Origin of the sequence: Vibrio sp. OPT20 (assembly GCF_963889365.1) — a bacterium.
GTDB lineage: Bacteria > Pseudomonadota > Gammaproteobacteria > Enterobacterales > Vibrionaceae > Vibrio > Vibrio splendidus.
On sequence record NZ_CAWPOA010000058.1, the window covers coordinates 424,322 to 481,992 of the forward strand.

The following is a 57,671-nucleotide window of genomic DNA, read 5'->3' on the forward strand; positions in this document are numbered from 1 at the left end:
TTGATGGGCAGCTTTCAATCTCAAACATTGTTGATGGTACGCGTGTAGGTAACATGCACTTATACAACACGAATAAGAAATTTGTAGAAATGCGTATTGCTGACCAAACCTATCGCGGACTCAAAGTCGGTCAATTCGCAGAGTTTTATGTGAATGCATACCCAGGTGAGATATTCCGTGGTCGTGTACATAGTTTAACCACTGGTACTGGTGAAGCTCGTGTTTCTGTCATGAATGGTTCTCAACATGTACGCCAACACGTTGGGAACAATATGAACAATCATGGCCGAACAATTGTGATTGAGTTTGACGAACCTGAGGGATACAACATTCCAATTGGGGCTACGGGTTCAGGATGGGTTTCTGCAACAAAACCTCATCCAATGCTTGGTTTCATGGATATTATAGGTGCAGCAACGGTTAGGCTTAAATCTTACAAAGCTTATTTATCAGCACTTTAACATTACAAATCGACTATAGATGCAGTAGATGAATGAGTTTAGCCAATCTGTTGTAGATTGGTTAAACTTAGCAGTTTGAATAGCCATGTAACATTCTCAGTTGACATTCTCTAGTCATCTTTCACGTTGTATTGGGTGCTTAACATACACCGTTAAACGTTTAGTGGATAAGAAAATTTGGCCACTAGATCAGAGGTCTTGCTATACTTTAAGTAATCCGTTAAACGCTAATTTAGCAACCCGTATAACTTAGTTTTGTCCAGCTATGAGTTAGCCTTCTTCGCTCTCGTTTCGCTCTCGTTTCGCTCTCGTTTCGCTCTCGTTTCAATCCTCGATTTCTGTAATCCAACTTTCTAAGCGAATCACTTTTCTTAAACACGACTGTCTTTATTCAAGGTGATTGGATATCCCGCCATTCCCATTACTTCTTAGCGCGGTCTTAATATTTCTATTATTAACCATGCCTTTAATTTATTGTTATGTTATAACATAACAATAAATGCTATTTTTGGATGTTCGGTGGGAAATTGAATAAACCTGTATTGTCTGTGCGCGGGCTCTGCGCTAATGGCTTGGCTAACTGGAGAGCCGTCTCCGATGTGACATTTGATGTGAACGACGGTGAATGCGTTGCCATCATTGGGCCTAATGGAAGTGGAAAGTCCAGTTTGCTGAAAGGCATTACAGGCGAATACAAAACCGTCGCGGGTGAGTTGATGTTGTCTGGTATTCCGCTTGGAAGCCTTGAGCGGCAGCAGATAGCCAAACAAGTCGCGGTGGTTACTCAACATGAGCATGTTGATCCTCGTTTGAGTGTTGCTGAATATGTTGGCTTAGGCCGAACTCCTCATACGTTTTGTTGTAGCGCCAAAGAGCACAAACGAGCGGTTCAGCAGGCGATGCAAGATGTTGGGCTGATTCACAAAAGCCAGCGGTGCTTTGGTGAGCTATCCGGTGGTGAGCAGCAACGTGCAAGTATTGCTCGCGCCTTTGCACAAGAGCCGAGGCTTTTACTCTTAGATGAACCCACAAACCACCTTGATCCTCTCGCTCGTCTTGAACTTCTGAGCCTAATTAAACAACGTGGCATTGCGTCTGTTGTGGTGTTGCACGATTTACCTTTGGTCGCGCCATTCGCCGATAAAGTCCTGTTGATGTCAGGCCAAAAGATGGTGGCGTTCTCAGCCCCAGAGGCGGTGATGCAAGACCGATACATGATCCCTGTTTTTGGATTGCGTGTTCTCACGTTCAAACATCCTAATCTATGCAGCACCATCCATCATTTTGAAGCTGCATCAACTCACTTAACTCACTCTAATCACTCTTTAATAGGAGCAGCCCAATGAAGTGGCCTGTAATTTCCAGTCTTTTGTTTCTTTTACCTTTCTCTTTTGCGCATGCGACAAGCACTCAATACCCAGTGACGGTTGATAACTGTGGGAGCCCACTGACCATTGAAAAGCGCCCCTCGCGTGCGGTTATACACGACATCAATATGACCGAGATGGCGTTTGCTCTTGGTCTTCAAAAGGAGATGGTGGGCGTTACGGGTATTACAGGGTGGTACAAGATGTCGAGTTCGTTTGAAGAACGTTTAGGTGATATTCCTGAGCTCGCACCTAAGTATCCTTCATTAGAAACATTGATTGCTGCTGATGCTGACTTCTTTTTCGCTGGCTGGAATTATGGAATGAAAGTGGGCGGTGAAGTGACGCCTCAAACACTGAAGCCATACGGGATTGATACCTTGGTACTTTCTGAAAGCTGTATTCATACCCAAAGTCAAAAGGAAGGCGCGACAATGGATCTGCTTTATGGCGACATGCAAAAGCTAGGCGTTATTTTCGACAAGCAAGCAGAAGCCGAGGCTTTGGTAAGCAGCTGGAAAGAGAGAGTTGAAAAAGTAGCAGAAAAGCAGAAAGCATCAGGTAAGCCGAGTCCAAAAGTGTTCTTGTTTGATTCGGGTGAAGACAAGCCTTTCACCGCGGGTAAGTACGGAATGCCAAACGCAATGATTGAAGCTGCTGGTGGCCAAAATATTACAGGCAACATGGAAGCAAGCTGGGCTCGAACCTCTTGGGAGAATGTCGCTCGTGAAAACCCAGATGTGATTATTCTTCTGGATTACCAATCGGCGAGTGGTGCCGATTCGTTGCAACGTTTCCTCGAAGCCCATCCGTTAATGAAATACACCAATGCAGTCACTTCTGGTCGCTATGTCAAACTGCGTTATGAGCAACTCACCCCTGGGCCTGCCAATATCGATGCTATTGAGAAACTTGCAGAGGCGTTCGTTTCTGAGTGATCGGGAAGGTTGTTATATGAAACCTTGTTATTGATAAGAGTAGTAGTCCGTTGATTTTATTTGATAAATATCGAGCAGCATGGCTAACAGGTATCACTGCCATGCTGCTCGCCTTCATGATGAGTTTACAATTTGGCTCGGTTCCTTTGTCTTTCAAAGAAGTGCTCATAGGGTTGAGTTCTTTCACTGATCCAACGCCGGATATGACCAGTCGAATACTGATCGATCTAAGGTTACCTAGAGCATTGTTAGCGGTTATCGCGGGTGCAGGGCTGGCGATGGTTGGGGCGTTGCTTCAAACCTCGACACGAAATGATCTGGCGGATCCGTTTCTGTTTGGCTTGTCATCTGGCGCGTCTGCTGGTGCTGTGTTGGTGATCACCAAAGTGGGAGACGCTCTGGGTGTTTGGTCACTGCCACTGGCTGCATTCTCGGGTGGTATTGTGTCGGCGACCGCCGTTCTGATTCTGTTTTCGATGCAGAAGAAAAAGGGCAATGACAACTTAATCTTGTGTGGTTTGGCGATCTCATTTCTATTCGGAGCCATCACGAGTTTTTTGATTTATTCAGGCGACCAGAGAGCAGCGAGTTCGATTTTGTTCTGGACGATGGGAGGCTTAGGGCTCGCACGTTGGGATAATTTGATTTTTGCCTTGGCGGGCGTGTTGTGTCTCATAGCATTAATTTTCAAACGTTATCGCGAGCTCGATACTTTGTTGGTGAGTGAACAGACGACAAGCTCATTGGGGATCAATGTGCACCGCCTACAAAGCGAGATTTTTCTTTGTTGTGCGTTTTGCACTGCGTCGATTGTATCGATGACCGGAGTGGTCGGTTTTATTGGCTTGATGGTACCCCACTTAGTTCGACCATTTTCAGGTGTCACTCACAAGCGAGCTCTGCCTTTGGTTGCCTTGTGGGGCGCGGTACTTTTACTGTTTGGGGATGTGATTAGCCGAACCATATTAGCGCCACAAGAACTGCCAGTAGGTATTGTGACAGCAGCTCTTGGCGGGTTATTCGTTTTGTATCTTGTTTGGCGTAAATAGTGCGGCTAAATTCCACCAAACTACACAGGCAGTAAGACGATCTTGCCCTCTAGGCGTGTGGTTTTCGATTCAATGAGATCAATCGCGATTTGCACTTCATCGAATGGTAGGTAGCGGTCAACGTCGAGCTGAATATCGTTTGTGATGAAGTGATCTAGCATGGTCGTGAATTTATCCCGGCGAACATCTTTACCTTCCGCTTCCTCCCAATAACGTAAGAAGAAGGTGCTGAAATCAATGTCTTGGCTTTTCGCGTACTCAAAGAAGCGTGGCTCGTAAAAATCCAACGACAGCGTCCCATAGTTGATAAAACGCCCTTTGTTGCCAAGGGTGTGAATAAGATCGGTTCCGGGTGAGCCGCCAATCGCATCAAAGGCAACGGTTGGCATTGGCAAGCCTAACGCCTTAATTTGAGAAGCTAAATCGTCGTTTGCATCTAACACCCAACTGGAAGTGATTGGGTATTGTGTCGGCTGTGATGTAACGACAATGATTTTGAAGCCGAGTGATGCTGATAACTGGGAGAAGATCTTACCGATGGCAGAGCTGCCTGCGTTGATGATCAACACATCTTCTTGGGTCAGCTTAGCCACTTCTGTCGTCAACACCCATGCAGTTAGCGCATTAATGTACAACTGACAGGCGTAGCCATTGTCTAAATGCTGAGGAATTTGGAACAGGTCATCAGGTGATACATCGACATAGGTCTGCCATGTTCCACTGGTTGCTACGAGCACTCGCTGATTTACCGCAAACTCAACATTGCTGGACTCTACAACCCTTCCTACCGCTTCAAATCCCGGTACTCTCGGCGGCTGGTGGCTATGTTTGTATTGGCCCACACCATAAATCGACAACAGATCACTAGGGTTGATGTTAGTCGCTTCAATTTGTACGCGAACTTTATCTTTGTCTAGTGCCCCTAAAGCGACATGTTCTAACTTGAGAGATTCTTTTGGCTGACCGAAACGGAACTGGCTAATTCGGGTATTTTGCTTAGTGTCAGTCATAGTTTGGGCACCTTTATGGATTATGAGTACTGCATTGATTTTAAGTGTAGCGTGTTCATAAACAATCTTGGGTCGCTAATATTGCTCAACATCGATGTTGTTGGCAATCGATTGTTCAAATTGAAATTAGTTAACCAAAAGTTGACCAACACCTATTTACAATGATTCCTAGTTTAATAACTGGGAGTTAAGAAAGATGAACGTGCCTGAAGTAATGTCTAAGTGGAAAACATTGCTGGCTCTGACCATGGCCTTGTTTGCTCTTAAGTTTCATCTACTTCTGATTTGGGGGCTATTTTGCTGGTTTTGGGGATGGGAAAATCTTCGCGCAAAAGAAGCCTTCTTTGTTGAACGTATTGAGCTAAAAGAACATCCAGTTTTGTTTACCTTAATCATCATCAGTTGGTTTGTGATGGGAGGGGTATATTTCTATATGGACAATAGAGTCTTTGAGTTTTTTAGCTCTTTGTAGCAAAGCAAAATTTAATAATTAGGATACGTTATGAAAATCTATTTAATTAAAGCGTCTGCTGGCAGCGATTACTCAAAATACAAAGCCTCTACGGGGGGACCTCCACAAAACATCTTTGCCGCCGCTGCTGCGACACCAAAGTGGTACAAGTTAGATATGGTTGATGAGACCATAGGTGCAAAAGCCGACCTTTATAATGATGCTGATTTGGTGGTGATATTTATGTCGACTCCAGATGCTTATCGGGCTTATGAGCTAGCTGCTAAATATAAGAAAAAAGGCAAAACAGTGATACTCGGGGGGTTACATACTCAGTTTAACCCTTCAGAAGCGGCAGTATATGCGGATTGTTTGGCGATGGGAGAAGTTGAGAACTACTGGGTTCAGTTACTCCGTGACGCAGAGTTTGGTTCGCTACAGCCTATTTATGAAAGCTCCGAGCCTGTCGATCTCAGTATGCTCAATCCATACCCAACAAATATCATCAATCCTGAAGCGTACAATTATACATGGTCAGTAGTTGTGACAAGAGGTTGCCCATTTAAATGTAACTTCTGTTTAGTGCCAAGGTTCTTTGATAAGTTCCAGAAAAGGCCAATCGAAAATATCGTCAGCGAGTTAGCGGATCTCAAGACATTAGGTATTGAGTGGGTTGAGTTACACTCCGACAATCTCACTCATGACCGTGAATATGCTTTGGCACTATTTAAAGCCATTGAGCCGCTTAACATGAGCTTCTATGGGGAAACGACAGTCTTGATTGCTCGTGACACCGAATTGCTTAGTGCTGCGGTGAAGTCAGGGTTCAAAGCTGTATTATTAGGCATAGAAACGCCATCTGAAGATGCTTTGAAGGCTCAGAAAAAAGGCTTTGTGAAACCATCTAAAATGAAAGAGTACATCGCTGAGATAAGATCTCATGGTATTGAAGTATGGGGAGATTTTTTGTTCGGTTTTGATGAACATGACACTTCTATCTTCAAACAAACGCAGAAGTTCGTCGAAGATATCAAGGTTGATAAGGTGATCCCGCACTACATGATTCCGTTTCCCGGTTCGGAGTCTTTTAATCAGCTAGAGCGAGAAGGGCGACTTCTTACTAAAGATTGGTCCAAGTACGATGGTAGCCATCCGGTTTATCAGCCAAGTCGTATGAGCGTTGAAGAGCTAGAGGAAGGCTTGTATTGGATTTGGAGAAAGAATGCGAGCTTGAAAGAACGAGTTGTTGCCTGGTTCAATTAAAATTTGTTCTGGATACATGGAATGAAAATCGCGAAGGCTCATAAATAAGTTTTACTATTCGGAATGCCTGACTGAGTCAGTACACTTTAAAGGCTCCATGTGGAGCCTTTGCATCAAGTCTTTGACGTAGCGGTGAAACCCCGCGATCAAAAGCCATAGCTTTGTTTGATTGGATCGCAGACTAGTTTATATTTAGCATCCGCAGCTTCTTTCCCAGCAAATTCTAACATCGCTTCTGAATAACCCATTGCAGTGCCGAACTCTTCCATTATATAAGGATCTTCTTTGACACTCACTGTGCGATCTTTCGATAGCTCGACAATAAACTTAGCGTAATCTTGGTCTTTATCTAAGCCTGCCGCCCAACCAAAGCAGTGCGCAGCATCTTGTTTAGGGAATTCGTTAAAATCTTCACCATTCACTTCGGCTAAAGCAGCACCCGAAACAAGTGCTGTAAGTAGTGACATGCTAGTAATTAATTTTTTCATATTGCTTATCTCGAATATTGAATATGAAGCTATCTTATTGCGAGCGCTATGAAATAAATGTGAACATATTTGTTATTATTTTCAAGTCATGTGACTTTTGATGTAACTGTTTTAATCTCTTACGAGCAAAGCATCGATTTTAAGTGTAGCGTGTTCATAAACAATCTTGGGTCGGTAATATTGCTCAACATAGTTGGTGTTGGTAAACAGTCATCATCAACGTAGTCGACATAGTCTGCCGCCGAATCAAAGATCAAAATATCCAAAGCCAAACGATCCAAGCCATATCGGCCTCGGTGGATCATATCCGCTGAAAAAACCAATAAGTCACCGGCGGCTAATGGTATCTGCTTACCGCCAGAGATGTCATCGCTGCTCACTTTGCCGTTTTCTTCTTGGCGAACATTGTACTCTTCTTCGTTGTCCCAGCGTTTGTGTGTGCCGGGGATAAGCTCCATACCTGGCTCATCAAAAAGGGGCACTCGCAGATGGAGTACTTGGGTTTCCATGATGACTTTCATCTGGTCATCAATGTCGTAGTCGTATTGACAGTCACGATGCCAGAAGTCTTTTTGTTGCGGATTTACCGGGTTGAAGAACAGCTGTGTATTCATGAATGCCGGTTTGTTCGGAATCACCGCATCAACCACGTCCATCACTTGCTTCGAGCTGATGAAGTCGAAAAGCACGCTTCTATCGTCGGCGAGCAAATATTCGCTTCCCGTAATTAAAGACGAGTTAAATGCTTCTTCTTTATAGAACTCTTCGTTGTCTGCTTTCCATGATTCATGGAATTTCAGCACGACTTTTCTAAGCGATGCAATTTGAGCTTCATCGAAATAATTTCTGATAACAAAGTAACCATGTTCGTCGTAACGGTCACTTAATTGTTGGCTGTTTTCTACCACTGACTACCTTCGTTCATTCTTTGCTGTGTAATAACTAGGGGCTGTTGACCTTTCCGTGGTTAAGTTTTGTTCGGATGGGGACGCCTAGTCAAAATCGTTTTAGGCGCGGCGAAGAGTATGTAGCCTAGTCATTCTAAGCAAATATTCTTCAACAAAGCATAAAACGATTTTAGCTGAACCCTTCGGGCAGCTCTTGTGGTTCATTTCTACTGCGTTATCGGCTTTTCATGTAGGCCAGCTACACGTCAAAGCCTCTTCCTTGTATAAATTTCCCACAAGATGCTGCAAAACCCAGCTCGAAAGGTCAACAGCCCCTAGAGATTTCTTGGGCGCATAATGCCAGACAGTCGCTATTCAACCAAGTAACGAGTGCAGAAGCCTGTAGATTCCGTGATGCTATGAAGCCATGTGTGGACGAGTGTTACATGCCTATCCAGATCATGTACTCATGCGACAAGAATCTCTGCATATGTGATCTACTCCTTATTTTATAAAATATATAGATTCATATAGTGAATGTTTCTTTGGCTTGTATGATTATTGACCATGTTGTGATTTGGTTGCGTATGGAAGATAGAAAATCATGGATGGTTTTTCGCTGGATATGAGAACACTTAATTTTATTATTATTTTGTTCTCTTTCATTTACTGTATTGGCTTGTTGTTATTTCAATTCACTCAACAGTCCATTAAAGGGCTTTCAATCTTTTCCATTTCAATATTTGTTATCGGAACTGGGCCGTTGATGTTGAGCCTAAGAGGGGAGTTCCCTGATTGGGTCACCGTTATTGGTGCCAATATGGTCATTGCGCTAGGTTTTCATCTCGCCTTGTATAGCTTATGTCTGTTTCGAGAATACTCTCTCAAATGCACCTACCTCAGTAGTCTAATGATGTTGGCTCTTTTGCCATGTTTTATTTACTTCACGTTCTATGAGCCTTCCATCAAGGCTCGAATTATCCTCATTAGTTTATATCTGGCTTTTGTGACTCTTTGCACTGCCTTTGCGGTATTAAAGGGCCAGCGTGATGACTTGACCCTAGGTATTCGGATGATGGCCTTGTCATTTACGATATATGGCGGGTTTATGGTTTTCCGAGTAATGGTGACGTTATTTTCAGCTGAGCTTCAGGATTTCATGGCGGCCGCGCTCATTCATCAACTTGCCTTTTTAGTGAGCATCGTTCTTATTGTGTCGATGAGCTTCACAATGCTTTGGCTGATTAATGCAAGGTTGCTTAGTTCTATTCACGAGCTGTCCTACAGCGATCCTCTAACGGTACTGGGAAACCGCAGAGCATTAGATGAGATGGTTCCAGTTATCATGAAGCAGGCGGAGACTGCGCCTGTCAGTGCCATTATGATGGATATTGATAATTTTAAGTCGATCAATGACCAACACGGACACATTGTAGGTGACCTCGTGATCAAGTCTTTTGCTGAAATGGTTCAAAGTGCGATAAAAACATCGCCCAAAGCCAGTGCGTTTCGTTTTGGCGGAGACGAGATAATGATTTTATTGCCTAATGTCGATTTTCAACAAGCTCAGGTTATTGCCTGCAAGTTACGATTGTCTATTTCAGAGGTATCAGCAGTACAAGAACATGAGATGTGTCTGACATCGAGTTTTGGTGTTGCTCAGCTTCACCCGCATGAGAGTTGGAATGGGTTTATTAGCCGAGCCGACAAAGCGTTATATCAAGCGAAAACAAACGGTCGCAATATGACTTCAATTTGTCCTAGTCATATTAACGAGCTCGTCACTGCCACATAACCAATACCGCTGCGATAGAAAGCAAGATGAGCGCAAGAATGTCTTTGCGCGCGATGCTTTGCCCTAACCAGAAATAGGATATCAACACCATGAAGATCACTTCGACTTGCCCGAGTGTCTTTACGTACGGCACGGCTTGAAGCGACATCGCACTAAACCAACCCAGAGAACCGATAACACTCGCTAAGCTTGTCATGATGACTAGTTTCGACTTCTTGAATATCTGGCGCAGCGTGTCGCGTTCTCTGAAAAAGAGATACGTACAGATAATCACTGTCTGAAGGGAAATGACGAGGAACAGCACCCATGCGGCGCTATGAGGGAAGGGCAACCCTATGCTCAAACTTGCTTCCCGTACCCAAAGAGACGTTAAAGCAAAAGCGGTACTACACGCCATACCTAACAAAAATACTTTCGGAGACAAGCTTCGCCAACCAGAAGAACTACTCATGATTAGTACGCCTAATGTGCCAATAAGCACGCCGACCCAACCTGTTAGTGTCAAAGCAGTACCAAAAAACAATACGGATAACACAGCAGATACGGGGGCTTCACACTTGGCTAAGCCTGCTCCTATCGCATAGTTTTCGAGCTTAAATAACATCACCATTAAACCCGTCGCGAGGATCTGCATAATGGCTGCTGCAATAATGTAGAAAACAAACTCACCCGAAAAATCAGGTGTGGATACTGGCTTCCATTGATAGAGGGCGCACAGATAAATTAAGGCGATTGGGCCTGCCCAGATAAAACGCGCCAGCGTCACACCAGCAACACTCATGGTGCCACTTAACTTGCTTTGAAAGGCATTGCGCCAAGATTGGCTGAAGGCTGCGAGAAGAGTAAAGGCTATCCAACTAAATGACATGACGCTTCCGTGTGTTATATAAAATTATGATTATATTAACAAATTTAACCAATAGAAGAAGCGGCTTGTTTGTTTATTGAGCGTCCATTTTCAGGCGATAGTCTATTTGGGTAAATCAGAACTTTGTGCGAGCTAACCTTTGAAGAGTTAGCTCGTTGAACTTCAACACAATATAGCTAGCCGCCTCAAAAAATTGGCTCTTTTCGGTTCTTGAAATAGAACAGTGCGCTGATCGTAATGAACAGTAAGGTGAAGTAATAGAAAAACGAAGACAGTGAGGCCAAGAAGGCAAGGTTCTGTTCTATCTCTTGTTCGGTGTAGCCCTGAGACACCAACTTATAGTAGTAAGCGTACAAGATACCGATCAGGCCGTATCCGAGGTTAAACATCAGCCCTTTAAAGCTGAGAACCGTGGCTCTGTTGTGTGATTCGGTTTTTTTATTCAGGTGGTAGCTGATGAAAATGTTCATCGTCATGATGATAAAGATTAATACCAGTGCCGGAATGACTCCGTAAATCGACCAACCTAAACTGATCCAGTAATAAGTCGCCATGCTTGCCAATCCCATAACTACAATGAAGGTTTTAGCCTCCATACTCTCTGCTAATCTTCGGCTTTGTCCTGCCAATATAATCTTAAGCAAGCTGATACCCGCACCAATAAAACCAAAGTAGATAATTGGAATATCAATGGCCAGATAGTATTGGCTGTTCATGGTTAGGAACATGCGTGAGGTGTGTTCGAATAGGCTGTAGTAGAGCAAGATGAACAGCACGTAAGGCGTAGCAAATACCCACTTACCCGCATCGATCGTCAATTTAAGACTTGAGATGGTGGTTGCCAATTTGGTTTGGTCGCTTGGCATCACCTTTTTCTCTTCGCGCATATTAATCGCGGCATAGATAGCGATCATCGCGACAAATAGGGTGGCGAACACAGGAATACGCATCAGATCTTTTGTGCTTTCTGGTTCGGCTAGTCCAAGGAAATGAAAGATGTTCGTCATAAAGTTCACATCGTACATCGCCGCCCCAATCAGCGTAACAAAGATACCGACCGTTGAGGCGACACGAAGCTGTATTTGCAGCACTCGAGGCCACAACTCTTCATTGCCTTGTTCTTTTAAGGTGTCGTAAGCCAATGCCTCGTCGGCGCCGCTGGCCAGTGCCATCGCTAAGCCACTGAGAATCCGGTTAATCAGAAAGACAATGAACACCAAGTCGGGGTTTCCGGTTGGTACTAGCGCGATCATTGCGATCTCAACAAACATCACGATCGAAGACAGCACCACTAGTTTCTTGCGGCCTAAGGTATCAGCGAACGCACCCGACGGCACCTCAGCAAGCACAATGGTAGCTGCCCAAACTACATTAAGCATCGCGAATTGAGAAAGAGTTAGCCCGTAATCTAAATAGAGTAGGGTGAATATAGGGTAGTAAAAACGCGCAAAGTAGCTGCTTCGAAACATTAAGAAGTAGCGGACATTGGGAATGTTAAGGATCTCTTTGAGCGTCATGATAATTTCAGTATTTTAGATAACACATCATTATGTATAACCCTTTTACTCTTTTAAATCATGGAATTGTTGCCAAATCCTTAAAATATCTGATTTACGTGATCTTCGAGTTCATGGTTCATAGTGGGTTATAGGTCTCTCTTCTTCAAATCACTTCCCCCATTCATTTAGTTTGTGGTGCTCGTTTCAACTTGCTTGACTGATTTTGGTGCAAGATCGAACTTCTACAACGTCGCTCTCGCATTTACATCTTATTGTATGATTTAATTATTGGTAGTAATGATACGCAATGAATCCAATGTAATTGAGGAAGCGAGCATGATCTTAGAGTCATTCAGTCTGGAAGGTAAAGTAGCGATAGTGACTGGCTGCAACACGGGGCTTGGGCAAGGTATTGCATTAGGCTTAGCGGAAGCTGGTTGTAAGGTTGTCGGTGTTAACCGAACAGAACCTGAAGAGACTATTGAGAAAATGAGTGCAGCAGGTCATTCGTTCCTAAACGTGAGTGCTGATCTTCTCGATCAAGCGTGCATTCCAGAGGTTATAGAGCGCACTTTGGCTGAGTTTGGCCAAGTCGACATTCTCGTGAACAATGCAGGAATTATTCGCCGCCAAGATGCTATTGAGTTCTCAGAGCAAGATTGGGATGACGTAATGAACGTGAACACTAAGACTGTGTTCTTTATGTCTCAGGCTGTTGCAAAGCAGTTTAAGGCTCAAGGCACTGGCGGAAAGATCATTAATATTGCATCGATGCTCTCATTCCAAGGTGGCATTCGAGTTCCTTCCTATACGGCTTCAAAAAGTGCTGTGATGGGAGTGACACGTGCGATGGCGAACGAATGGGCGCGCGACAATATCAATGTGAATGCGATAGCACCCGGTTATATGGAAACGAACAATACTCAAGCTCTGCGTGAAGATGCTGTGCGCAATCAAGCGATTCTTGAGCGTATTCCGGCTGAGCGTTGGGGTAAACCGCAAGATATCGCAGGTCCTTGTGTGTTCTTAGCCTCATCAGCATCGGATTACATTAACGGCTATACCATTGCTGTTGATGGTGGTTGGTTAGCTCGTTAACTGACCTTGTAACAAACACGGTTAAGAATTTTAAATTTGCAGCAATCTTGCAGGAGAACATAAATGAAAATCGCACTAATGATGGAAAACAGTCAGGCAGGTAAAAATGCCATGGTTGCCGCTGAGCTAGAGTCAGTGGCGGGTGGCATTGGTCATGATGTTTTTAATCTAGGTATGACCGACGAGAATGATCACCACTTAACGTATATCCACTTAGGTATCATGGCGAGTATTCTCATCAACTCAAAGGCTGTGGACTTTGTTGTGACGGGATGTGGAACAGGGCAAGGTGCTTTGATGTCACTGAACCTGCATCCGGGTGTGGTGTGTGGTTACTGCCTAGAGCCATCAGATGCTTTCTTGTTTAACCAAATCAATAACGGTAATGCTCTCGCTCTCGCTTTTGCTAAAGGCTTTGGCTGGGCAGGTGAACTCAACATTCGTTATATCTTTGAAAAAGCGTTCACAGGCGAGCGTGGTAATGGGTATCCACTAGAACGTGCAGAACCACAGCAACGTAACGCAGCAATTTTGAATGAAGTGAAAGCCGCAGTGGTCAAAGATAACTTTATTGATTCGCTAAGAGCAATCGACCAAGAGCTCGTGAAAACAGCGGTTGGCAGTGAACGTTTCCAACAATGCTTGTTTGATCATTGCCAAGACCCAGAAATTGCAGACTACGTTCGTTCACTTTTAGATTAAACCTATCAAGGTCTTACCCGGTTATTAGTGAAGATAGAAAAGAGAAAGAGGAGCCCTGAGGCTCCTCTTTTGTTTTGTTCTTTGAACCTGATAGTTATTTTTGGCGTGAACAAGTCATACGTGATTCGCTCTAGACGATCAGTCCACACGCTTAAAGTTAGGCAACAAGGTTTCAGGCTGCTGCTCTACAAATGCTTTACTTGGTGAGTATGCGCGGAAGTAAACAAACCAGTTTTCGTCTTCTCGGGTTTGCACCCAATTCGCTTCATTTACACCAGCAGGCTTAGTTGGCGAGAAGTGGAAGGTGTAATTGCCTTGCGCATCTTTAACTGTCTCTTCAATGTTAGAACCCACGTCGGCACGCTCAATATCGTTGTCGATGATGGCGCGGTTCTCTACGTTGTAGACAGTAATTGTCCAGAACAAATCGGCGAAATTTACATCTCCATCTAGCGTCAAAGTATAGTGGTTACTGCCATTTAGCCCTTTGCCATTGTCGTCACGGTAGTTGTCTAGGTAAATCTGACCCCAGCCGCCATTTTCAAAACCGTGCATTGCTACGTCGTTAGTTACAGCTTCATAGAACCAAGCTGCACGTCCATCGAGGTCCATACCATAGTGACGGTCTTGGTTTGGTGTTGAAGCCGTTGCGATTTCCCACGAATTCCCTTCTTTACCGTAAGCCGCGTGTGGTAGACGTTCGGTTTTGTTGAAATCGATGTTTTTGACCATAGCTTCACCCATGACTACAGCTTGTTCTAAGATGTCACGCTGCTGAGCTGATGGGGTAAATGCTTTGCCTTTTTCAATACCTAGTGGGCGTAACATGTCGTGCATCATACGGTCGCGCTCTGCTACAGGTTCGGCTTGGATCGCTTCATTCAACGTTTCCCAAAATGCCATACCACGTGGGTGCTTAGCATCGTCACCACGCTTAGGGAAGTTTACGCCTTTGCTACTGAGCGGCTTGCCGTTAAGGTCAGTAATTTTTAATGCTTCTAAGTCTTTCATACGTTGCTGATCTGACTTAGCCATTAAGCGAACACCCAAGAAAACATTATTGGTATCAGACTCAAATACTTTTGCGCCTTTTGGCAGGTTACTCGGCGTTTCAGACCCTTTGGCTTTTACCACGTAGACGCCCGGCTCAGTCATCTGAGAAATACCGATTTGCCACATGGTGTGTACCGCGCCACGCAGTTCATTTGTGGGAATTTCTATAACAACGGGCTCTTTCTCTACGTTAAACCAAGTAATCGCGTAAGGCGTAGAGGTGTTGTAAGTTAAGCCTCCTAGCTTAGATTCATGAGACTCAACATAAGTAATTTGACCATCCTCTGCACCCATGTCGGCATAGGCTTGTTTCCATGCGTAGTTTGACACCAAAGGCACGGACCAAATGTACGCTTGTGACGCGCGTTGATAGTCCATCAGTTCAAACAGTTTTGCTGAGCTTTCTTGTGTTGGAATGCCATGAAGAAAGTCGGTTTCGAAAGTAAAGTCACCTGCACGCGTTTGGATCGTTTCTGTCGCATCACCGTTGCCTGCTATCGCTGTGGCTGAAAACAAGGCTGTTACAGAAACTAGCATGGCAGCAGAGCGTAATGGGCAAGTGAAACTACCAACAAAGGCTTTAGATATCATATTCATAATGTGTCCTCAAAAAATCAAAATTATTCGTCAAAACGGGAATGGCTCGTCGAACCGAAATCATTGGTTCAAACTGAAAGAGCTCATCCAAGCAGAAAGTGACTGCTTAAAACTGATAGTTAAATTCGATGCGGTGATCACCGTCTTCGATGCTGGTGTTTTCTGTCCAATTTGCAAAATAACGAACGTTCGCCCTTGGGTTAATCTGGTAGCTCGCAGCAAACTCATGTGCGAGTACAGAATCACTGCCCTCGAATCCATAATCTTTGAACGTTGATGAACCAGACATCGTGCCTAAATACATAGGGTTATAGTTCAACCAAATCTTGTCGGTAAGTTGCATTTTTGCGTACATACCCGCCACGTAGAAAGTACCGTGCATGTTGTAGCGATCACGAAGTTGATCCGCGTCGAGGTTGCCTCCAGAGCCTTCAACCAACTCCTCACCTGCAGCAACACCAACACCCGCAAGCGGATAGAAGTTAAACATGCCCATTTGTGGAAGAGCCTGTATAAAGCTGTATGACGCACTACCTTGATTACTATCGAAATCCCAAGACATATCGACTTGTGTGCCTCGACCATTGGTTAAGTCTACGCCGAAGTTTCTGAAACGAATCGAATCGATACTGTCATCTGCGCCTCGGTTATTCCAACCAATGGCTTCACCAGCGATGCCTTTGACTTCGAAGACATTCATACCCATGGTCGTATCGCTACCAGTGTCATAGGTTTGCCCGATTTTCAGGTTTAAGCCTTTGTCTGTGTAACCGAAGCCACCTTGTGTATAGACGGCTAACGGGTCTGACATATCTTGAATTTCGGCTTCTTCCGCGAAAGCGACACTTGCCAGAAACAAAGGAGTTAGAGAAAGGATTGAACGTTGTAATAACATAGATGCCTCATAAATTTATCTCACTACATCCGTGTACTGCGTGAAGGTGAGGTAACTATACAAAGTGGACATCGTTAAGTTAATTCATATAAACTTAACCATTCGTTAAGTAGTGGTTTATGGTTTGGGTATGAAACTGAATAATGTCGATTTGAACTTATTGAAAGTGTTTGTGGTGGTGTATCAGGAAAAAAGCTTGCGCAAAGCAGCTGAAAAGCTGTTTGTCTCGACACCAGCGGTAAGCCAAAGCGTCAAAAAGCTTAAGGAATCGTTAGGTGAAGAGCTATTTGTTTTGTCCAATCAGCAGTTTCTCCCGACGCCTTATTCTGATGAACTGTATCGACGTGTTTTTCCACTATTGGACGGGTTGGTCACGGCGATAGAAGAGGGTAAACAGTTTACTCCTGCCGAACTAAGCGAAGATTTTAAGATAGAGGCGAACCCGCACCTTTTGCCTTGGTTAACACCCTCTCTGTTTCATCAACTCTCAGATGAAAGTCCACTTTCGAGGTTGATTAGTCATACTAGCTCCCAAGATTCACTGGAAAGACTTAAGAGTGACGAGATTGATTTTGTTATTCACTTTGAAGCTGAAAACCTGCCCGCCGAGATCATTGCTGTGCCTCTCGTAACCCTAAAATTTGTATTGGCAGTAAGAGTCGACCATCCTTTTAAAGAGGATGTAGCACAGATCGATGATTTGTTGTCCTTTCCATTTGCGCATGTAGACCTTGCTTACTTCGACCAAAACAAACACTCGCGATTGGAAGAAGAAGTTTTAAGCCAAGGTAAATCGATTAATATGGCGCTTCGAACGACGTCAGTTGTTGGGTTAATAGAAACGATTAAGCATTCCAATATGATCGCACCCTGCATGCCTCCGGTGATCGAACAGCACAAGGGAGTATTGCGCTCGATTGTGATTGAAGGATTAGAAGAAGATGCAGAAAAAATGGAGGTATTTGCCTATCTTCATAAGAAAAACCAACACTCTGCCAAATACAAATGGTTACTGGATTTGATCGAAACGGCGATGGTTGAAGCCAACCATCAGTAAGCTTTAACTGTGATTGTTTTTAATTGATTCAATGAGTTGACCAAAAAAATGCCCTCAAAACATCTCTTGAGGGCATTTTTTATTAACTATTTAACTATTTAACTATTTAACTATTTAACCATTGATTCGCTTAACCGTCCGTAGCCAGTTATTCACTTTCTGTTTCTTTAGAAGCGTTTGACGCCCAGCCTTTCTCTAGCCAGTTGTCCAGAACGTGTTGCAGTGCTTTCAAAGAGGTTGGTTTCTCTAGGCGACCATCCATCAGTTTGCTGATCATATCTAACTCGTGTTGTCCTGATTCGCCAGACAAAGCAATGATTGGCGTTTGAGGAGAGCGTGCCTTGATAATTTGGCTGGCGTCAAAACCATTCATTATCGGCATTTGTACGTCCATTAAGATCAAATCGACCTTGTGTGTTTTGAACAGCTCGACGGCATTCTCACCGTTTTTGGCTTGTAAGCTATTGACGCCAAGTCGACTCAGGTACATTTGAACAAGCGTGCGTTGTACTTCTTTATCATCGACGATCAGTACGGTTGGAGCCAAATGATTCCCTGGGGTTAGCGTGCTTGTTGGTTCTGAACTTTGCGTTTCTGGCGGGTTATTTGGCTTAGCTTCAGCATTGGTTTTGTTTTCAGTTGCAGTTTGATTACTTTTCCAATCATTGAAGTAAGGCGTACGAAGCGCGTCTGCTTTGGGTGCATTGGGCACAACAGGGAAGTACAGGTGGAACTCAGTAAACTCTCCAAGTTTGGAATGGCATTCAACTTTGCCACCAAATGAACGCATCACACGTTGGCAGTAGCCTAAACCTAAACCACTACCACCGCTTTTTTGGTAAGAGAAGAAGTCATCAAAGATCTTATGAACAATGGCTTCGTCAATGCCGGGGCCAGTATCACGGAATGTGAGGACGTTCTCGTAATCCCCAGTTTTGGTGCTGATCTCAATTTGGCTGTCTGGATAAGAGTCAAAGTAGTAGATCGCGTTACGTATCAGGTTGAAAATAACGAAGTTGAATAGGGTTTCATTCAGCTTTGCCACAAAATCAGCATGTTGTGGTAAACGAATTCGCTCAATGATCTTCTCGTTCTCAAAGCCATAATGGCTGACGGCTTGATCCACGGCCTTGTGGATAGAGGTCATGGTGATTGGTCCATGCTCGGGTGAGCTATCACTGACTTCTCGCAAGATGATATCAATCAGCTGTCGACCACGTTGAATCGCAGCTTGGCCGTTCTCAATATCAAGTAAGATCTGTTTCGCTGGAGCTTGATTATCAATGTGCTGTTTTAATAGTTCAAATTGCAATTGCACTTGAGCCAGTGGGTTACGCATTTCATGAGCGATTGAGTTAGCAAGGGCACGGCTTTGGCGGATGCGTCTATCGGCTTCGATAGTGCTTTGTACTCGAGTTAACAAGGTTTGCAGGGCAGAGATCTCTTCGTTAGAGAACATCTGATCGTTGCTCTTGTGTGACGATACTAACAAGTGCGTGACCGATTTCCCCTGACCAAACAGAGGCATCACCAAAGCGGTATCGTTGGAGCTCATCTTGTCATACAGGGCTTTGATTGAGCGCTTGGCTGGTGCGGTGTAATCAAGCTCCTGAGACAACTCATCGAACACTAAAACGGACTTGTTAGTAGACAGATAATCTTCGTAGAAGGTTTCGTTGTAGTTGCTGTTCACTAGACGTAGCTTATCTTCTGGAATTTGCAGTAGGCTACCCAAACGACGCATTGCATCATCAATTGATAGCTTGAAATCCTCTTCTAGCGCGAGGATCTGTTGTACTGGCGTTTTCTTGTTTCCGTAGATAAAGAAGGAGGCGTAGTCGCTCACACGTTTGTAGAGTAAATGCCAAGTGATGCCGATAACCGCGCAGATCGGGATAGCAATGAGCCATTGGTTATCGTCTGTCAGTGGGATAAATATTGCGCCAAAAGGTATCACCAAAATTGCACACACCAACAACGTATTTAAGCTCATGTACGCAAGGTATTTCACGCTATAGAAGCGAGAGGTCAGTAGAGCATAGCCAACGAACAACATCTCACTGATCGACAAGGCGGGTGGCAGCCAAGTGAGTGAGAAGTCGCGGATGAAATAGGCAATACCAATATGAACTGTTGCAGTAGATAGCATGAAAACCAAAATGCCTGTAATCATGTAGTTGGTTTTGGCTAATATTAACTTGCTACTGTTGGCGCGCATGGCCACGAGGTTGAGTAGCGTCAGGATAATTAAGCTTATTACTCCTGTAAAAAAGTACGGCGTGTACGGGCCAAACTCAATAACGAACTCGCTTGGGCCAGCAATCGTGACATGTTCAACGGTTAATCCCGGACTTAAATTGATAAAGAAGGAATAGACAGTCAGTGTGACAAAAATGGCTTGTTGCCACGGGTGAACCTTACTATTACGTTGTTCGGCTGCGAGTTTACACGAGAAGTAATAGGCAAAGGCAAACGCACAGAAAGAGGCTAGGTTGGCCAATTTTGCTGCGTATACGGCGGCTGAGGCCCCAAGTTCTGGTAATAAGTCGGTATGGAAGTAGGCGTTACTGCAGATCCACGCAACAATACAGATCGAATACGCGATGTAAGGGGCATGGTGTGTTCCAATAATAACTTTGTTCTTTTGTCTAAGGCGATAGCAGTAGTAGAGTAACCACATCACGACGATGGCTACAGTTGCAAGCAGTGTTATTGCTTTCGCATAGACTATTGCCTCTAGTCCGAAATCAAACATGTTCATTATTTTCTACCATGCTGTGTTTTTATTTTCACGAAGACAGCGTCTATAGTCATGAAAGTTGACGCGACCGAATGCTAAAAGCATCAGTTCAATATTCCATAGACCGCGGTAAGTTTGTAAGTTATTTCCGTTCAGGTCACAAGACCCTAGTTGTAAATATGCTTTTGGTCCGATTGCTTTGTAAAAATTGAGTATCAAAGGTTGGTCTATAATGGTGAAGCCCATTTTATAGCCTGTTTGATACAGTAAACTAAGCATCTTTTTTTGAGCAAGATAGAGGAAATAGAGCTTTTGTTGAGTCTTGCCACTGACTGTAAGACGCAGTACTTCACATAGGGCGTGTTTAGCCGACAATTGTAACTGGAATTGCTGGTCAAATTCTGGCAGAGAGTAACACTTTGACAGTGTAGGCGGTGTGAACAGTTGTAGCTTCGCCAGTTCGTCGTAACCGTGATTGGATAAACAGTAGTGCCATTGTTCATTGCTGAACGGGGGGGCGTAACTTAGCCAAGTACCATTCTTAGACCAGTCTTGAATCAGCGCAGAGGAAACCAGTGTCGGAAAGGCTTCATCAACTGGATGTTTTAGTAGAATAAAATGCTTACCTGCCTGAGAAAGGTGTAATAAAGGCAGCATCTCAAACCATTTCTCGCCCTTGATGAACACCTCAAGGTTGCTTAAAGCAATGGCATCGCTGATTGACATTCCTTGTGGGTGACAGGGCGTTTGCACTACAAGTTGAGCATCTTCGATGTGTTCAACGATTGCACCGTAGTAGGCACTATCTTTAATGGGCAGATCAACAGAAGAAGGGGACTTGGTGTTCAATGGTGATTTTGCTTTGATTGCGGCAATTTCACATTCACACCAAAAATCTAACCAATGCATGTAGCACTGGCCTACGGCCTGCTCTAGAAGATCAACCTCTGCAGATAGTGTGTTTGGATAGCGCAGAATCAGATCGCGGTAGTCTATCACCTCAAACAATACCGAATAGCTTTTGTTTTGATGCTCAGGGAAAAGCAATTCTAATTGGCTTCTACGATATTCTGTCACGCTTTGGAAAAGAGCAGTGCGCTCTTGTGGCTGATAGGTACTGATGACGAGCTCTATCAGAGCTCGCTGTTTTATTTCGATAGACAGACTGCTAGCCAACAGTGAGCCTAAAGACGACGTTATTTTCATTTGATTAACCGAACCTAGCCTAGGTCTATATAATTATTTTTATTCGATCTGCACTGTCTACAGGACACAAATTTTTTTAGTGTTTTTTTTGAGTCATGTTACTTGGAGCGAGTCTGCCGTAACTTTACTTGAGCCTATTACTTGAGGGATAAGTTGCATAATCGGGCGAGATTCTACTACTTGCACAGCCCCTTAACAATATAGGCTTGTCATATATTGACTAAATCATGTCAGAATAAAATACATTACTATCAACAGTTTGTGTTGGTGATTCCTGTATTTGATCCAAGTGTAGTTAAGTCGAGCATAAACTTTTGAATTTATAAAATAACGTGAAATATCTATTTTTTGAACCAATCTCATAAATCATATGCAAGTAAATTCACCTTGTTAGTTGTAAGGAATATAACGGCAACCCTAAATATACAATTAACTAATGAGTGCCGTATGTCTCATCCCCGTTTATTCCCACGTCATCGTTTGGCGCTTGCTTGCATGATCGCCAGTGTTTCTAGTTTTTCTTTTGCCGAAAATCAATGTGATGTTGCTGATCTTCAACAGGCATCTGATCTTGCTTCTTTAGTTTCAGCAGCAGACAACGCTTGTTATAGCGCTTGGTTCTCGGCAGATGAAAGTTCATTGAACAATATCTACAGCGAAGCGAGCTTAAGTCGCATTCAATTTACGCTGAACCTAGAAATTGCCCGTTATCGAGGCGAACCTGAACAAGCTCGTAGGTTAGAAAACCTTGGTGAGTTTGTTCGTGCGGCTTATTACGTTCGCTATAACGCGCAAGCACAAGACTTCAGTGAAGCGTTGAGCCAGCGGTTTGCTCAGTCAACCATTGCCTTCCTTACCAATCCTAATGCGCTAGACCAAGGTCGTGAACAAGTTGGAGCAATGAAAAGCCTGACGCTAATGGTTGATAACGTAAAGCAACTGCCACTCACAATGGATGCACAACTTGCGGCACTGAGTCACTTCAATAGAGAGACCGCGCAAGACTCACAATGGGTCGACGGGCTAAACAATCTGTTTCGAGCAATGGCTGGTCACGCGGCTAGAGATGATTTTTACGATTATATGGCGAGTCATACTCAGCATATCGATACACTTGCAGCGTTCGCTCGTGATAACTCATGGGCACTGGATACTGATGCCGGCTTTCTTGTTTATAACGCAGTCCGTGAAACAGGTCGCTTGCTTGCAAGCCCAAACAAAGAAACTAAAGACAAAGCGTTGCGAGTTATGCAGCAAGTGATGGCACAAAACCCGCTTGGCAGTGAGCACGACAAACTTTGGTTAGCAGCGGTTGAGATGATGGGGTATTACGCTCCTGAAGGCTTAAACGGATTGGATCTTGAGCAAGCAAAACGTGATTTAGCGATGCGCGTTCTACCTAATCGTCATGAATGCCAAGGGCCTGCCATTATCCGATCTCAAGACTTGAGTGCGTCACAAGCCATTGAAGCGTGTGATGTGTTGGCGGCCAAAGAAGCACAGTTTCATCAAGTGGCGAATACGGGCCAACAACCTGTCGCCGACGATAACAACAACCGCGTTGAAGTGGCGGTATTTGGCAGTAAAGGCAGCTACACCGATTACTCTGCATTCTTGTTTGGAAACACCACCGATAACGGCGGTCAGTATTTAGAAGGAAACCCTGCTGGAGTGGGTAACGTGGCACGTTTCGTGGCTTACCGTTACGCCAATGGCGATGACCTTTCTATTCTCAATTTAGAGCATGAATATACTCACTATCTCGATGCGCGCTTTAACCAGTATGGTTCCTTTAGTGACAATTTGGCTCATGGTTATGTGGTGTGGTGGCTAGAAGGTTTTGCCGAGTTCATGCATTACCAGCAAGGCTACGATGCCGCGATTAATTTGATTGCTAGTGGAAAAATGAGTCTGTCGGATGTGTTTGCGACCACTTACTCCCACGATTCTAATCGTATCTACCGATGGGGTTACTTAGCGGTGCGCTTTATGATGGAAGAACACCCGCAAGATGTTGAAAGCTTATTGGCATTGTCTCGTTCTGGTCAGTTTGCCGAATGGGCGCAGCAAGTGGAAGTGTTTGGGCAACAATACAATGGTGAGTTTGAACGTTGGTTAGAATCTGTCTCAACCGAGCCTGAAATACCAAACCCGGGCTCGAACCCAGGAGAGCCAGCTGATCCCACAGAGAAGTTCACTGTGCTTGTCGCGAACCAAAGCGTAGTGCTGAGCGGAGAGGCGTATAGCGAGCAGTTGTTTTATGTTGATGTGCCAGAAAACACCAAGCATTTCGAGGTTTCTATTGAAGGTAATGCTCTAGGACAAAGCCAAGGTGATGCTGACCTCTACGTGAGTTACAACAAACAGGCGCATTACTATGATTTTGAATTCAGCCAATATGGTAATGGCAGCAATGAGCATGTGACGTTTGAACCAGAGGCATCAGGTTATATCAAACCGGGACGCTACTACATGAGTATTGCGGGGCGTACCGATTTCAATGATGTGGCACTGTTGGCTTCGCTAGAAACAGAAACGCCAACACCACCAACACAAGAACAAGATGATTTAACGCCTGTAGTATTGGAATCCGGTCAGGCTCAAGTATTGACTGTGCACCAACGACGTTATGCAGCAGTCTATGTACCACAGGGCGTACAAGAGGTTCGAGTGTGGTTGAACGATAAGAATACTGAGCAACCAAATCGAGGCAACGTTGATCTGTTCGCCAGTCACTCATATTGGCCAACGGCAGGGCAACATGACTATGCGTCTGATTACCGTGGTAGCAATGAGTACCTACAAATCCCTGTAACAGAAGAAGGCTATGTGCACTTCTTACTTAGTGCTGAGCAACAAGGAGATGATGTCGAGATGTTGGTGTACTTTCATTAAGACACTAACCTCAATGGCTTTTTATCATCAATGATATTTAAGCCATTGAGATAAAAAGCTGAGCATGAGTGCTCGGCTTTGTTTTTCTGACAGTGTTCTGTGTTTAGGGGAGCGCTACAGCATAATTTCTGATGAAGTGATGACATTCGAGGTTTAAGCTTGTCTGCATATGAAACATCATTGCGGGTAACGCCTCGTGAATGACAGAGGTAAAGAGAATTTATGAAGAAAGTACGATTAACATCATTACTTGGAGTAGCAACCTTGTTTAGTGTCGCTGTGTTAGCAGGATGCAGTCAGAAATCTGAGGTTCCAGTTCAATCACAAGAGAATCCGAATCCGATTTGTAGCACTAAAAATCTGACGGGTGGTTGGTCGCAAAGTGATATCACACCACAAGCTAAGCAAGCGTTAGACGTCGTTCTTGGCCAAATGAACACCTCTGCTAAGCTCAAACAGATCTTGAGTGTTCGAACTCAGGTTGTCGCGGGTTTGAACTATGCTATCGAGTTTGAAATGGATAATGGTGAAGTGTGGAATACCGTTGTGTATCGCTCGCTACAAGGTGACATTGAAATGACGCAACCTGCACAGCAAGGTCGTCTGTGTCTATAGATTAACTGGTCCATAAATTAACTGGTCTATTGATTAACTAGCATGTAAATAACTTCGCACATAAAAAATGGCTCCTAATTTGGAGCCATTTTTATTCTGCTTAGAGGCGTTTTTAAACGTTACTAGTTTGCCAATGCGGGTTCCGATAACTCTTGAACACAAGCTCGGCTGATGTCTTCATCAATGTAGGCCATCCCAAGTTTATTCAGATAGTCCATACGATCGGCTGAGCGAAGCTCGATGTCGGGGCCTGCAATGTTGTTCTCTTGATAGATCTCGGTGAGGTGAGACATGAATTGCTCGCCAACACTCATCATCAATAAGCTCATTGCGCCAACGTCCGGTCTGACTTTTGCTTGTTGTTTGTCAGATAGATTGACGGCTAACACGATAGGTTGCTCTTCACCCTCAAAACGAGTGCTGCGCTCGCGAATGGTTTGCTGAGCCCAGTAATACGCCAGTTCTTTACTCTGAGTTAAGAAGACGGGTTCAACGGATTCTGTGTAGTTATTGCCAATCGTTGCCATGGTTTTTGAAGCGGCCTCGTTGAGCGCTTTGTCTCCAGAGCGCTTAAGCCCTTGACCTTGAATAGACGCGAGTAAAGCTGAAGATGTGCCGTGATACCAAGTATCACCCGTTGCGAAACCATTTTCTGATAACAGTGTTTTTGCATCTTGTAGGTGTGTCGGAATTGAAGTCATAGGCACTCTCAAAAAATAAGAATCTCAACAAATAGGAATCTGAACAAATATGGATACAGTTAGCTTAAACAGAAGTTGTTCGGTTAACCGTGGTGTGGAACACAAATCTGAGGCTTTGAGATAAAGCTGGCAGTAGTAGCTTTATCTCAAAGCCTTCCCCCGGATCTTACCTAAGTAAGAGAGAAGGGCGGGGGAGGCTTTAGTCTTAGCGATTAATCAAAAGTGTTAGCGACTAATCAAAAGTGTTAGCGACTAATCAAAAGTGCTAGCGATTAATCAAATTGATTCGATGTATTCGCTTCACCTGCTGCTTTTAGTGCATTCTCACCAGCAAAGTACTCTTTGTGGTCATCACCCATGTCTGAACCAGACATGTTTTGGTGTTTAACACATGCAATACCTTGACGGATTTCTTTACGTTGAACATTCGCAACGTAGCCCAACATGCCTTGGTCACCGAAGTACTCTTTCGCAAGGTTGTCAGTAGACAGCGCTGCAGTGTGGTAAGTCGGTAGTGTAATCAAGTGGTGGAAAATACCCGCTTCACGTGATGCATCGGCTTGGAATGTACGAATCTTCTCGTCAGCGCTTGCAGACAGTTCCGTTTCATCGTATTCCGCACTCATTAGGCTTGCACGGTCGTAAGCTGATACATCTTTACCTTCTGCTGCCAGTGCATCGTATGCTTGTTGACGGAAGTTTAGCGTCCAGTTGAATGATGGAGAGTTGTTGTATACCAGTTTAGCGTTAGGGTGAACTTCACGTACGCCATCCATCATCTCTTTGATTTGACCAATGTGTGGTTTCTCAGTCTCAATCCAAAGAAGGTCAGCACCCGCGTTGATTGCTTCAATACAGTCGAATACACAACGGTCTTCACCTGTACCTTCGCGGAATTGGTATAAGCCTGAAGGCAAACGCTTAGGTCGAACTAGCTTGCCGTCGCGGTTGAAACAAACATCACCTTCAGCCATATCAGCAACATCGATCTCTTCAACATCTAGGTATGAGTTGTAGATATCACCTTGGTCGCCCGGCTCTTTCACTACTGCGATTTCTTTTGTTAGACCAGCACCTTGTGAATCGGTACGAGCAACAATAACGCCGTTGTCGATGCCTAGTTCAAGGAAAGCGTAACGAAGTGCGCGAAGTTTTGCGTGGAAGTCAGCATGCGGAACCGTTACTTTGCCGTCTTGGTGACCACATTGCTTCTCATCGGCTACTTGGTTTTCGATTTGTAGACAACATGCGCCCGCTTCAATCATCTGCTTAGCCATTAGGTAAGTCGCTTCTGCGTTACCGAAACCAGCATCGATATCGGCAATGATTGGCACTACGTGTGTTACGTGGTTGTCGATTTTGTCTTGGATTCGGTCTTGTAGATTCACATCGCCAGCTTCACGTGCCGCGTCTAGCTGACGGAACAAACCACCTAACTCACGAGCATCTGCTTGGCGTAGGAAGGTGTATAGCTCTTCTACTAGGCCAGCAACTGACGTTTTCTCATGCATAGATTGGTCTGGAAGTGGACCAAAATCAGAGCGAAGTGCCGCGACCATCCAACCTGAAAGGTATAGGTAACGACGGTCTGTCTTACCATCAAAGTGCTTTTTAATCGAAATCAGCTTTTGTTGGCCGATGAAACCATGCCAGCAACCCAGAGACTGAGTGTATTGAGAGCTATCTTCGTCGTAAGCCGCCATGTCTGCACGCATAATATCTGCCGTGTATTGCGCAATATCCAGACCTGTTTTGAATTTGTTTTGAGCTCGCATACGGGCTGCAGATTCAGGGTTAATTGCATCCCATGGAGCACCAGCAGCGCTTTTTGCAACTTCAATCTTTTCGATATCTTGTGTAATTTGCGACATAACTATTCCTTAGTTTCACGTGGACATGTTGGCCAATTTGGCGAGGTCATTTGATTTGGATTAAATCTAACCATGGACAAAGAATAACCATGTATGTGATAATTTTGTTAATTTATAGTTATTATGTTCGGTATTTTTCTTATGAATATTGCTCGTGTAGACCTTAATTTACTTGTGTATTTAGACATGTTGCTACGTGAAAGAAACGTAACGCGTGCAGCAAATCAACTGGGTATTACTCAGCCAGCCATGAGTAATGGCCTACGCCGATTGCGTGATCTGTTTGAAGATCCGCTATTGGTGAGAACAAGTGAAGGGATGATACCGACCGAACGAGCACATAAGTTGCAACCACTGATTCGAAACATCTTGGTTAATGTAGAGAAGACACTGCAGCCGACCACGGAATTTAATGCAGAAGACAGTGAACGCGTGTTTCGTATCATGGCAAGTGACTACGCTGAGTCGACTATTATTCAACCCCTTCTGAAAAGGTTAAGCGAGATCGCGCCGAAAATACGACTGGATATCATGACGCCAAGTGACGTGAGTTATCAGGATGTAGAGCAAGGTACCGTTGATATAATTATCAATCGATTTGACGATATTCCACAGTCGTTCCACCAAATGAGCCTTTGGCACGACGGGTTTTCTTGCCTATTTAGTTGTGACAATCCAATAGCCGACAACTTCGATATTTTGTCTTATCTAAAGGCGCAACATATCTGGGTAAGTAAGACGGGTATGGGAACGGGGGTTGGGATCAACCCAAGCGAAGCGCAAAAGCTAGGTTGGATAGATGAAGCATTAATGCGAATTGGTAAAACGCGCAATATCACGGTGTTTACTCGACACTATTTGTCGGCGATTCTCTTCGCACAACAAAAGAATCTGATCCTGACCATTCCAACCAAAGCGGCTCAACTGCAGCGCAATAACCCTAGATTGTTGATCAAGCCTGCGCCATTTGCGATTGAACCCTTTGAGGTGAAGATGGCATGGAGTCCATTGTTGCAAACCAATCCCGACCACCAGTGGATGCGTCGCTTGATTAAAAGTGTCGCTAATGAAATCGAGAGTGGAGTGACGGAATAACACAGTTTGTAGGGTATTTTTTTTGTGAATATCCAGTATAACTGGCATAAATTAGCTAAATTTATGTCCGTTGCGTAAGTTTAATCTAGTAACGTAAATTTGAGCTAGTAACGTAAATTTAAGCCAGTTACTTAGATTTAATGAGTAGTCATCAGTTAGTTTGAGAGAGATTTTATGAGCAGTCGTATTCAACAGGGAAGCTTGAACATTGATAGCACCCTCTACCAATTAATTAATGAGCAGGTAATTCCTGGAACAGGCATTGTCGCTGAAGACTTTTGGCAATCATTTGCAACTATCCTTGAAGACTTGGCTCCCAAGAACCGCGCACTGCTTATCAAGCGTGAAGATCTTCAACATCAAATTGACGTTTGGCACCAAGAGCGTGCAGGCCAAACCCTAGATGCGGCAGAATACAAACAGTTCTTGCAACAGATAGGCTACTTAGTCCCTGAGGGCGAAGATTTTCAAGTAACCACTGCAAGCGTTGAGCCTGAAATTGCAACACAAGCGGGCCCGCAGCTCGTTGTGCCTATTATGAATGCACGTTTTGCACTTAACGCGGCTAATGCGCGTTGGGGCAGTTTATACGATGCGCTCTACGGAACCGATGTCATCAGTGAAAGTGACGGCGCGGAAAAGGGCGGAAGCTTTAACCCGGTACGCGGTGCTAAAGTGGTGAGCTACGCTCGAGGTTTTCTTGATGACGCTGCACCGTTAAACGGTGTCTCTCATAAAGATGTCACCAAATACAGCATCAGTAACGTCAGCATTGGCAATACACTGACAGCGACCTTAGACAACGGTGAAGAAGTCACTCTGATTGATCGCAACCAGTTCATTGGTTACCAAGGTGATGCAAGTGCGCCTTCAAGCATTCTGCTTAAGCACAACAACCTACATATTGAAATTCAAATTAACCCGAGCGCACCGATTGGCAGCGTTGATGTGGCTGGCATTAAGGATGTGCTGGTGGAATCGGCTCTCACCACCATTATGGATTGCGAAGACTCGGTAGCTGCGGTTGATGGTCAAGACAAAGCATTGGCTTACCGCAACTGGTTAGGCTTGATGAAAGGTGACCTACAAGAGTCGCTAGAGAAAAACGGCAAAACCATCGTTCGTAACCTTAATCCAGATCGCCAATACACCAGCGTGACGGGCGGCGAGATCTCGCTGAAAGGTCGCAGTATGTTGTTCATACGCAATGTGGGCCACCTAATGACCAACCCTGCCATTATTGATGCTCAAGGCAATGAAGTCCCTGAAGGCATTATGGATGGCATGGTCACCTCGTTAATCGCAATGCACGATTTAAAAGGCAACAGTGCTTACCAAAACTCGACCGCGAACAGTATCAATATTGTAAAACCTAAGATGCATGGTCCTGAAGAAGTCGCGTTCACCAATGAGCTGTTTGGCCGCATTGAAGATGCATTAGGGCTAGATCGATTCACGATCAAAGTCGGCATCATGGACGAAGAGCGTCGTACTTCGGTTAACCTTAAAGAATGTATTCGAGCGGCTAAAGATCGTGTTGTGTTCATCAATACAGGTTTCTTAGACCGAACGGGTGATGAGATTCACACCAGTATGGAAGCGGGACCATTCGCTCCTAAAACACAGCTGAAAACCATGACTTGGATTGGCGCATACGAAGATCAGAACGTTGATCTTGGCTTAGCTTGTGGCCTGCAAGGTAAAGCCCAGATTGGTAAAGGTATGTGGCCAGAGCCAGACAATATGGCGAAGATGATGGACGCGAAAATCGGACATCCTCAAGCGGGCGCAAATACTGCTTGGGTTCCTTCTCCAACTGCCGCGACTTTGCATGCCTTGCACTATCACAAGGTGAGTGTACCAAGCCGCCAGAAAGAGCTTCGTGAGCGAGTGAGAGCGAACGTTGATGATATTCTGACTATTCCGCTATTAGGTAATCAAAAGCTGACAGCTCAAGATATCCAAAACGAATTGGACAACAATACGCAAGGTATTCTTGGTTACGTAGTGCGTTGGATTGACCAAGGCGTCGGGTGTTCTAAGGTGCCAGATATTAACGATGTAGGTTTGATGGAAGACCGCGCTACGCTGCGTATTTCGAGCCAACACATTGCGAACTGGTTACGTCATGGGATTTGTAATGAAGCCCAAGTAATGAAAACCATGAAGCGCATGGCCGCAGTGGTGGATGAGCAAAACGCTGGCGACCCGAGCTACCGTAATATGGCACCTGACTTTGAAAACAGCATTGCATTTTCAGCAGCGTGTCAGTTGGTATTCGAAGGCTGTGCTCAGCCTAGTGGTTACACTGAGCCAGTACTGCATGCTATGCGTCTAAAACTGAAAGCGCAGGGATAGAGAAGCAACCCAATAACAAAAACAGAGAATGTAAAATACTAAAAAAAGAAACCCCCTTTAACCGAGCCCAAGGTGCCGCGCTTTTATAGCGCGGCTTTTTTTGATTCATTTTTGTGGTGGGAAAGGTGGAAAGTGGGGCAGGTTAGTGATCACTAAGACTTAATTATTTCCGAGCCCTAATCACTGCCGAAACCTAGTTACTACCAACCTTATTTTCCGCCAAAGCAAAGATACTTGATATCCATGTATTCATCGATGCCTTCTTTTGCGCCTTCACGGCCAATACCTGACTGCTTAACGCCGCCGAAGGGCGCGACCTCGGTTGAGATGAGGCCATCATTAATACCGACCATACCGTACTCAAGTGCCTCTGCGGTGTTCCATACTCGATGAATGTTCTGACTGTAGAAGTACGACGCTAATCCATAAATGGTGTCGTTTGCCATCTCAATAAGCTCTTCGTCTGTCTCGAATTGCATCACAGGAGCGACAGGACCAAAGATCTCTTGCTGAACAATGTCCATGCTGTGTTTCACATTTTTAAGAATGACAGGCTGAAGGAAAAGCCCATCAAGCTCTTGAGTTGGCGTCACAGGTGTCGCGCCTTGTTCTACCGCTCTGTCTATTAATGCTTGGATGTTGTTCTTCGCATTCTGACTGACAACAGGACCAATGGTGACACCTTCATCTAAGCCGTTACCAATCTTAAGCTGTTGAACCGCTTGATCGAATTTAGCCACGAACTCATCGTATACCTTACTGTGAACGTAGAATCGGTTTGCACAGACACATGTTTGTCCCGCATTACGGAATTTTGACGCCATTGCGCCTTGAACGGCCGCGTCGATGTCGGCATCGTCAAACACAATAAAAGGTGCGTTGCCACCGAGCTCCATTGAGGTGCGCTTGATGCCTTGTGCGGCTTGAGCCATCAAGATACTGCCCACTCGAGTCGAGCCTGTGAAAGAGATTTTTTTGATCAGTGGATGAGAAGTGAATAGGGTGCCAACTTGCTCAGGGCTTTCACCAAGAACGACTTGAAGTAGATCTTTCGGGATACCCGCTTGATAAGCCAGTTCAACCACAGCAAACGCAGAAAGCGGTGTTTCATCTGAAGGTTTTACGACAAAGCTACAACCAGCAGCTAGGGCAGGAGCTGCTTTACGAGTGATCATTGCAATAGGGAAGTTCCATGGCGTAATTGCACACGCGACTCCAATAGGCTGCTTGATGGTCACCAAGCGTTTGCCAGCGACTGTGCTAGGAATAGAATCACCATAAGTACGCTTGGCTTCTTCTGCAAACCACTCAATAAAGCTCGCGCCATACACGACTTCGCCTGTCGCTTCTGTTAACGGTTTACCCTGCTCAATCGTCATGATTCGAGCCAGATCTTCTTTGTTTTCAAGGATCAGTTGGTGCCAACGGTGCAGTGATGCAGCACGAGATTTAGCTGGAACCTTAGCCCACTCTTTCTGCGCAACATGAGCACGTTCAATCGCGTTTGCTAACTCTGCTTGTGATGAAATAGGTGCGTGTCCGACGAGTTCACCTGTCGCTGGATTTGTGACTGCAACTGCGTTGTTCGCTTCTGTCACCATAAAAGAGAGTAAGTGCTGGTTCTTAATGTTTAGCATCGTGATTCCTTTGTTGTGATTACTTTAGACGTGTTGCTTATATGCGGGTTGGCGAGTGTTCAAATGACTTCGACCAACCGTTGATTGGTCGAAGATTGTGGTCGTTAGTTCGTTAGTTCGTTAGTTTGCTAGTTCATCCTTGCTTAAGTTGTTGCTTGCGAAGTGATAGCCACTCGAAGCGGTCTAAGAAAATGACCTATTGTTGACTCCAATTATCAGACTCTATTTTCGCTAGCGCTTTTGCGGCTTTCTGAAGAGCGGGTAGGTACTTGATCGCTTCATCAGGTTTGACTCGAATTACAGGCGCTTGTATCGCTAGGCCGAGGTTTGATTGACCCGTAGATGACGGGATCAGCACGGCGATACAGACTAAGCCCGGCAAAAACTCTTCGTCATCAATCGCAAAGCCTTGGATTTTCGCTTCTTCGATGTCTTTCTCTAACATCGAATAGTCGGTAATGGTGTTCACGGTGTATTGAGTCAGTGGCACATTTTCAATTAATCGTCTGCGCTGTGACTTAGACATGTGCGCCAAAAACAGTTTTCCGCTTGCTGAGCAATGCACCGGGACGCGAGAACCTGGGTGTAGATGAAAACGAAGGGGTGCTTCAGTTTCTGCGCGATCAAGATAGATGATCTCGCCACTTGATAGCGCCGTTAGGTTACAGCTTTCACCAACTTCTGCTCTCAGGTTTTCAAGAATAGTGCGTCGGGCACTGTGCATGGTGCTATTCAACAATAGGTTTTCGGCAAGCTTTCTGAGTCGAATACCTGAGCTGTAGTGCTTCTCATCGCCGTCTCTTTGAATAATGCCTGCCGCTTCTAACTGCTGAAGCATTCGGTGCAGCGTAGGTTTTGGCAGTCCAGTTTCTTCGACTAATCCTTGAAGAGAAATAAACTCGTCTTTTTGCGCTATCACCTCTAATAGTGCAAAAAGTCGGAGAGTCGGTGTATCCCCTTGAACTGGTGGTGTTTCTGTTTGCATATAATGATCCATCCTTGCGATATGTCTATGCTTAAGAGTGTACATACCAAATCATTATTCTTCAATTATCTGAATAAAATTTGACCTTTTTTATTATTCCAATATTATAAATATAAATTATGGAACAATTAATCTCAATAAATGGAATTTAAGATGAAGGCGATTGAACGGATTATTGATAAGGCTCACTTAGATCGTAAGCGAGTGGTTTTGAGTGAAGCTGAGGACCCGCGAGTACTAGCAGCCGCAAGAATGGCGATAGACAAACAGCTCGCTCACATCACCCTAGTCGGGGATGAACCAGCGATCATCGCTGCTGCAGAATTACATCACATTGATCTTGTGGGCATTCACATTGTCTCCCCACAAGCGTCATCACTCAAAGAAGTCCTCGCTGAGCGGTTGTATACATTAAGAAAAGCGAAAGGTATGACTTACGATGATGCGCTAGAGCTGGTTCTAGACCCACTCGTTTTTGCCAATTTGATGGTCAGAGAGGGGCTGGTGGATGGCACAGTTAATGGTGCGGTTTATACCACGTCTGATGTCGTGCGAGCTGCGCTTCAGATTATCGGCCCCGCGCCAGACAGTGAATTGGTGTCCAGTTTCTTTCTGATGATGTTGTGTGAGCCTTTCCATAATCTTAAAGGCGGCATGATTTTCAGCGATTGCGGTTTGGTGATTAACCCCAATGAAACCGAGCTAGCATCGATTGCCGTGGCTGCGTCAAACAGTGCTCAAACGCTACTGATGGAAGAGCCTAAAGTCGCAATGCTGTCGTTTTCGACCAACGGCAGTGCCAAGCACGAATCGGTCGATAAGGTTCGTAACGCGGCTCAACTCGTGAAACAACGTTGTCCCGGAATCGCCGTCGATCAGGATGTTCAACTCGATGCCGCGATTGTGACTGAGATTGCAGCGAAAAAGCTGCCAGATTCAGAAGTGAAAGGCCAATCTAATGTATTGATTTTCCCCAATTTAGAAGCGGGGAACATAGGCTATAAGCTCGCAGAAAGGTTAGGTGGCGCGGTCGCGATTGGCCCGTTACTGCAAGGATTGAATCAACCTGCCAATGATTTATCCAGAGGGTGTAGCGCGGAAGATATCTTCAATGTAATTGCGGTGACCGCGGTACAAGCACAGCAAGGAAAAACAGCAAATTCAAAGACTGACGTGGCGGCTGATTCTGAAAAAAGAGATGAATCGACATTTGATTTTAGGTATTAACATCTCGCTCCTGAATCTTGCTCTCATATTCACCCCCAAAACAACCTAACTAGGACTGCTAATGGAGTTACCTGTTTTACTCGCTATTCTTGCCACCATCGCGGTGGGTACCTATTTTCAAACTGTCACCGGATTTGGCCTCGGTATCATCGTGATTGGTTTAACGGTTAGCCTTAATCTGGTTTCCTTACCCGTTATAGCCGCTGTGGTCAGTATTGTGACCTTGTTCAATTGCTTGGTCGCATTGATGGGTAAGCCACTGCTTGGGGAACTCAAGATTCTGGTGGTGTTGGTCATCGGTATTATTCCCGGCGTTTCGATGGGGGTGTACTTGCTGGACGAGTTAAGCGATTCGGCAACGCATATTCTCCGAGGACTATTGGGTGCGATGGTGCTATTCGCAGGTTTGAGTTTTATGTTCAAACCTAAAACCAGAAAGGATCGCTCGGCAACCGTATCTTTCCTTGTCTCAGGCTTTAGCTCTGGGTTAGCGGGTGGGTTGTTTGGGATGGCAGGTCCACCGATTGTTTATCATCTTTATCGGCAGCCTTTTACGCTCGATCTGGTGCGAAGCACACTGCTGATGGTTTTCGCTTGTACGTCGATGTCGCGTACTGTCAATGTCTACGCTGCAGGCGACATGGAACAGAGCATACTGTGGTTATCTGCTATTGCTGTTCCCTTGGTAGCGCTTGTCACGATGTTTGCTCGGCGCTTTCCACCGCCGCTGTCTAATGATCAACTCAGAAAGTTAGTGTTTATTGTGTTGATGTTGATAGGCGGGTATTTGATGGCGGTCTCTGCATGGTCGTTGTTTTTGGCTTAGAACGTTTTCTTTATCAAAGTTATCTTTGAAGAAGGAGGGCTTGATTCTCGTTTAATGCTTGATGACTCCCTCCTCACTGACACGTCAGCGCTTTAGCATCTCAAAGATGTTCCTACATAGCCCGAACAAGCAGCTCTCTTGTACGTCCAAGGTAATGTTGTTGCGGTGATATGGGCTCAAATCCACTCCCATCCCCACGCCATGAATCTCAATTCCGTTTTTGGTCGACTCACGTTCAATGACTTGTTTGAGGTGGTTATCCAAATAGAACTGATCGTTGGCGGTGCTGGTGGCGGTATCCATTGGGCAGCCGTCTGAGAACACGATCAAAACCTTTCGTTGAGCAGCGTGCTGTTGCAACCGCTGGCTCGCGAACTGTACCGCTTCGCCATCAATCCCTTCTTTAAAGACGTCTGCTTTACGAAGACTCGCAATGCCAAGGCGAGATCGTCTCCAATGCGTATCAAAATCCTTAAACACGATGTGCCGAACTTCGTTCAAGCGGCCTGGGTGCTTTGGTTGGCCTTGTTTAAGCCACTGTCGATAGACCTTGCCACCGTTCCAGTTGTTGGTAGTGAAGCCAATGATCTCAAATGGTATATCAGCCAATCCTACGGATTTGAGAATGGTGTCCATCAGCAGACTTAGCTTGTGACTGTGCTTTTGCATTGAACCTGAACAATCCATCAAAAACGTGATAGCACATTGATGAGATGCACCGATGTCAGGTTGATAAAAGACAGTGCGATCCAATGGCGACGTGATGAGCTTGGTGATGGTGGTGGCGTTAACAATGCCTTCTTCTAAATGGTCCTGACGTCTGTTCCTTTGTGGCGTCGCGACAAAGTTGGTGAGCATAGCGGCTAAACGGCGAGTGTTTACTTGTCTCGCCATGAGGTCATCGGTGAGTTTCTGCCTCAGTTCGAGTAATAGGGCGCGCCTGACGAGTTTATCTGCGGCGACAATTTGATCAAATTCTGAATTAAAGACCTGATAATTCGCACCCGACAACTCGAATACCTTGCTACTGCCCGTGATGTCAGTATCGACGTCTTGATCTTGAATGTCTCCATCAACGATAAGGGTAAGTTGCGCAAGGATCTTGATGTCTTCTTCGACCGTTGGCGTGGGCGAGCTATCGCTCTCTTGCTCTTGGTTGATGAGCTCTTGTGCAAGGGCTGCCAACTCGTTGGCGCAGTGTGCAAACAGTTGTTGATCGGCTCGATGTTGCTTTAAACGTTTTAGGCTGTGCCCAAAAGTAGGCACGATGCCGGCGCGAGTCGATTCAATGGTCTCAGCGATAGGCTCAGACACCGGAACGCCAGTTAAGCGGGTGTAGATGACTTGCATCAGTGTAAACAGCAACATGCCTATTCGTGATTCGGTAAAGCCATTTTGATGATATTGGTTGCTCCAATACGCAAAGTTGAATTGGATGCTGGTGGTCACGCCTTTTAGATAAGGCGGGACTTGAGATTCAATTCGGACCTGTTCGCAGAAGTCGTAAAGCAGACGTTCTATTTCGTTTTGAGGGCGTAGTGAATAGTGGAGGTCAGCGTCTGAAAGCAATAATCGCAGTGCCGATGAATCGATCTTGCCCTGCATCGATAGCTTGCTGTTTTTTAGCTCGTGGCGAGAAACAAAGGTGAGATCGTTAGTATGTGCGGACTGGTAATAACAGGGCCTATTACCTTTATAGAGACGTTCTCCTCGATAGTTCAGATTGAGTTCGCCACTGATTGCTCTGGCGACAGACACACCAATATCGAGGATCTTTTTCTGCTGAGAAGAAACATTGGCCATGGTTTACGACTCCGAGTGCGAATAGTTTTGAGTATGCGTTTCCAAGGCTTCACCAAAGCAACGGAAATAGTATTCGCTAACCAGTTCTTTCTCTTCGTCTTCACAGCGATTCAAGAATGACAACCTAAATGCCGTCGCTACATCGTCGAATATTTGGATGTTTTCAGCCCAAGTGAGCACTGTACGCGGAGACATCACAGTCGAAAGGTCGCCAGCCCGAAACCCGTTACGCGTTAATCCAGCGGTTGCGATCATTTTCTCGACCAGTTGTCGGCCACTTTCATTATTCAGTTGCGGAAGCTTAGATAACACGATTTTGGTTTCATGTTGTGGGTCTAAATAGTTGAGCGTAGCGATGATGTTCCATCTATCTAACTGACTGTGGTTAAGCACTTGAGTACCCGAATACAAACCTGAAAAGTTACCCAAGCCAAGCGTGTTGCAGGTAGCAAACAGGCGGAAAGAAGGGTGAGGTGTGATCACTCGGTTTTGCTCTAAAGAGGTGTACTTTCCGTCTTGCTCTAATAACTGCTGAATCACAAACATCACGTCAGGGCGACCAGCGTCGTACTCATCTAACACCAGTGCGATGGGTTGTTGAATGCTCTGAGGAAGAATGCCTTCTTTAAACTCTGTTACCTGCATTCCGTCTTTAATGACGATGCTGTCTTTACCAATGAAATCCAAGCGACTTAAGTGTCCGTCTAGGTTGATCCTCAAGCATGGCCAGTTCAATCTCGCGGCGATTTGTTCAATGTGAGATGACTTGCCCGTTCCGTGTGTGCCTTGAATCAGCGTGCGACGATTGGAGGTGAACCCCGCCAATATAGCCAGCGTCACTTCAGGATCAAAACAGTAATTTGGGTCGACTTTCGGCACATATTCGCCCGCATGTTCAAATGCCATCACCGTTAGGTTGCTGTCGATGCCAAAGCGTTCTCTCACACTTACCGGTTGCGTTGGTACCAATTCCGCCTCTTTCATCATATTTCCCTTTATATAGCTCATCACTTGTCGCTGCTATCGCGATATGTCATCGATTATTAACAGCTCCGGTTAAGTTAACGGCACTTTTTGTACGAAAAACTACCAATAATGTGATCTAGTTTTATTAATTAGAATGAATTGTTCCAATTTAATATAAAAAGTTGACGCGCAAAAATTCTACTACTAAGGTGAAAATGAATTCGAAAAAGAGACAATTCATTCCGAAAAATGAAATTTTGGTTAACTCAAGGAGAATGGAAGAATGAGCGAGCAAGAAAAACGTACGGTTGTTTCCGGCACAGTAACAATGACACCATCAGAAGCGTTCGTTGAAACTATGGTTGCTAATGATGTTACCGATATGTTCGGCATCATGGGGTCGGCATTTATGGACGCAATGGATATCTTTGCTCCTGCTGGCATTCGATTGGTCCCAGTAGTACACGAGCAAGGCGCTGCCCACATGGCAGATGGTTACTCTCGTGTATCTGGTCGCCATGGCGTGGTTATCGGGCAAAATGGCCCAGGTATCAGTAACTGTGTAACAGCAATTGCAGCTGCGTTCTGGGCACATAGCCCGGTCGTAATTGTGACGCCAGAGACAGGCACTAAAACAATGGGCTTAGGTGGTTTCCAAGAATGTAACCAGCTTCCAATGTTCCAAGAGTTCACTAAGTATCAAGGACACGTAACGCACCCAGATCGTATGGCGGAATACACAGGCCGATGCTTCGACCGTGCGATGAGCGAAATGGGTCCAACTCAGCTAAATATTCCTCGTGACTACTTCTACGGTGAAACTCAAACTGAAATCCCTAAACCTGCGCGTTTAGACCGAGGTCCAGGTGGTGAAAAATCTCTAAATGAAGCGGCAGACCTGATTGCTGAAGCGAAATTCCCAGTCATCATTTCTGGTGGCGGCGTGGTCATGGCAGATGCAGTTCAAGAGTGTGCGGCATTAGCAGAAAGACTGGGTGCTCCCGTTGTGAACAGCTACCTACACAATGATTCTTTCCCTGCTAGTCACCCATTATGGTGTGGTCCTTTAGGCTACCAAGGTTCGAAAGCAGCAATGAAATTGATGGCTCAAGCGGATGTGGTTATCGCTTTGGGTACACGTCTTGGTCCATTTGGTACCTTGCCTCAACATGGCATGGACTACTGGCCGAAGAACGCGAAAATCATTCAGATTGATGCTGACAACAAGATGCTTGGTCTGGTTAAGAAGATTTCGGTTGGTATCTGTGGTGATGCGAAAGCAGCTGCGGTTGCTCTATCTGAAAGGTTGGAAGGTCGTGCACTGTTGTGTGATGACAACAAAGGCGCTCGTCAAGATACAGTCGCAACAGAGAAAGCACTTTGGGAAAAAGAGCTTGATGAGTGGACACACGAACGTGACTCTTTCAGCTTGGATATGATTGAGGAAAACTCACACGAGACTCCGTTCTCTGGTGGCGAATACTTACATCCACGCCAAGTATTGCGTGAGCTAGAAAAAGCGATGCCAGAAGACGTAATGGTCTCGACGGATATCGGTAACATCAACTCAGTGGCAAACAGCTACTTACGCTTTGAAAAACCACGTAGCTTCTTTGCTGCAATGAGTTTCGGTAACTGTGGTTACGCATTCCCGACCATCATTGGTGCGAAAGCAGCGGCACCTCATCGTCCCGCTATTTCATATGCAGGCGACGGTGCGTGGGGCATGAGCCTGATGGAAACCATGACATGTGTTCGCCATAATATTCCAGTGACAGCCGTGGTATTCCACAACCGTCAATGGGGTGCAGAGAAGAAGAACCAAGTCGACTTCTACAACCGACGCTTTGTTGCCGGTGAACTAGAAAACCAAAGCTTTGCAGAGATTGCACGAGCAATGGGTGCTGAAGGTATCACGGTTGATAAGCTTGAAGATGTAGGTCCAACCTTGCAAAAAGCCATCGACATGCAGATGAACGAAGGCAAAACAACCATCATTGAAATCATGTGTACTCAGGAGTTGGGCGACCCGTTCCGCCGAGATGCACTATCAACACCGGTTCGTTTCCTAGATAAATACAAAGATTACGTATAAGCCATAGGAAGTTTGTCCGGCCACAGAAATCTCGAGAGTGTTAGAGAAAGTGCTATCGAGAATGTGGTCGGGCAATACCAACGGGTATTGGCAAGTACTTAGGTGAAGAACGTAAACGCTTAGTTCAATAATTTCCAGTTAAACATTAGAACACTAATTAAATGTTCATTAGGGAAATAAGTGGTTATAGCTATATAAACTTTGTTACTCGTTATTATTAGTCGACCATTAACTCATAGCTACTTAGTGAATGGCTCTAATACTGATACTTATTTATGAAGATATATACTTATTATTATTTTAGAAAAATACAATAACGACACTCGTTGACTATTGGTCAATCGTTATTATTAGTTGATTTTTATCATCGATTGATAGGGTTGTTGATATTTAGATTTACCGGATTTAAATTAAGTGAATCGTAGTATGCATGTTGTGGAAAATAAATATTATATAAGCTCACTCGAAGAGCTGTATAAAATAATCGATTCACTCATTACAGAGTGTAGTGGGCATCGTGGTTTGATTTATAACGTGTGTGATTATGAAAATAATAACCTGATGCCAAGCTTAGGTCGCTCAAATCGAAAGAATATTCGCCGTGTCGAACAAGAGCTTCTTTCGACCGTGAGAGTTTATGGCGGGCATTCGTTGAATGCACACGAGATAAACGATTGGTTATTGATGTGTTTAGCCAAGAAACAGGGGTTTCCAACCCGTTTACTTGAGTGGACAGATAACCTGGTCAATGCGTTGTGGTCTGTGTGTCATAGCCAAAGCAAAGACTGTATCAATATTATTAAAGCTATTGATTATCATAAGGTTAGTGTTTTTAACTCACCATGTGACCTCAATAGAACTCAGATATTCAATGTGGCTGATTGTGATCAGCAAGAGCAACGAAAGGATAAGTGGTATTCCATTCACCCATTTAAGGAAGGTGGCAATGATGCCATTCAGCCTTTGTACGATGAGAAAGAATATTCAAACGGTCTAGTGTCCGTTCATATTCTTCCATCAGCGAAAGTAAACCTGATAAAGGAATTAACCTCCATGAATGTTTTAAATGAACCGACAGAATATATTGAAGAGAAACTGGCTGATTTGAAAAATGAAGCCCATGTAGATGGTAATCAAGCAATTAATAAAGGTGAGGGTAATATCGAATTACAAGTTAATACTCATGATCGCCAGCTTGAGCAGTATGGCCGAAAGTACCATCAAGATTTTGACTTCGACTAAAGTCTAATATTTCTAATTATTTTATTTAGACCTCGTATAAATCTAGTGAGTGACTGTGTAAATAAAATTAGAACACTAATTAATTTATAAAAAGATGAAATCTGTGAGCTTAAAGATTGTTTATAAAGTAACTCGAAGTTAGAGTGGCGAAGCTTGTTATCAAGTTGTTAAATTTCACAGATCTAGTTTAAACACTCTAATAAAAAAGTGGCGCAAAGCTACTGAAATTTAAACCAATAACGAAAACATAAAGGATTCTGGAATATGAATATGCAAACCAATGCAACGACATTCGTGCTGGAAAACCAAGTCGACACCGCCTTTTTACAGTCTTTTAGTGATGCATGGAATAACCATGATATTGAAGCGCTAATGTCGTTTATGACTGAAGACTGTGTCTTCCACACCGTGGCAGGAGAAGGCGTACTTGGAAACACTATCGAAGGGTACGAAGCCGTTCGCAATAGCTTTGAATTGGTTTGGCAGAACTTTCCAGATGCAGCCTGGAGCGACCCTGTCCATTTTGTGTGTGGTGACCGCGCAGTAAGCGAATCAACGTTCTCTGCGACTAACCCTGATGGCACCGTCATCGAAGCTCGTATGGTTGATGTGTTTACCCTGAAAGAGGGGAAAATCAGCGTAAAAAATGCCTTCCGTAAAACACGACCTCTTTTGACTCCCAGCAATACTCCCAAGAGCTAGACACGAAACCAAAATCAGTCCACGTGTTATGACTAGGAGAGTCGAATTATGAGTTTAGTAATGGAACAACCGGCAGCCGATGTGCCGCCAAAGGTGACAAGCACCCAAGCACAAGAAAGTACCCAAGCAAAAGAAAGATACGACCCAAAATACGATCCACTTAAAGACAAGATCCCAGGTCACGGCAAGGAATACGCCCCGACTTATTGGGTCGATACCGCAGGCGCGCCACCTGAAGATGATGGCCCAATTACATCGGATATGGATGTGGATGTGGCGATAATCGGTTCAGGCTACACAGGCCTAAGCACCGCGATACACCTTGCTGAAATGTACGGCATTAAAGCGACTGTGATTGAAGCTAACCGTATGAGTTGGGGCTGCAGTACCCGAAATGGTGGCCAGGCTCAGTGTGCGTCAGGACGTTTGAAGCGTTCTCAGTGGATTGAACGCTGGGGACTCGAAACCGCACTGAAAATGCATCGCGAATGCGTCGATGGTATGAACACCTTTAAGTCTCTGATCAAAGACATTGATTGTGACCCACAGCCGGGCGGCCACTTATACGTTGCCCATCGTCCCAAAGTGATGGCAACACTTGAAAAAGAAGCCAAGTTGCTGCGCGACACGTTCGATTACGATGCGCAGATCTTAGATGCGGAAACCGTAAAACGTGATTACGTTGGTGATCAAGAAGCGGCAGGCGCAATGCATGAGCCAGAAGGTATTGGTATTCATGCAGGGAAACTGGCGTTTGGTTATCTAAGAAAGGCGAGAGCACTCGGCGTAAAAGTTCACCCAGCAAGCCCTGTGATGGGTTGGGAAACACGCAACGGTGTGCACTACCTGAAAACACCAGGTGGTGTGGTTAAGGCTCGCTCTGTCGGTGTTTGTACCGGTGGTTACACCAGTCAAGGTTTGCATTCAGAGCTTAAGAATCGCCTATTACCTGTACTTTCTAACTCGATGGTGACACGTCCGTTAACTCAAGACGAAATCGCCGCGTGTAACTTCAAAACCAATCAGGTGATTACTGATACCAGAATCCTACGTCATTACTACCGTTTGTTACCCGATAACCGAGTGCAGATCGGTACACGCAGTGCCATCAGTGGCAAGAATGCGCCTGAAAAGAAATACGAAGACATGTTGAGAGCGGATTTAACCCGAAAATTCCCTTCTCTCGATCAGATCAAAATCGATTATTCATGGTGGGGTTGGGTGGATGTTAGCCACGACATGATGCCAAGAATCTATCAGCCGAATCCAAAGCAATCCATATTCTACGCACTAGGGTATGGCGGCAATGGTGTGATGTACTCCGCTCAAGCAGGCAAGCGCCTTGCCCAGTGGATCGCAGGTGAAGGTCATAAGCTTGACTTGCCAATATTTGAATCAAAACTTCCGTTCCCCAACGTGAGGGAAGTGGTGGAATCTGAGATGTTTGCACCATTTCGAAGAGTAGGGCAACAGTTCCTTTATCAGTGGTATTCGTTAAAGGATGAAGTGCTTTAGCTACTCGAACATTGTTTCCAAAATAGGGAAATAGAACTACGACCAGGAAAGTTGTACCAGGTCACCTTGTGAGCAAAGTACAGGCAGGACGTCTGTATGATATTAAAGGTTAAGACTATGAAATTGATTAAAAATAAAATTATTGCTGGCGTCACAATTGTAGCAACAGCGATGCTATCTCATACCGCGGCAGCAGCAAATTTTAAAATGGCTATCGGCGATGCTGCTGGTGGTACGCAGTGGGAATTAGCGACATCATTTTCTGAATTGATGGAGCAAAAAACAGACGGTAAAGTCAAAATCGACCTGTTCCCGAATGGTCAATTGGGCAATGAGCAAGACACCGTGAACGACGCGGCAATCGGCCTTCTCGACTTCTCTGTATTGGCGATCAACAACGTGACGCCTTTCTCTCCAACGGTTGGTCTATTGACCATGCCTTACGTCATTCAAAGTGCAGAAGAAGCGGTGCTATTAACTCAAGGCCAAGTGGGTCAAGACCTTGTCGATAACACCATCCGTGATGCAGGTGTTCGCATCGTAGGTTGGGCTTATTCTGGTTTTAGGGTTCTAACCAACTCTAAAAAATCAGTGGCTTCGCCAGCAGACCTAAAAGGGTTAGTGATTCGCGTCCCTCGTAACGAAATCATGATTGCTTCGTACCAAGCATGGGGTGTAAACCCAACACCAATGGCATGGTCAGAAACCTTTACTGGATTGCAACAAGGTGTGGTTGATGGTCAAGACAACCCATACATCACTGTTCATGCGATGAAATTCAATGAAGTACAAAAGTACGTAACAAACCTCCGTTACATCTTCTCACTTGAGCCGTTAATCGTCAGTGAAACGGTCTTCCAACAACAGACACCTGAGATGCAAAAGATCATTCTTGAAGCGGGTCAGGAAGCAACAGAACACAGCTTTGCTTATCTAGAGAATACTGAAAACAAGATCCGTGAAGAGCTACAAGCAAAAGGCATGGTATTCACAGACCCAGCAGACAATGAGAAAGAGTGGATCAGCAAGGTAACGAAATCAGTTTGGCCTAAGTTCTATTCAAGCATTGGTGGCAAAGACAAGCTAGACGACGTTCTTGAGTTACTAGGTAGAAAGTAACGATTAGATACGCCCTATCTGTTGTTCTCCGCTACTTAATCACCTAGCGATAGAACAGTGAGATAGGGCATTTACATGGCTTTACTCGTTGATCTGTTTAGTACCTGATCTGCTCAGTACCGCGAGCGACTGGTTGTCATGTGGAAATCAACATTGGAGGTTATATGTCAGTCGCTAAAACTATAAAAAAGCATCTTAACAACATCGAGGAATATACCTGTTGTCTGTTGCTAGCAAGCTTTGTCTTATTACTGTTCACACAAATCCTTACTCGTCAGCTTTTCGATTACTCCATACCTTGGGGTGATGAAGTTGCGACTTACATGTTCGTTTGGTTTGCCTATCTAGGCGCCGTTGTGGCGGCCAAAATGTCGGCACATAACCGAGTCAGTTTTCACTTCAAGTTCTTCCCACCGATTGTTCAGACCGTCTGTGAAACCATCGCTGACTTTTTATGGTTGCTGTTCAACGGTTACTTTGTCTATCTCAGTTACGATTTCGTGTTCAACAAAATGAACCTGTTCTGGAAATCTCAAACCACAGGCATCCCAATGAAGTACTTCTATATGATTTTGCCTATCGCGTTTTCGTTGATGATGATTCGAATTATCTGGAACAACTACGAGCGTTTGTTTAAAGGCGCTAAGAACGAAGATCCAGAAGTCAAAGAACTGCGAAAAATGACGGCACAAAAGTCATCACAGTAGTCGTCACAGAGAATAGCCGTAATAGAGAGATGTAATAATGGAATCCTATTTAACTCTAATTTTATTTGGTGGCTTCTTAACCCTGTTAATTCTGGGTGCACCAATCACAGTATCACTGGCCGGCGCTTCAATGGCGGCCTATATGTTGCTCGACAAAAATCCCATCGCTTTAGTACAAATCGCGTTTACTTCGGTGGGTAACTTCCCATTAATGGCGCTGCCGGCCTTTGTTCTTGCTGGCGCATTAATGGAGGCGGCGGGTATCTCGAAACGGTTGGTGGATATAGCCGAGAGTTTAGCCGGGCCTGTGACGGGTGGCCTTGGCGCTGCAACGGTAATGGCGTGTCTTTTCTTTGGAGCTATATCAGGTTCAGGCCCAGCCACGACCGCTGCGGTTGGTATGTTGATGGTACCAGCAATGGTTAAGCGAGATTACGATAAGAGCTACGCCTCTGCGGTGACTGCCGCTTCAGGGGGATTGGGTATCATTATCCCGCCATCCATTCCGCTAGTTATTTTTGGTATCTCCGCAATGGGATTGATGGCACCGCCAGAGGCCATTGCTCAACACGGACAGTTTGCCTCTTTATCTATTCCAAAACTGTTTGTTGCTGGGGTTGTGCCGGGTTTCATTATGGCGTCGACGCTAGTGGTCACTAACTATTTTATTGCTAAACGTGAAGGTTACAAAGGGCTGACCGAAAACTGGTCATTTGGCGAAGTAAGACACTCTTTACGTCGTGGTATTTGGTCGATACTGGCTCCGTTTTTGATTCTCGGGGGCATCTACAGTGGCATGTTCACACCAACAGAGTCGGCGGTTGTGGCTATCTTCTATTCACTGTTTGTCGGGGTGTTTATTCACCGAGAGTTATCGTTCAAAAGCACGATTAAATCATTGTCGACAACGACATGGATCACCGGACGTGTGTTGCTGATTCTATTCGCGGCAACCGTATTTGGTCGCTTGCTAATCGAACAAAAAATTCCAGTTGTGGTGGCGGAGTCATTGCTAGGTTTCACTGACAACATGTACATGGTGTGGGCACTGACTATTGTGTTACTGCTTTTCGTTGGCATGTTCATGGAAACGTTAGCCGCGATCATGATTATCGTACCGGTCTTGCTGCCAATTATGTACATGCTCGGCGCCGATCCTACTCACGTTGGTATTGTGGTGGTATGTACGCTCTCGATAGGATTTGCTACGCCGCCACTCGGTGAAAATATCTTTGTCGCCTCAGGGATAGGCGGAGCCACGGTCGAGCAGATTACCGCGAAGGTCCATCCCTTTGTGCTTGCATCCGTCATTGGCGTTTTCGTTATCGCTTTCTTCCCGCAAATTACGCTCTGGCTACCGTCCTTAGTGGGCTATTAGGAGAAGTCACTATGAATATATCAAGAATTATCCTTATTGGTTGTGCCGTATTTGCAGTGATCAGTGGCATTGGACTACGTGCCGAACATTCAGAAACAGCAAAAGAAAACGAGCCAGTTAATGTGCTCGATATTTCAGAGCCACATGTCGTCAGCGATGCTGAAAGAAGAGCCAAAACCTTGCTTGCGAAAGCAGTAGTGCACGTTCAAAAAGAAGGCGATGAAAGCGTTCAAGACTTCATGAGTGATGCCGAATATATAGACGGTGAGCTCTATGTGTTTGCTCTTGGTATTGATGGCCAATTCCTAGCCAGTGGAGGCTCTTCAATGGTGTTGGTGGGCGACAGTGTTTTGGATACCCAAGACGTTTACGGTAATCCTTTTTTCCGTGAAATGATCACTAAGGCTGTGCACAACGGGTTTGGCGAAGTTCAGTACCATTGGACTAATCCGACTGACCGCATGGGCGAGCCTAAAACCACTTTCTTTGAACGTGTGGGTGATGTGATTGTTGCCGTGGGGTATTACCCAGAACGCTCTAGTGCAACAGAAGCTAAGCGATTATTGGCGAGAGCGATGGCCGCGATAGTGGAATCAGAGCAGGACAGTCTCGCCGAGTTCAATGATACCGAAGGCAGCTTTGTTGAGGGAGACTTGTATGTGTTCGTGATGGATATGAGCTCTGGAAAGCTGCTCGCGCACGGTGTATCCCCTGAGCTTGTTGGGCGTTCACACAACGAAATCCTAAGCCCTGACGATAAGCCAATTCTCACTGAGATGTTAAACCTAGCGAAAGAAAATGGGCGAGGCGTTTATACCTATCAATGGTTAAACCCGCTGTCGAGCAAAGTGGAAACCAAGCACACTTACTATCGAGTGATCGACAATAAGCTGGTTGGTGTTGGTTATTACACAAATTCAAACAACACGTAAAAGTGTTTCTACTGAGCCCTCAACCCAGTTAGATAAAGGGCTGGGGGCTCAAAATACCGGTTTGTGTAAAAAAGCAATTTAGTAAAATTAACACTGTGAAATTTTTGTTGTGAAATTGTTTCTAAAATACAAGTAGTATGAAATACATGGAAGCAACACAGTAAAGAACAATTTTGAAAAGGGTCAATCAGGATTTTTGACCTACATGAAATTCAAAGCCGTAAGAGGGAAAGACTATGAATATGCTGACACTAGACAGAACAGAACTTCACAGAAACCATTCAACATTTATTGCTGAAGCTGTCTTTGCCGTAGAAATGGTGAAAGCAGACAAGCAGCTCGAAAAACAAAAAATGGCGAAACAGTTGCTTGATACTCTATTTCCTCTTGAGGCTGGTTCACACGAAGACGCAGTGAGCTATGAGATTGACTACCGACATGTTCAGGTTTACTTCAAAAATGGCGAACATACAGGCCTAAAACGAGCGAAGCACTTTGTTGCTTTCACCGGCGATAAGTCTAAGCCTTCAGCAATCCTATTTCGTGATGAAAGCGGTACACACGTTGAAGTGACAATCGGTGCTCGTAAAGGCACTGGCTACTTAGAATTGGTTGATATTCAAGATATCCAGTTAGAGACATGCACCACGTTTGGCCAAACTGAGGCGAGCCGTTCTTCTGGCATCCGTCACTGGGTGAGCTTAGTGAAAGGCGATGAGAGCGGTCGACCGAACGCTTCAAGTGAAGATAAAGAGTTCACGGCAAAAAATGGCGAAGACTATAACCTAGGTTTTTGCTTCGCCATCTAATGTGCTGTCTTTGAAATGTACTGTCTTTGAAATGTACAGTGCTGCTCTGCTAGACGTAGCACTGACATTTGAATACTGATTTCTCTTTTACCTTTGGTAATTTCCCCGCCCCTATAGCGGGGCTTTTTTGTTAGAGCTATAAATAAATTAGGCTGTTGTTGATTTTATCTTTAGAAAGTTTGAATGAGATTTTACGGTGCGTTATTTTAATTTAAAGCACTGTATTTAAAGGCTTTTATTTGTTTATTTTATTCTGTTTTTATTGGCTTAACTATCACTATTGACGGTGGTTTGGGTGACTATTGAGCTAAAACTCAGTCAAAATGCTTTGAGCTGTGCTATAATCCGCGCCTTGGGATTGAGCCAATAAGTCCATTTGTCACCAATCATTGTGATTTTTATCGCCTTTTTATTTAGGTGGTGCGGCGAGCCAATCAAGTAGTAATTGGATATGGAGAGCGTCCTTATATTCGTTGATTCGGATATGCGAACATCATAATTTATGAGTTTTAAATCAAAAAAATACAGTATTGATTCTACTGACTATCAAGTTGGTCAAGACAACGTTAGTAAATGGGGCATGGATGTCCATAACACAGTCTTCGTAGCCTCAGTAGGCTTATCCCTTCTCTTCATCATCACTCTTCTTGCTCTTCCTCCTGCAGATGCTAAAGCTGCTATTGATTCTATCAAGGGTGCTGTTTTATCAAAGTTTGACTTCCTCTTTATGTGGGGAGCTAACATCATGTTAGCGTTTGCCGTTGTTCTCGCGTTTTCACCTTTGGGTAAAATTCGTCTAGGTGGCGAAGACGCGACGGCGGATTACTCCATGTCATCTTGGATAGCAATGCTATTCGCAGCGGGTATGGGTATAGGACTTATTTTTTGGGGTGTTGCAGAGCCAACCGCGTTCTTCACGAACTGGTTCGGAACGCCACTCGGTGCAGAACCTTTTACAGAAGCAGGCCGTGAACTCGCTCTTGGCGCGACACTGTTCCACTGGGGTTTTCATGCATGGGCTATCTATGGCATGACGGCGCTTTGTCTAGCGTACTTTGTTTACAACAAAGGCTTACCGCTATCAATGCGTTCTGTGTTTTACCCAATACTGGGTGAACGAGTTTGGGGTAAAACAGGTGATGTGATCGACGTACTAACGGTACTGGTTACTCTGTTTGGCCTTGCGACTTCATTAGGCCTAGGTGGTACGCAGGCAGCAAGTGGTATTAGCCACGTGTTTGGCTTGGAAAACAACATCTACCTTCAGCAATCTATTATCGTTTTGATTATGGGCTTGGCGATCATCTCTGTTATGCGTGGCATGGACGGTGGTGTTAAGTTCCTAAGTAACCTGAACATGGTTATTGCGTTCGTATTCCTTGGTCTTATCGCTGTTCTGAACTTCACAACCGTGCTTGATTCTGTGGCAACAGCGGTGACGGGTTATGTGAATAACATCGTAGCGTTGAGCCAAAGCTCTGGTCGTGAAGACACAACATGGCTGCATGGCTGGACTGTGTTCTACTGGGCATGGTGGGTTGCGTATGCACCATTCTTCGGTATGTTCGTAGCGCGTATTTCTAAAGGCCGTACGGTTCGTGAGTTTTTACTTTGCGTACTGATTATCCCAACATTGGTAACGTCGGCTTGGATGGCTATCTTCGGTGGCGTGGCTATCGAGCAAGTGATTAATCATGTAGGGCAACTTGGTCTCGACCAAGGCATCACAGACGTGTCTCTAAGCTTGTTCTACATGCTAGACGCTTACTCGTTCGGTAGTATTCTGTCAGTTCTCGCAGTCGCACTGATCATTGTGTTCTTCGTTACAACGCTAGACTCAGGCTCTATCGTTATCGATGGCATGACAGCGGGTGGTAAGCTTGAAGTTCCAGTGAAGCAAAAAGTGGTTTGGGCGGTTATCTCAGGCGCTATTGCAATGGTGATGTTGTGGATTGGTGGTACTCAATCTATCCAAGCTCTGCAATCGATCACGATCATTGCTGCACTACCGTTTACGATCATTCTTCTGATTGGTTGTTTCAGCTTGTTGAAAGGTCTACTGACTGAAGTAGATAAAGGACAAGAAAACGTTAGCGAAACCGCTAAATAAAGTAATTAAGTATGGGGAGTAGATAGTTCGCTAGTTACTCCTTACTAAGTATTATTTCAAAGCTCTCTTGTACTGTGTGCAAGGGAGCTTTTTTATACCCAAGAAGAAATCAAAGACAAGCCGATTAGACAAAAAAAGAGCCACAAGTGAATCGTCACTTATGGCTCTTTTTTAGTTTTAGGGATTAACTTTAGGAGACTAGTTATTAGGGAGCTCGCTATTAAGTGCTTGGTGCGAGGTCTTAAGTAGTCGCTTAAGCGTTCAATTCATGTTGAATTACGTAATCCAAAGCACCGACTACCGCGGCAACCTGAGCGTCATTACACTCTTCGTCTGTCACTTTGTCGCTGTCCGGGTAAACCTCAGTGGTTGTGCCGTACTTACAATCAGTCACGCCACCACACAAGCCTAGCTTCTTCATTGGGTAGTTGATCACGCCATGTTGGGTAACTTCAGAACCAATGATCTTGCCGTCTGTATCTGCTGGTGCAATGTGGGTTACTTTTTCAACTGAAGCAATTACCGCCGCTTGGAACTCAGGCTGTGGATTTTCAGTATCACCAACCGTGTAGAAACCGTCTGGGATCATACCTTCGATGTACTCAATGCCATCACGCGCTGCGAGTGCCGGGCGGAATTCAGTTTCATCAGAATCCGTCGTCTCGTGCAGGTCAACGTGAACCAATACTTCTGGCAAAGAGGCCACTAAAGCTCGTAGGTTTGCTGATTCTTCTGCTGGCGTACCGTCATAGAAAGAGCGGTTTGGATCAACAGCATTTGGATTCCAGCGGTTGATCACTTCGTAACCCCAAGGGCTTACACAAGGTGCTACTACAATGTTGAAGTGCGCTGCGTATTGTTCTGCTTGAGTCGCGGCGAATTTGATAGCGCCATGCACACCACTGGTTTCGTAACCGTGGACACCACCCGTTACAAGGATCGTTGGTTTTGATTCATCCCAGTTTTTGCTCTTGATTGCCAAAAGCGGGAAGCGAGCTTCGTCGTAGCTTAGTGCGCCGTATTGTTCGATGTCGAAGCGGTCTGCGAGTGCTTGGATTTTTGGTACAACTTCTTGTTGATATTCACGCTTAACCGTTCTTTGAGCGAACCATGCTTGAAGTTCTGCTTGTTGCCATTTATGTCCAGGCTCACCGATTGGGTAGGAGTATTCACTTTTCATCTATACTTCTTCTTTTATGTTCGTGAAAGATGAAGACAGACTAGTCCTGTCTAGCTGAGACGGCAATAGAAAACACAACTTGTGACTCTATTTTTTACAGACTCATAACTTTGATGAGTGGATTGATGGTGTTACATTTTATCAATTGTTTAATCCCTTAAAAGAGACCATAAAATGGCTGGAGCAAGTTTATTAACGCTACTGGATGACATTGCAACCGTGTTGGATGATGTCGCACTGATGTCTAAGGTGGCAGCTAAAAAAACCGCTGGTGTGTTGGGGGATGATTTAGCGCTGAACGCGCAGCAGGTATCCGGTGTTTCCGCTGAAAGAGAAATTCCAGTGGTATGGGCGGTCGCAAAAGGCTCATTCAAAAACAAGCTGATTTTGGTGCCCGCGGCATTATTGATCAGTGCCTTTATTCCTTGGCTGATCATGCCTTTGCTTTTGATTGGTGGTCTGTTTCTTTGTTTTGAAGGCGCAGAGAAAATCTTAGAGAAGCTGTTTCCTCATTCTCATCAAGATGATGAAAAGGGAGAGGATACGAGTACTGGCGAATCCATAGAGGAATATGAGAAGAGAAAGGTCGCAGGCGCGATTCGTACTGATTTCATATTATCTGCGGAAATCATCGTGATAGCTCTGGGTACCGTGACGGGTACAAGTATCGTCACTCAGATTCTTGTCGTGAGTTTGATTGCAGTTGTGATGACGATTGGTGTTTATGGCTTAGTTGCTGGGATCGTGAAGTTGGACGATTTAGGTTTCTATCTCCAGCGAACATCGAATGGGAGTGCCATTAAAACCCAATTGGGTAACGGGCTAGTCGCATTTGCGCCCAAGTTAATGAAGACGCTTGCTGTGGTCGGTACGGCTGCGATGTTCTTGGTTGGTGGCGGTATTGTGGTTCACAACGTCCCTGCGATTCATCATTTAATTGAACCGATTATTATGGACTTCAGTGGACATTCGATTGCAACCGCGGTGGTACCAACGCTGTTGAATGGTGTGATTGGGGTTTTAGCTGGATTGATCGTTGTTGCTGTTTGGACTGTGATTGGAAAAATTCGCGATAAGTAATCGCTCATTATTGGTCTTAATAAAACCCTCTCTCCACGAAACGAAAAAGGGGCACCATAATCATTATGGTGCCCCTTTTAATCTAATGGGTCGTGTTTAATTAACACCACGCTCTTATTTTTCAATATAAGCGTTTATTTTACAGACCAAGTGTTTATTTCACAGACCAAGCAATCGTCTCGCCGCCACGGATTGGCACAACGATGTCTGAACCGAAAGGCATGGTTTCAGCAACGTTCCACTCTTCTTTAACAAGAGTGATGGTGTCCGTGTTACGTGGAATACCGTAGAAGTCAGGGCCGTTGTGGCTTGCAAACGCTTCTAGGTTCTCAATCTTGCCTTCTAAATCGAATACTTCTGCGTACAGTTCAACAGCAGCGTGCGCTGTGTAAGAACCTGCACAACCACATGCTGACTCTTTTGCGCCTTTTGCGTGTGGTGCAGAGTCTGTACCCAAGAAGAACTTCTTGCTGCCGCTTGTTGCAGCTTCGATAAGCGCTAATTGGTGAGTGTTACGCTTCAGGATAGGAAGGCAGTAGAAGTGTGGCTTAATGCCGCCAACCAACATGTGGTTGCGGTTGTAAAGCAGGTGGTGAGCGGTGATGGTTGCTGCCACGTTCTCGTTAGCGTTCTTAACGAAAGTCGCTGCGTCTGCAGTTGTGATGTGCTCAAGAACAATCTTCAGGTTAGGGAAGTCGTTCACAATCGGTGCTAGAACCGTGTCTAAGAACTCTTTTTCACGGTCAAAGATATCAACATCGTGAGCCGTTACTTCACCGTGTACCAGCAGCAACATACCCACTTCTTGCATCGCTTCTAGTACGTGGTAAATCTTTTGAGCTGACGTTACGCCTGAATCCGAGTTAGTCGTCGCGCCTGCTGGGTAAAGCTTTGCAGCGACTACTGCACCAGACTCTTTCGCTTTGCGAATTTCGTCAGGTGTTGTGTTGTCTGTTAGGTAAAGTGCCATCAGAGGCTGGAACTGTTCACTTGGCTGCTCTGCCATGATGCGTTCACGGTAAGCTAAAGCCATTTCGGTATCGGTTACCGGTGGGATGGTGTTTGGCATGATTAACGCTCGACCATTGTAGCGGCTGATATCGCGCACTGTATCTTTTAATACTTCGCCATCGCGTAGATGAACGTGCCAGTCGTCAGGACGAGTAATCGTAAGTTGTGTCATTGAAGGCTCCCACCATTTGAAGTGTTATGTAGTTGGAGCCTAAACTCAGCGAAATCTGTGAAAGCAATCGCTTACGTTTAGGCGACAGGATGATAGTGGAAAAGTACTTTCATTTCATCCTATTTTTAACTCTTCAGGGCTAGGAGCTTGTTTTTCTGAGTATTTTATTCGGTATTAATTCTCGGAGATGGTAGGAGGCGGGTTAACGAGTCGCCACCCAGAGTCCGTGAATCATTCCTGGCACCCAGAAGAAGAAAGTCAGGATGATGTTAATCAATAGGTCTTTACCTGCACCACGAGCGAAGAACACGCCAACAGGCGGAAGTAGTACACATAAGATGATAATGACGAGTTTGTTCATGATAAATCCTTTTTATTCAATGAAAGTTCAAAGCAGCAATCGTGTTCAAAGTATAGAACGTATGGAGAGTGTTACTGCATTGCTGCCTTAATGTATCAAAATAGAAAGCTAAACATCTCAAGATAATAGCTTAGTATCAAGTGTTTAATGCCTGCCAGTTTATCTATTTATAACCATTTGTTAGCATTGGGACAAATAACAAAACATTGGAATCGTTATGTCGCAGCTACCGTCAGATCAAAAGGCTTCACAGCAAGTGCCTTCTCTATCTCAAATCAATGTGTTTCCGGTTAAGTCAGTAGGCGGGATTGCACTCTCTTCTGCTTGGGTCGAAAAACAGGGCCTTACCTTCGACAGACGTTTTATGTTGGCGTTAGCTGACGGCTCAATGGTGACGGCACGTAAGTACCCTAAAATGGTCAAGGTATCTTCTAGCTTGCAACCAGACGGTTTGATCTTCACTTATGAAGGTAAACAACCGTTGCGTTTAAAATACGCGAACTTCAAAATGCAAGAAGCACCAGCAACGGTGTGGAAAGACAGCTTCACGGCATACACGACATGTGATGAAGCCGATGATTGGTTCAGTGATGTGTTGGGCGTGCGCGTTGAGCTACTGTTTTCTGGTGAGCAATCGAATCGTGTCCGAGAAAAGCTCGGTCATAATGTGAGCTTTGCCGACGGTTACCCAATGTTAGTGATCAGCCAAGCCTCTCTTGATGAACTCAATCGCCGCAGCCCTGAAACCCATTCAATGGATCAGTTCCGCACCAACTTTGTTGTTTCCAACACAGAACCTTTTGCCGAAGATAGCTGGAAGCGTATCCGAATTGGTGAGGTTGAATTTGAATCCGTTAAGCCTTGTGAACGATGTATCCTAACCACGGTTGATGTTGAGAGTGGCGAACTTAGATCGACAAAAGAGCCGCTTAACACCTTTTCATCATTCAGAGCCAACGAGCGCGGTGGCGTTTTCTTTGGCCAAAACCTTGTGGCTAAAAATGAAGGCTTAGTCAAAGCCGGTGATGTTGTTGAAGTATTAGAAACTAAAGAAAAAGAGCACTACGAAGATACATGGGTAGAATCGCTACATTTAACGTGTGTTGAGCGAGAAGAGATCGCTCGCGACTTCACGACGTTCTGGCTAGAGCCAGCGAAAGAGAACCATTCATTACCAAGCTATCAGCCAGGGCAACATCTACCGATTGAGATGGTAATTAATGGCGAAAAAGTGTCTCGTCGTTACACATTATCTTCGAGCCCATCACGCGCAGGGCGTTTAGCGATTTCTGTAAAGCGAGTGGACGATGGTCAAATCTCAAACTGGCTCAATGATCACTTCCAAGTGGGGGATACTCTTGTTGCTCAAAACCCAGATGGTGCTTTCTATCTAGAACAAAATCCAACGCACCCGTTACTACTATTATCCGCAGGTAGTGGCATTACGCCAATGCTGTCGATGCTTCGTTACCTAGCCGACCATGATCAAATTGATGATGTGGTTTTCTATCATCAATGTAGCAGCGAAGAGGACATTCCTTATCAAGCTGAGATTGATAAGATCGCCAGTGAGCATGCCGGCCTACGTGTGATTTATTCATTAAGTCAACCAACGAAAGAGTGGGAAGGTTTATCAGGACGTTTGAGCGTGTCTCATGTCGCTAAAATTGAAGAGCTACACAAGCGCCAAGCGTTCGTGTGTGGCCCTGACGGCTTTATGGATAATGCAAAGAAACTGCTGATTCAAATGGGACTCACCCCCCAGCATTACCACCAAGAAGCGTTTGGTGTCGCTCAGTCTACCGAAGAGGCGGTGAAGCAACTGCAATTGAGTGTCAATGGCTACTTGTTCGAAGGTAATAATCAGTCAACCCTACTAGAGCAAGCAGAGTCGGCGGGTGTGTCTATCGCTTCAAGCTGCCGTGCTGGTTTCTGTGGCGCTTGTAAAGTGACCCTCGAGTCTGGGCAAGTTCATCAACCTGATGTGCCTGCATTGCAAGAGCATGAACGCAATATGGGTCAGATACTGGCGTGTTGCAGTGTGCCTCAAACCGATATCGAAGTTGTGGATTAACGACACGTTCGGTCAAAAGGAAAAACACTAAATAGAAAAGGCCGGAAGTTCGTAAATGAACTTCCGGCCTTTTTGATTCTGAGGCTAATTTAAAAATTAATCGTAGATCGTTGGGATTGGTTGACGCTTGTGCTGTGTTGCTTTGTAGATGCCAACTAAGCGATCTGATACGTCTTGAGAGACTTCTTTGCCTTCAAGGAAATCATCGATTTGATCGTAAGAAAGGTTCAATGCTGCTTCATCGGCTTTCTGAGGGTCAAGCTCTTCTAGATCAGCAGTTGGTACTTTCTTAACAAGTTGCTCTGGAGCGCCCAGCGTTGCTGCAAGCTCACGAACTTGGCGTTTGTTCAGGCCGAACAAAGGTGCTAAATCACATGCGCCGTCACCGTGCTTAGTGTAGAAGCCAGTAATGTTTTCCGCTGAGTGGTCGGTACCGATGACAAGACCACCAACGTAACCTGCGATTTCGTATTGTGCGATCATGCGAGCACGAGCTTTCACATTCCCTTTCACAAAGTCGATTTTTGCTGAATCTGTTGGCAGCAGGCCTGTGCCTTCAAGAGCAACATGAGATGCAGCGTGAAGCCCATCAACACCGGCTTTAATGTTTACAGAAACGGATTGAGAAGGCTGAATGAAAGATAGAGCAAGTTGTGCTTCATCTTCATCTTTTTGCTCACCATATGGTAGGCGAACGGCGATGAATTGGTAGTTGTCGCTACCAGCGCTTTCATTCAGGCTATTAACTGCCATTTGTGCTAAACGGCCACAAGTTGTCGAA

Annotated in this window: 47 protein-coding genes and 1 pseudogene (2 of these 48 running past the window's edge); 28 read left to right on the forward strand and 20 right to left on the reverse strand. The window is 45.0% G+C overall.

What is annotated here, in order from left to right:
- The 4 genes from AACR09_RS13950 to AACR09_RS13965 form a co-directional block, all read left to right on the forward strand.
- Positions 1-461, forward strand: partial view of an HlyD family secretion protein gene (locus AACR09_RS13950; RefSeq protein ID WP_081228980.1) — the end only. It extends 571 nt beyond the left edge of the window; the window shows 461 of its 1,032 coding nt (coding positions 572-1,032); its start codon lies off the left edge, out of view; its stop codon occupies positions 459-461.
- A 512-nt stretch (positions 462-973) separates the two neighbouring features.
- Positions 974-1,807: an ABC transporter ATP-binding protein gene (locus tag AACR09_RS13955; protein WP_193835211.1), complete on the forward strand. Its 834-nt coding sequence runs from the start codon at positions 974-976 to the stop codon at positions 1,805-1,807.
- Positions 1,804-2,766 (forward strand): ABC transporter substrate-binding protein, encoded by a 963-nt coding sequence (locus tag AACR09_RS13960; RefSeq protein WP_102462624.1) that lies wholly within the window; start codon positions 1,804-1,806, stop codon positions 2,764-2,766. Before AACR09_RS13955 ends, AACR09_RS13960 begins: the two co-directional genes overlap by 4 nt.
- A gap of 101 nt (positions 2,767-2,867) precedes the next feature.
- Positions 2,868-3,815 carry a FecCD family ABC transporter permease gene (locus AACR09_RS13965; RefSeq protein ID WP_065678472.1) on the forward strand — a complete coding sequence of 316 codons (948 nt, stop codon included), beginning with the start codon at positions 2,868-2,870 and terminating at the stop codon, positions 3,813-3,815.
- Positions 3,816-3,835: 20 nt separating this feature from the next.
- Here the strand turns inward: AACR09_RS13965 and AACR09_RS13970 are convergent, their stop codons facing one another.
- Both AACR09_RS13970 and AACR09_RS24635 read right to left on the reverse strand, forming a co-directional pair.
- The gene (locus AACR09_RS13970; protein WP_193835212.1) at positions 3,836-4,825 is read right to left on the reverse strand and encodes a zinc-dependent alcohol dehydrogenase family protein; all 990 of its coding nucleotides are present in this window, start codon (positions 4,823-4,825) and stop codon (positions 3,836-3,838) included.
- 20 nt (positions 4,826-4,845) lie between these two features.
- Positions 4,846-4,932, reverse strand: a pseudogene (locus AACR09_RS24635) (phytanoyl-CoA dioxygenase family protein); the annotation flags it as partial.
- An 89-nt stretch (positions 4,933-5,021) separates the two neighbouring features.
- Here AACR09_RS24635 and AACR09_RS13975 point away from each other — a divergent pair.
- Together AACR09_RS13975 and AACR09_RS13980 are read left to right on the forward strand one after the other, a co-directional pair.
- On the forward strand, positions 5,022-5,297 hold the full coding sequence (locus tag AACR09_RS13975; protein WP_009845795.1) for a hypothetical protein: 276 nt from the start codon (positions 5,022-5,024) through the stop codon (positions 5,295-5,297).
- A gap of 30 nt (positions 5,298-5,327) precedes the next feature.
- Complete coding sequence (locus AACR09_RS13980) at positions 5,328-6,539, forward strand: B12-binding domain-containing radical SAM protein (RefSeq protein WP_193835213.1); 1,212 nt, start codon at positions 5,328-5,330, stop codon at positions 6,537-6,539.
- 146 nt (positions 6,540-6,685) lie between these two features.
- Here the strand turns inward: AACR09_RS13980 and AACR09_RS13985 are convergent, their stop codons facing one another.
- Together AACR09_RS13985 and AACR09_RS13990 are read right to left on the reverse strand one after the other, a co-directional pair.
- Complete coding sequence (locus AACR09_RS13985; RefSeq protein ID WP_017081414.1) at positions 6,686-7,027, reverse strand: hypothetical protein; 342 nt, start codon at positions 7,025-7,027, stop codon at positions 6,686-6,688.
- 119 nt (positions 7,028-7,146) lie between these two features.
- A complete protein-coding gene (locus AACR09_RS13990; protein WP_193835214.1) occupies positions 7,147-7,935 on the reverse strand; it encodes a phytanoyl-CoA dioxygenase family protein in 789 nt (262 codons plus the stop codon).
- Positions 7,936-8,518: 583 nt separating this feature from the next.
- On the opposite strand from AACR09_RS13990, the gene AACR09_RS13995 reads away from it, so the two are divergent.
- The gene (locus AACR09_RS13995) at positions 8,519-9,709 is read left to right on the forward strand and encodes a GGDEF domain-containing protein (protein WP_193835215.1); all 1,191 of its coding nucleotides are present in this window, start codon (positions 8,519-8,521) and stop codon (positions 9,707-9,709) included.
- Here AACR09_RS13995 and AACR09_RS14000 read toward each other — a convergent pair.
- Positions 9,696-10,577 (reverse strand): DMT family transporter, encoded by an 882-nt coding sequence (locus AACR09_RS14000; protein ID WP_065607841.1) that lies wholly within the window; start codon positions 10,575-10,577, stop codon positions 9,696-9,698. The genes AACR09_RS13995 and AACR09_RS14000 overlap by 14 nt on opposite strands.
- Positions 10,578-10,762: 185 nt before the next feature.
- The gene (locus AACR09_RS14005; protein WP_108185229.1) at positions 10,763-12,094 is read right to left on the reverse strand and encodes an MFS transporter; all 1,332 of its coding nucleotides are present in this window, start codon (positions 12,092-12,094) and stop codon (positions 10,763-10,765) included.
- A gap of 318 nt (positions 12,095-12,412) precedes the next feature.
- Between AACR09_RS14005 and kduD the strand changes: the two genes are divergently transcribed.
- Positions 12,413-13,174 (forward strand): 2-dehydro-3-deoxy-D-gluconate 5-dehydrogenase KduD, encoded by a 762-nt coding sequence (kduD, locus tag AACR09_RS14010; protein ID WP_017077347.1) that lies wholly within the window; start codon positions 12,413-12,415, stop codon positions 13,172-13,174.
- Positions 13,175-13,237: 63 nt separating this feature from the next.
- On the forward strand, positions 13,238-13,876 hold the full coding sequence (locus tag AACR09_RS14015; protein WP_193835216.1) for an RpiB/LacA/LacB family sugar-phosphate isomerase: 639 nt from the start codon (positions 13,238-13,240) through the stop codon (positions 13,874-13,876).
- Between the two features lie 138 nt (positions 13,877-14,014).
- Here AACR09_RS14015 and AACR09_RS14020 read toward each other — a convergent pair whose 3' ends face one another.
- Positions 14,015-15,526: a DUF1214 domain-containing protein gene (locus tag AACR09_RS14020; protein ID WP_193835217.1), complete on the reverse strand. Its 1,512-nt coding sequence runs from the start codon at positions 15,524-15,526 to the stop codon at positions 14,015-14,017.
- A 106-nt stretch (positions 15,527-15,632) separates the two neighbouring features.
- A complete protein-coding gene (locus AACR09_RS14025) occupies positions 15,633-16,421 on the reverse strand; it encodes a hypothetical protein (protein WP_004731951.1) in 789 nt (262 codons plus the stop codon).
- Positions 16,422-16,551: 130 nt separating this feature from the next.
- Between AACR09_RS14025 and AACR09_RS14030 the strand changes: the two genes are divergently transcribed.
- Positions 16,552-17,478, forward strand: coding sequence for a LysR family transcriptional regulator (locus tag AACR09_RS14030; RefSeq protein ID WP_193835218.1), 927 nt, complete (start codon positions 16,552-16,554; stop codon positions 17,476-17,478).
- A 148-nt stretch (positions 17,479-17,626) separates the two neighbouring features.
- Here the strand turns inward: AACR09_RS14030 and luxN are convergent, their stop codons facing one another.
- Both luxN and AACR09_RS14040 read right to left on the reverse strand, forming a co-directional pair.
- Entirely contained in the window at positions 17,627-20,233 is a 2,607-nt protein-coding gene (gene luxN / locus AACR09_RS14035) for a quorum-sensing autoinducer 1 sensor kinase/phosphatase LuxN (protein WP_193835371.1), read from the reverse strand.
- 12 nt (positions 20,234-20,245) lie between these two features.
- Positions 20,246-21,424, reverse strand: coding sequence for an acyl-homoserine-lactone synthase (locus AACR09_RS14040; RefSeq protein ID WP_193835219.1), 1,179 nt, complete (start codon positions 21,422-21,424; stop codon positions 20,246-20,248).
- A gap of 447 nt (positions 21,425-21,871) precedes the next feature.
- Here AACR09_RS14040 and AACR09_RS14045 point away from each other — a divergent pair, with 447 nt between their 5' ends.
- Both AACR09_RS14045 and AACR09_RS14050 read left to right on the forward strand, forming a co-directional pair.
- Complete coding sequence (locus tag AACR09_RS14045; protein WP_193835220.1) at positions 21,872-24,319, forward strand: M9 family metallopeptidase; 2,448 nt, start codon at positions 21,872-21,874, stop codon at positions 24,317-24,319.
- A gap of 222 nt (positions 24,320-24,541) precedes the next feature.
- Positions 24,542-24,934 (forward strand): cystatin family protein, encoded by a 393-nt coding sequence (locus tag AACR09_RS14050; protein ID WP_151417071.1) that lies wholly within the window; start codon positions 24,542-24,544, stop codon positions 24,932-24,934.
- A gap of 122 nt (positions 24,935-25,056) precedes the next feature.
- Here AACR09_RS14050 and AACR09_RS14055 read toward each other — a convergent pair whose 3' ends face one another.
- Together AACR09_RS14055 and AACR09_RS14060 are read right to left on the reverse strand one after the other, a co-directional pair.
- Positions 25,057-25,635, reverse strand: coding sequence for a hypothetical protein (locus tag AACR09_RS14055; protein ID WP_029404990.1), 579 nt, complete (start codon positions 25,633-25,635; stop codon positions 25,057-25,059).
- 272 nt (positions 25,636-25,907) lie between these two features.
- Positions 25,908-27,506 carry an isocitrate lyase gene (locus AACR09_RS14060; protein ID WP_017091722.1) on the reverse strand — a complete coding sequence of 533 codons (1,599 nt, stop codon included), beginning with the start codon at positions 27,504-27,506 and terminating at the stop codon, positions 25,908-25,910.
- A gap of 141 nt (positions 27,507-27,647) precedes the next feature.
- On the opposite strand from AACR09_RS14060, the gene AACR09_RS14065 reads away from it, so the two are divergent.
- Both AACR09_RS14065 and AACR09_RS14070 read left to right on the forward strand, forming a co-directional pair.
- Complete coding sequence (locus AACR09_RS14065; protein ID WP_017077357.1) at positions 27,648-28,601, forward strand: LysR family transcriptional regulator; 954 nt, start codon at positions 27,648-27,650, stop codon at positions 28,599-28,601.
- Between the two features lie 174 nt (positions 28,602-28,775).
- Positions 28,776-30,959: a malate synthase G gene (locus AACR09_RS14070; protein WP_193835221.1), complete on the forward strand. Its 2,184-nt coding sequence runs from the start codon at positions 28,776-28,778 to the stop codon at positions 30,957-30,959.
- Between the two features lie 209 nt (positions 30,960-31,168).
- Here the strand turns inward: AACR09_RS14070 and AACR09_RS14075 are convergent, their stop codons facing one another.
- Both AACR09_RS14075 and AACR09_RS14080 read right to left on the reverse strand, forming a co-directional pair.
- Positions 31,169-32,596 carry an NAD-dependent succinate-semialdehyde dehydrogenase gene (locus tag AACR09_RS14075; RefSeq protein ID WP_193835222.1) on the reverse strand — a complete coding sequence of 476 codons (1,428 nt, stop codon included), beginning with the start codon at positions 32,594-32,596 and terminating at the stop codon, positions 31,169-31,171.
- Positions 32,597-32,792: 196 nt separating this feature from the next.
- The gene (locus AACR09_RS14080; RefSeq protein ID WP_004731927.1) at positions 32,793-33,581 is read right to left on the reverse strand and encodes an IclR family transcriptional regulator; all 789 of its coding nucleotides are present in this window, start codon (positions 33,579-33,581) and stop codon (positions 32,793-32,795) included.
- Positions 33,582-33,734: 153 nt separating this feature from the next.
- Between AACR09_RS14080 and pta the strand changes: the two genes are divergently transcribed.
- Positions 33,735-34,808, forward strand: a complete 1,074-nt coding sequence (gene pta / locus AACR09_RS14085) for a phosphate acetyltransferase (RefSeq protein ID WP_193835223.1) — start codon at positions 33,735-33,737, stop codon at positions 34,806-34,808.
- Between the two features lie 61 nt (positions 34,809-34,869).
- A complete protein-coding gene (locus AACR09_RS14090) occupies positions 34,870-35,634 on the forward strand; it encodes a TSUP family transporter (protein ID WP_017081887.1) in 765 nt (254 codons plus the stop codon).
- A gap of 84 nt (positions 35,635-35,718) precedes the next feature.
- Here AACR09_RS14090 and AACR09_RS14095 read toward each other — a convergent pair whose 3' ends face one another.
- Together AACR09_RS14095 and AACR09_RS14100 are read right to left on the reverse strand one after the other, a co-directional pair.
- Entirely contained in the window at positions 35,719-37,437 is a 1,719-nt protein-coding gene (locus AACR09_RS14095) for a cobaltochelatase CobT-related protein (protein ID WP_193835224.1), read from the reverse strand.
- A 3-nt stretch (positions 37,438-37,440) separates the two neighbouring features.
- Complete coding sequence (locus AACR09_RS14100) at positions 37,441-38,424, reverse strand: AAA family ATPase (RefSeq protein ID WP_167852945.1); 984 nt, start codon at positions 38,422-38,424, stop codon at positions 37,441-37,443.
- A gap of 262 nt (positions 38,425-38,686) precedes the next feature.
- On the opposite strand from AACR09_RS14100, the gene xsc reads away from it, so the two are divergent.
- From xsc to AACR09_RS14150, 10 genes are all read left to right on the forward strand, one after another.
- The gene (gene xsc / locus AACR09_RS14105) at positions 38,687-40,498 is read left to right on the forward strand and encodes a sulfoacetaldehyde acetyltransferase (protein WP_004731917.1); all 1,812 of its coding nucleotides are present in this window, start codon (positions 38,687-38,689) and stop codon (positions 40,496-40,498) included.
- A 426-nt stretch (positions 40,499-40,924) separates the two neighbouring features.
- Positions 40,925-41,740, forward strand: a complete 816-nt coding sequence (locus AACR09_RS14110) for an FRG domain-containing protein (RefSeq protein ID WP_193835225.1) — start codon at positions 40,925-40,927, stop codon at positions 41,738-41,740.
- 264 nt (positions 41,741-42,004) lie between these two features.
- Positions 42,005-42,442, forward strand: a complete 438-nt coding sequence (locus AACR09_RS14115) for a nuclear transport factor 2 family protein (RefSeq protein ID WP_193835226.1) — start codon at positions 42,005-42,007, stop codon at positions 42,440-42,442.
- Positions 42,443-42,490: 48 nt separating this feature from the next.
- Entirely contained in the window at positions 42,491-43,957 is a 1,467-nt protein-coding gene (locus tag AACR09_RS14120) for an NAD(P)/FAD-dependent oxidoreductase (protein WP_193835227.1), read from the forward strand.
- A 117-nt stretch (positions 43,958-44,074) separates the two neighbouring features.
- Positions 44,075-45,076, forward strand: coding sequence for a TRAP transporter substrate-binding protein (locus AACR09_RS14125; RefSeq protein ID WP_017077365.1), 1,002 nt, complete (start codon positions 44,075-44,077; stop codon positions 45,074-45,076).
- A gap of 164 nt (positions 45,077-45,240) precedes the next feature.
- Positions 45,241-45,783, forward strand: a complete 543-nt coding sequence (locus AACR09_RS14130) for a TRAP transporter small permease (RefSeq protein ID WP_004731905.1) — start codon at positions 45,241-45,243, stop codon at positions 45,781-45,783.
- A gap of 37 nt (positions 45,784-45,820) precedes the next feature.
- Positions 45,821-47,161: a TRAP transporter large permease gene (locus AACR09_RS14135; RefSeq protein ID WP_193835228.1), complete on the forward strand. Its 1,341-nt coding sequence runs from the start codon at positions 45,821-45,823 to the stop codon at positions 47,159-47,161.
- 11 nt (positions 47,162-47,172) lie between these two features.
- Complete coding sequence (locus AACR09_RS14140; protein WP_102457745.1) at positions 47,173-48,093, forward strand: cache domain-containing protein; 921 nt, start codon at positions 47,173-47,175, stop codon at positions 48,091-48,093.
- A 236-nt stretch (positions 48,094-48,329) separates the two neighbouring features.
- Positions 48,330-48,902 (forward strand): malate synthase, encoded by a 573-nt coding sequence (locus tag AACR09_RS14145; RefSeq protein ID WP_004731899.1) that lies wholly within the window; start codon positions 48,330-48,332, stop codon positions 48,900-48,902.
- A 502-nt stretch (positions 48,903-49,404) separates the two neighbouring features.
- The gene (locus AACR09_RS14150) at positions 49,405-51,012 is read left to right on the forward strand and encodes a BCCT family transporter (protein ID WP_017091709.1); all 1,608 of its coding nucleotides are present in this window, start codon (positions 49,405-49,407) and stop codon (positions 51,010-51,012) included.
- Between the two features lie 253 nt (positions 51,013-51,265).
- Here the strand turns inward: AACR09_RS14150 and AACR09_RS14155 are convergent, their stop codons facing one another.
- Positions 51,266-52,192: a M14 family metallopeptidase gene (locus AACR09_RS14155; RefSeq protein WP_193835229.1), complete on the reverse strand. Its 927-nt coding sequence runs from the start codon at positions 52,190-52,192 to the stop codon at positions 51,266-51,268.
- 174 nt (positions 52,193-52,366) lie between these two features.
- On the opposite strand from AACR09_RS14155, the gene AACR09_RS14160 reads away from it, so the two are divergent.
- Positions 52,367-53,272 (forward strand): DUF808 domain-containing protein, encoded by a 906-nt coding sequence (locus AACR09_RS14160; RefSeq protein WP_054541833.1) that lies wholly within the window; start codon positions 52,367-52,369, stop codon positions 53,270-53,272.
- 154 nt (positions 53,273-53,426) lie between these two features.
- Here the strand turns inward: AACR09_RS14160 and pyrC are convergent, their stop codons facing one another.
- On the reverse strand, positions 53,427-54,455 hold the full coding sequence (gene pyrC / locus AACR09_RS14165) for a dihydroorotase (RefSeq protein WP_048661087.1): 1,029 nt from the start codon (positions 54,453-54,455) through the stop codon (positions 53,427-53,429).
- Positions 54,456-54,657: 202 nt separating this feature from the next.
- The gene (locus AACR09_RS14170) at positions 54,658-54,816 is read right to left on the reverse strand and encodes a YqaE/Pmp3 family membrane protein (protein WP_004731890.1); all 159 of its coding nucleotides are present in this window, start codon (positions 54,814-54,816) and stop codon (positions 54,658-54,660) included.
- Between the two features lie 217 nt (positions 54,817-55,033).
- Here AACR09_RS14170 and AACR09_RS14175 point away from each other — a divergent pair, with 217 nt between their 5' ends.
- On the forward strand, positions 55,034-56,890 hold the full coding sequence (locus AACR09_RS14175) for a hybrid-cluster NAD(P)-dependent oxidoreductase (RefSeq protein ID WP_193835230.1): 1,857 nt from the start codon (positions 55,034-55,036) through the stop codon (positions 56,888-56,890).
- Between the two features lie 96 nt (positions 56,891-56,986).
- On the opposite strand, the gene nadE is transcribed toward AACR09_RS14175, so the two are convergent.
- A protein-coding gene (nadE, locus tag AACR09_RS14180) for an ammonia-dependent NAD(+) synthetase (protein ID WP_004731887.1) crosses the window boundary here: on the reverse strand, positions 56,987-57,671 show its 3' portion. It continues 146 nt past the right edge of the window; only the last 685 of its 831 coding nucleotides appear in the window; its start codon lies beyond the right edge, outside the window; its stop codon occupies positions 56,987-56,989.

Excerpts from the sequence above, each read along its gene's own strand:
- AACR09_RS13955 (WP_193835211.1), top strand. The coding sequence starts at position 974 with ATGTTCGGTGGGAAATTGAATAAACCTGTATTGTCTGTGCGCGGGCTC.
- AACR09_RS13960 (WP_102462624.1), top strand. The coding sequence starts at position 1,804 with ATGAAGTGGCCTGTAATTTCCAGTCTTTTGTTTCTTTTACCTTTCTCT.
- AACR09_RS13965 (WP_065678472.1), top strand. The coding sequence starts at position 2,868 with ATGCTGCTCGCCTTCATGATGAGTTTACAATTTGGCTCGGTTCCTTTG.
- AACR09_RS13970 (WP_193835212.1), bottom strand. The coding sequence starts at position 4,825 with ATGACTGACACTAAGCAAAATACCCGAATTAGCCAGTTCCGTTTCGGT.
- AACR09_RS13975 (WP_009845795.1), top strand. The coding sequence starts at position 5,022 with ATGAACGTGCCTGAAGTAATGTCTAAGTGGAAAACATTGCTGGCTCTG.
- AACR09_RS13980 (WP_193835213.1), top strand. The coding sequence starts at position 5,328 with ATGAAAATCTATTTAATTAAAGCGTCTGCTGGCAGCGATTACTCAAAA.
- AACR09_RS13985 (WP_017081414.1), bottom strand. The coding sequence starts at position 7,027 with ATGAAAAAATTAATTACTAGCATGTCACTACTTACAGCACTTGTTTCG.
- AACR09_RS13995 (WP_193835215.1), top strand. The coding sequence starts at position 8,519 with ATGGATGGTTTTTCGCTGGATATGAGAACACTTAATTTTATTATTATT.
- AACR09_RS14000 (WP_065607841.1), bottom strand. The coding sequence starts at position 10,577 with ATGTCATTTAGTTGGATAGCCTTTACTCTTCTCGCAGCCTTCAGCCAA.
- AACR09_RS14005 (WP_108185229.1), bottom strand. The coding sequence starts at position 12,094 with ATGACGCTCAAAGAGATCCTTAACATTCCCAATGTCCGCTACTTCTTA.
- kduD (WP_017077347.1), top strand. The coding sequence starts at position 12,413 with ATGATCTTAGAGTCATTCAGTCTGGAAGGTAAAGTAGCGATAGTGACT.
- AACR09_RS14015 (WP_193835216.1), top strand. The coding sequence starts at position 13,238 with ATGAAAATCGCACTAATGATGGAAAACAGTCAGGCAGGTAAAAATGCC.
- AACR09_RS14020 (WP_193835217.1), bottom strand. The coding sequence starts at position 15,526 with ATGAATATGATATCTAAAGCCTTTGTTGGTAGTTTCACTTGCCCATTA.
- AACR09_RS14025 (WP_004731951.1), bottom strand. The coding sequence starts at position 16,421 with ATGTTATTACAACGTTCAATCCTTTCTCTAACTCCTTTGTTTCTGGCA.
- AACR09_RS14030 (WP_193835218.1), top strand. The coding sequence starts at position 16,552 with ATGAAACTGAATAATGTCGATTTGAACTTATTGAAAGTGTTTGTGGTG.
- luxN (WP_193835371.1), bottom strand. The coding sequence starts at position 20,233 with ATGTTTGATTTCGGACTAGAGGCAATAGTCTATGCGAAAGCAATAACA.
- AACR09_RS14040 (WP_193835219.1), bottom strand. The coding sequence starts at position 21,424 with ATGAAAATAACGTCGTCTTTAGGCTCACTGTTGGCTAGCAGTCTGTCT.
- AACR09_RS14045 (WP_193835220.1), top strand. The coding sequence starts at position 21,872 with ATGTCTCATCCCCGTTTATTCCCACGTCATCGTTTGGCGCTTGCTTGC.
- AACR09_RS14050 (WP_151417071.1), top strand. The coding sequence starts at position 24,542 with ATGAAGAAAGTACGATTAACATCATTACTTGGAGTAGCAACCTTGTTT.
- AACR09_RS14055 (WP_029404990.1), bottom strand. The coding sequence starts at position 25,635 with ATGACTTCAATTCCGACACACCTACAAGATGCAAAAACACTGTTATCA.
- AACR09_RS14060 (WP_017091722.1), bottom strand. The coding sequence starts at position 27,506 with ATGTCGCAAATTACACAAGATATCGAAAAGATTGAAGTTGCAAAAAGC.
- AACR09_RS14065 (WP_017077357.1), top strand. The coding sequence starts at position 27,648 with ATGAATATTGCTCGTGTAGACCTTAATTTACTTGTGTATTTAGACATG.
- AACR09_RS14070 (WP_193835221.1), top strand. The coding sequence starts at position 28,776 with ATGAGCAGTCGTATTCAACAGGGAAGCTTGAACATTGATAGCACCCTC.
- AACR09_RS14075 (WP_193835222.1), bottom strand. The coding sequence starts at position 32,596 with ATGCTAAACATTAAGAACCAGCACTTACTCTCTTTTATGGTGACAGAA.
- AACR09_RS14080 (WP_004731927.1), bottom strand. The coding sequence starts at position 33,581 with ATGCAAACAGAAACACCACCAGTTCAAGGGGATACACCGACTCTCCGA.
- pta (WP_193835223.1), top strand. The coding sequence starts at position 33,735 with ATGAAGGCGATTGAACGGATTATTGATAAGGCTCACTTAGATCGTAAG.
- AACR09_RS14090 (WP_017081887.1), top strand. The coding sequence starts at position 34,870 with ATGGAGTTACCTGTTTTACTCGCTATTCTTGCCACCATCGCGGTGGGT.
- AACR09_RS14095 (WP_193835224.1), bottom strand. The coding sequence starts at position 37,437 with ATGGCCAATGTTTCTTCTCAGCAGAAAAAGATCCTCGATATTGGTGTG.
- AACR09_RS14100 (WP_167852945.1), bottom strand. The coding sequence starts at position 38,424 with ATGATGAAAGAGGCGGAATTGGTACCAACGCAACCGGTAAGTGTGAGA.
- xsc (WP_004731917.1), top strand. The coding sequence starts at position 38,687 with ATGAGCGAGCAAGAAAAACGTACGGTTGTTTCCGGCACAGTAACAATG.
- AACR09_RS14110 (WP_193835225.1), top strand. The coding sequence starts at position 40,925 with ATGCATGTTGTGGAAAATAAATATTATATAAGCTCACTCGAAGAGCTG.
- AACR09_RS14115 (WP_193835226.1), top strand. The coding sequence starts at position 42,005 with ATGAATATGCAAACCAATGCAACGACATTCGTGCTGGAAAACCAAGTC.
- AACR09_RS14120 (WP_193835227.1), top strand. The coding sequence starts at position 42,491 with ATGAGTTTAGTAATGGAACAACCGGCAGCCGATGTGCCGCCAAAGGTG.
- AACR09_RS14125 (WP_017077365.1), top strand. The coding sequence starts at position 44,075 with ATGAAATTGATTAAAAATAAAATTATTGCTGGCGTCACAATTGTAGCA.
- AACR09_RS14130 (WP_004731905.1), top strand. The coding sequence starts at position 45,241 with ATGTCAGTCGCTAAAACTATAAAAAAGCATCTTAACAACATCGAGGAA.
- AACR09_RS14135 (WP_193835228.1), top strand. The coding sequence starts at position 45,821 with ATGGAATCCTATTTAACTCTAATTTTATTTGGTGGCTTCTTAACCCTG.
- AACR09_RS14140 (WP_102457745.1), top strand. The coding sequence starts at position 47,173 with ATGAATATATCAAGAATTATCCTTATTGGTTGTGCCGTATTTGCAGTG.
- AACR09_RS14145 (WP_004731899.1), top strand. The coding sequence starts at position 48,330 with ATGAATATGCTGACACTAGACAGAACAGAACTTCACAGAAACCATTCA.
- AACR09_RS14150 (WP_017091709.1), top strand. The coding sequence starts at position 49,405 with ATGAGTTTTAAATCAAAAAAATACAGTATTGATTCTACTGACTATCAA.
- AACR09_RS14155 (WP_193835229.1), bottom strand. The coding sequence starts at position 52,192 with ATGAAAAGTGAATACTCCTACCCAATCGGTGAGCCTGGACATAAATGG.
- AACR09_RS14160 (WP_054541833.1), top strand. The coding sequence starts at position 52,367 with ATGGCTGGAGCAAGTTTATTAACGCTACTGGATGACATTGCAACCGTG.
- pyrC (WP_048661087.1), bottom strand. The coding sequence starts at position 54,455 with ATGACACAACTTACGATTACTCGTCCTGACGACTGGCACGTTCATCTA.
- AACR09_RS14170 (WP_004731890.1), bottom strand. The coding sequence starts at position 54,816 with ATGAACAAACTCGTCATTATCATCTTATGTGTACTACTTCCGCCTGTT.
- AACR09_RS14175 (WP_193835230.1), top strand. The coding sequence starts at position 55,034 with ATGTCGCAGCTACCGTCAGATCAAAAGGCTTCACAGCAAGTGCCTTCT.